The following is a 57,551-nucleotide window of genomic DNA, read 5'->3' as shown; positions in this document are numbered from 1 at the left end:
TCCCGACGACGAAGCCCTGGCGACCATTCGAGAGGCCACCGAAGGTCGAGGCCCGGACGCCGTCGTTGACGCGGTCGGAATGGAGGCTCACGGCAATCCGGTGGCGGCTGGCGCCCAGCACGTTGTCGGAATTCTGCCGGACGTCTTGGGGCGCAAACTGATGTCGACGGTCGGCAGCGACCGCCTCTCCGCACTGCACACCTCGATCGACCTGGTGCGCCGCGGTGGAACCGTGTCCCTCAGCGGAGTGTACGGAGGGGCCGCCAGCCCCATGCCGCTGCTGCGGATGTTCGACAAGCAGCTGACCCTGCGCATGGGCCAGTGCAACGTCAGGTCCTGGACCGACGACCTGCTGCCGCTGGTCGAGGACCCCGCGGATCCACTGGGCGTGCAGGACCTGGTCACGCACCGACTGCCCCTGGAACAGGCCCCGGCCGCCTACGAGATGTTCCAGAAGAAGACCGATGGCTGCATCAAGGTCGTCCTGGACCCGACCGCGACCGACCGGGCGAACTAGCCGCTCCGCCCACCGTCGCGAGGCCGTCACACGGTCGAAATCTGGTTGTCACATCCCCGGTGCTGGTGAAACACGTGGGCAACACACACCGCTCGCGCCCGAAACACCGGTCCCGTTTACTGTTTCCCACGTGGAATTCGTATCCGTGGGAGACCCGCCCCGTTGTATGGACGGGGCGTGAAGGGAGACGAGCGTGGACGAGATCACGCTGACAGCAGCAGACGTCTGGACGGTGGTGGCATCCGCCCTGGTCCTGTTCATGACACCGGGCCTGGCACTGTTCTACGGCGGCATGACCCGGGCAAAAGCCGTCCTGAACATGATGCTCATGAGCTTCATCTCGATCGGTCTGGTGACCGTGGTGTGGGTCCTGTGGGCCTACTCCATGTCCGGAGGTGACGCCATCCTGGGTGGTCTGGTGGGGGACCCCACCGCCGACTTCGGGTTGAACAACCTGATCGGTAGCGGCGACCTGCTGGGTGCGGCCTTCGGCGCCACCTTCGCGATCATCACCGTGGCACTGATCTCCGGGGCGATCGCCGACCGCGCCAAGTTCGGGGCCTGGGCGGTGTTCGTCCCGATCTGGGCAACCCTGGTGTACGCGCCCCTGGCGTTCATGGTCTGGGGCGGTGGCCTGCTGACCGAGGACGGTGCGATCGGCTCCCGCTTCGGTGAAGCCATCGACTTCGCGGGCGGGCTGGTGGTCCACATCAACGCCGGTGTGGCGGCCGTGATCCTCATCCTGATCGTGGGGGCCCGCAAGGGCTTCGGAAGTGATCCCAACCAGCGTCCGCACAACCTCCCGCTGGTCATGCTGGGTGCGGCGATCCTGTGGTTCGGCTGGTTCGGCTTCAACGTCGGTGCCGCGTCCTCGCCGGAACAGGCGGGCCTGATCCTGGTCAACACCATGGCGGCACCCTCCGCCGCGATGCTGGGCTGGTTGCTCACGGAACGCCTGCGTGACGGTCACGCGACCTCCCTGGGCGGAGCCTCCGGCGTCGTCGCCGGGCTGGTGGCCATCACCCCGGCCTGCGCCAACGTGTCCCCGGTGTGGGCCATGGTCCTGGGTTTCGTCTCCGGCATCTGTTCGGCGATCGCTGTGGGACTCAAGTACCGGCTCAAGATGGACGACTCCCTGGACGTCATCGGCGTTCACCTGGTCTCCGGCCTGATCGGCACGGTGGCCCTGGGGTTCATCGCGCTGCCGTCCGAGGGCACCGCGGGCCTGTTCTACGGCGGGGGCTTCGGACTGCTCGGTACGCAGGTGCTCGCCGTCGTGGTCTCCGTGCTCTACTGCGCGGTGCTCACCACTGTCATCGCCGTGGTCATCGACAAGACCATCGGCTTCCGTATCTCGGAGGACGACGAGATCCAGGGCATCGACGTGACCACCCACGCCGAATCCGGGTACAACCTGGCCGGTGACGCCTCGGGCTCCTTCCTGCCGCGCACCACCATGGGCGCCAGCCTGCGGGTGCCGCAGGGAGCAGCCGACGACGGCGCACGCTGAGTCCCGCACCAGACCCCACAGGTCATCACCTCCCGGGCACGGTCGGACGGACCCGGCCCCGGGCAGAGACAACGTCCTCGAGAAAGGCACAGCGATGAAGCTCATCACGGCGATCGTTCGACCCGAGAAATTCCCGACGATCAAGACGGCCTTGGAGCAGTACGGCATCCAGGGGATGACCGTCCAGAACGTCCACGGTTACGGCCAGCAGCGCGGGCACACGGAGGTGTACCGAGGCGCGGAGTACACGGTCGACCTGTTGGAGAAGATCAGGATCGAGATCCTGGTCGACGACGCTCAGGAACACGACGTGGTCGGCGTGTTGGTCGCCGCGGCCAACACGGCACGGGCGGGAGACGGGAAGGTCTGGGTCATGGCCGTGGACCAGGTGGTCCGTGTCCGTACCGGTGAACGGGACGAAACCGCCATCTGAACTCCACAACGGAGTTGTCAAGATCACGGAAACCACCCGTAGGACAGCGTGCTTTGTATCTAAACTTGGGGTCATCCGGACTGTCGTCACCCCCGATGGACCAGGCCGGACCAGGTACGGGACAGGGCTCCGCACGGTGAAGATGCCGGGCCGAACACGGGAGAAACGGGTCCGGAACGTGACACACATGGCGCAACGCACGGCTCGGGTGCGCGAGAAGTACAACCGGCAGTTGCGCTTTCTGGCGGTCGGCGGGGCCTGCTTCGCCCTCACCGTCGCGCTGAACTTCGTCTTGAAATGGACGGTGCTCAGCGACAAACCCACCACGGCCATGATCGTGGCCACCACGGTTGCAAGTGTCGTGTCTTACCTGCTCAACAAGACCTGGACCTTCGACCAGCAGGGCAAGCACCATTCCGTCTTGGAGATGTTTCTGTTCGAGGTCGTGTGTGGGGTGGGGATTCTGCTCAACAGCGCTCCCGTGTACGTGTCCCGTTACGTCCTGGGACTGGAAGCACCGACGCACAGTTTTCTGGTCCAGGAAGTCGCCGACTTCGTCGCCGGGCCCGTGATCGGCACGGCGATTGCCATGGTCTTTCGCTGGTGGGCCATGGATCGCTTCGTCTTTCCCAAGGTCCGGAAAGTCGTGACCGGCGTGCCTGCCGGGCAAGCCTCCGACGGACAGTCTGGGGATGCGCCTGAACGTGTGGCCACCGTGATCACCCTCAACACGGGGGAGATCCACCTTCCGGGCGGCACGGACCGAACCATGGGCGGGCCGATCACGGAGTCCGCCATGCCTGCCACGCGGCAGTCCCGGAACGACGACGGCGAACGCCTCTCCGCCTGAGCGGCCCTGCCCGGCTGGCGTCGGTCTGCCGGGGAGCGGCGTGACCGCGGCCCCGATCTGATCGGCATCAACCCGGCACGCACTGCGGGCGTCCCGTGTCCGCCCGTGACTGAACTCGGCTTCCCGCTCCGGCCCGGTCCCCGGGACGTCACCCAGGGTTGTTAGTCTTGTGCACCGGTTACATCCGCCGCACTCCACGTACCGCAACAGCGAGGACTCCGTGTTCAACTCCCTCTCCGATCGCCTCACAGCCACGTTCAAGAACCTGCGGGGCAAGGGCAAGCTCAGCGAGGCGGACGTTGACGCCACGGTGCGCGAGATCCGTCGCGCGCTGCTCGATGCCGACGTCGCCGTGCCCGTGGTCCGTGAATTCACGGCCGCCGTCAAGGAACGCGCGCTGGGCGCGGAGGTCAACGAGGCCCTCAACCCTGCCCAGCAGATCGTCAAGATCGTCAACAGCCAGCTCCAGGAGATCCTGGGTGGCGAGACCCGCCGCATCAGGATGGCCAAGAACGGCCCCACGATCATCATGCTCGCAGGCCTGCAGGGCGCGGGTAAGACCACGCTGGCCGGCAAACTCGGCTACTGGCTCAAGTCCCAGGGACACCGTCCCTTGCTCGTGGCCTCCGACCTGCAACGCCCCAACGCCGTGACCCAGCTCCAGGTGGTCGGCGACCGGGCCGGTGTGCCCGTATGGGCCCCGCACCCCGGAACCACCTCCGAGTTCGACGACCCCACGGGTGACCCCGTGCAGGTGGCCCGCGACGGTGTGGCCCACGCGCGAGCCAAGCTCTTCGACGTCGTCATCGTGGACACCGCGGGTCGTTTGGGCGTGGACCAGGCCCTCATGGCCCAGGCCCGGGACATCCGCGACGCCGTGGACCCGCAGGAAGTCTTGTTCGTGATCGACGCGATGATCGGTCAGGACGCCGTGCAGACCGCCCAGGCCTTCAACGAGGGTGTGGACTTCACGGGCGTCGTACTCTCCAAGCTGGACGGCGACGCCCGTGGCGGTGCCGCGCTGTCCGTCGCCTCGGTGACCGGCAAGCCCATCATGTTCGCCTCCACGGGCGAAGGCGTGAAGGACTTCGAACAGTTCCATCCGGACCGCATGGCCAGCCGCATCCTGGACATGGGCGACGTTCTGACCCTGATCGAACAGGCCGAGCAGAACTGGGACCGGGCAGAGGCCCAGAAGATGGCCCAGAAGTTCGCCGATCAGGAGGACTTCACGTTCGAGGACTTCCTGGCCCAGATGCAGCAGCTCAAGAAGATGGGCTCCATGAAGAAGCTGCTCGGCATGATGCCGGGCATGGCCGGGATGCGCGAGCAGATCGAGGCCTTCGACGAGTCCTCGATCGGACGGATCGAAGCGATCATCCAGTCGATGACCCCGCATGAGCGCGTGGCCCCCAAGATCCTCAACGGGTCGCGGCGTGCCCGTATCGCCAAGGGCTCCGGGGCGACCGTCTCCGAGGTCAATCAGCTCATGGAACGCTTCATGCAGGCCCAGAAGATGATGAAGAAGATGGCCCAGGGCAAGGGAATGCCCGGAATGCCGGGGATGCCCGGCATGGGTGCCGGTGGCGGTGGCGCGGCCGGTATGCCAGGGATGGGCGGCATGCCCGCGATGCCCGGTGCCGCCGGGGCCAAGGGCAAGAGCAAGAATGCCAAGGGCAAGAAGAAGGGCTCCCGGTCCGGCAACCCCGCCAAGCGTGCGCAGGAGAACGCTGCCGCCGCGACCAGGCAGAAGGCCGCCACGGGCTCTGCCTTCGGCGCTGCCCAGGAACAGCAGCCCGACCTCAAGGACCTCCCCAAGGGATTCGAGAAGTTCCTCAAGTAGTAGGTTCCGTCAGGTTCGGGTCCGTGGACCCGCAACGAGGAAAGTTGGTTGACCGTCCATGAGCTCTCACCTTCCCGACGACGAACTGCGCGCCTTCATCGCGACCCTGCCGACCCGGCGCCTGGCGTCGGCGGCGATCATCCGGGACGAGTCGGGGCGCGTGTTGGTCGTCGAACCCAACTACAAGGACGGGTGGACCCTGCCCGGTGGCACCACGGAAGCGGGGGAGGACCCGCGAACAGGTTGCTTCCGGGAGGTGCTCGAGGAGGTCGGCCTCCAGCTGCCGGCAGGTCGACTCCTGTTGGTTGCCCACGGAGTCAACCAGGGCATGTGGGGCGATTCCGTGTCCTTCCTCTACGACGGCGGCCAGATCCCTTCCAACACCAAGATCACGGTCCAGGAAGAGGAGTTGTTGGGCTACGCGTGGGTGGCACCGGAGGATCTGGACGGCTACGTGTCGCCCCGGGTCGCGGATCGACTGCGCACCGCGATCGGCTGTATCGCTGATGGCACAACAGCCGAGGTCGGCCCGCTGCACTGAGCCGTGTCACAGGACTCGCGAGTACGATGTCCCGCATGACCACGCCTACTTCGGGTTCGACCGACGGGCCGGACCGTACCCCGCAGCAAGGTCCCGGGCAGGACTTCACCCCTCCGAATCAACCGGTGGGCCACGGTCTTTCCGGCTGGTCACTCGTTCCTTTGGCGGTGCGGATCGACGGCGTCCAGCCCTACAGCCAGCCCGGGGATCCGCAGGTCAAGGACCCCTCTCAGCCCGCCGAGTTGGTGCCGACGGCCCGCGGCATCCGGACCGTCCTGGATCACCACCGTGCCGTGGCGGCCTGCGCCGAAGGCCCTTCCTACCTCCAGGTCGCGGTGCTTGTCGACGACGACGGCCGTACGGCCACCGTGGCCGAGGACGGCAGTGTGGTGCCCGGGGACGCCGTCGAAGAACTCGTAGCCACCGTGCACCGCATGACCGGTCAACGGCTCGAGGCTGTTCACCCACAGTTGCGCCGTGCCCTGGTGATCAACCTTGACGCCCCGGACCTCCCGCTGCTGGCCGCCACTGCCAAAGTCGGGTTCCGGGCCGTGTCCCGTGACGGCTGGTCGATCGTGGTTCCGGACGACGAGAACGCCTGGTGGCTCCTGCGCACGGGACTCATGGAGGTCGGTGTGGCGCTGTCTTCCGACGGTGCCGCGCGCTCGCTGGAGGTGCTCCTGGGTGACGTGGACCCGGCCGGCCACACCGAGCTGATCGACACCGACGCGGTGTGCGGGCTGTCCTGGGGACCCCGGTGGCAGGCCGTGTCCGACGACGACGCGACCACCGCCGCGGGGCAGTTGACCCGTGAGGTCGTGGGTATCTGTGATGCAGACACCAGCCGCGTGCAGATCGAATCCGTGGCCTCCGTGTTCGACCTGGATCCTGTGGACACCAAACGTCTGGCCAATTACGTCGACGGCCCATCGACTCCGCTCGTCCTCGAATCGGTCCTCCAGTTGCTGGGCCTGCCCGCCCTGGCGGCCAAGATCGTGGAGGGCGCCCGGGATCTTGAGGAGATCGAGGGCATGACCCGGGTGGAACCGGGAACCGTCCGCGATGCATTGCTCAAGGCGTTCACGGAGAGCCCCACCGCCGAGGGCGTCGTTCCGGCGGTCCACCGGGCGCTGCTGCGGCGCCCGGAGCTCCTGCTGGCCATGGCGGGCTTGGAACTGGCCGCCGGCACGGGACTGGCCGCGCTCGCCCGCCGTGGTGGGCAGGTTGCGCCCGCCTTGGGGGCACTCTCCGCGCTGGCCTTCACGGACGCTGCAAGTACGACCGCGTGGTACACGGCCGCGAGACGTCGCAAGAACCGCCGCGGGCAGAACCGGAAGACCCCACGGGACCAGCGGCCGGGCGGTTCGACATCGGGTGAGCCAGGGTCAGAGGACCCTTCCCTGACCGAGAACTGACGGCACCGCCAGGGACAGTTCCCCCTCGCGGCGGATCCCAGGGAGTCGCTCGCGGGTTACCGTGAACGCGTGACCACGCCTACCCAGACGATGCTCCCTGACCCGCCGAGCCGAGGTGGGTCACGCAGGTTCGCACCGCACGGCGGTTGGTCACAGGTGTTCGGCGATCCCGCTCACCCCGACTGGGAACGCCCGAACCCCGGCCCCCAAGGCTACCGGCGTGATGCCGTGGGTGCGGTTGCGTTGACCGTCGTGGCACTGTTCTCCCTGGCGCTGATCGAAAGCTTCAACGGAACGGATCTGGACACCGGTCGGTGGCGTGGGTACGCCGTCGTCGCCGCCGTGACACTCCCGCTGGCATGGAGACGCCGATACCCAATCGTGGTGTTGGCCTTCACCACGGTGGCCTTCGTGTGGGGCACCTACCTCTCTATGATGGCCACCGCCCAGCTGGTCACCCAGGTGGCCTACTTCGCGTCGGTCTACGCGGCGGTTGCCTGGACCCGGTCGCGACAGGTCACGGCCATCGCCGTTGCCATGTTGGCCGTGTCCATGACCGTGTGGTTCACGATCGACCTGACGGTCTCGTCCAGTTTCCGAGACTTCGTCGATCAGTTCGACAGCCAGGACGGGCCGTTCAACCCCGTGACGGCCTACGCGGTGTTCTCGATCATCAACAATCTGGGCTTTTTCGGCGGTGCCGTGTACGCGGGGCGTGCTTCCTGGCGCGCGGCGCTGCGGCGGCACCAACTGCGTGAACAGGCCGAGAAGATCGCCGACCAGTCGGCGCAGCTGGCTCGCCGCGCCGTCGTGGAGGAACGTCTGCGCATCGCTCGTGAGTTGCACGACGTCGTGGCGCACCACGTCTCGGCGATCGGCATTCAGGCCGGGGCGGCCCGCAAGATCCTGCCCCGCAACCCGCAGGCGGCCGAGCAGGCTTTGCGCATGGTCGAGGAGTCCAGCCGGCAGGCCGTGGCGGAGACCCGTCAGCTTCTGGGGGTGCTCCGCGAGGAGGAACACGAGCCGTCTGCCTTCAGCCTGCACACCACCGGTGAGCTACCTGCCCTTGTCCAGGAGTACGCCGATCGCGGTCTGTCCGTCACGCTGACCACCGCGATCGACGACGACGTGGAACCGGGCAGCCTGTCACCCGCCCTGGGGTTGTCCGTGTACCGGTGTGTTCAGGAGTCCCTGGCCAATGTCCTGCGGCATTCGACCGGACGCGACGTCACGGTCACCTTGCGCAGCGTCGAGGAGCTCAGCCGACCCGCGCTGGAACTGGAAGTCCTTGACCGCGGCCGGCCCCGTGACGGCACCTCCGGTACCGGGTACGGCCTGGTGGGCCTGCGGGAGCGAGTTGATTTCCACGGAGGCACCTGCGAGATCGGGCCGCGACGGCCCGGCCCCGGGTGGAGGGTCCGCGCTCGCTTCCCCTTGACGACGCGCGTGGGAGGATCCTGACCATGGTTTCCGTCTTGCTGGCCGACGATCATGCCCTGGTGCGATCGGGTTTCGCCATGGTGCTTTCCGTTGCCGAGGACCTCCACGTGGTGGGTCAAGCCGCCAACGGCCAGGAGGCCGTCGATCTGGTGACCACCGGTGACGTGGACGTCGTGCTGATGGACGTCCAAATGCCCGTGATGGACGGCATCGAGGCCACCCGACGCATCGTCGAGGCCGGCGGAACCAAGGTCATCATCCTGACCACCTTCGACCGTGACGACTACTTGTTCGCCGCACTCCGGGCCGGGGCCAGCGGGTTCCTGCTGAAGAACGCAGATCCGGACGACCTGATCGCCGCTGTGCACGCGGTGGCGGACGGGCATGCCCTCCTGGCCCCCGAGGCGACACTCAAGGTCATACGGCAACTGACCGACCACAATGCGCATCCCCCGGCACCGGCAGGTCAGGCACCGGGTGGTCATGCCCCGGGTGGTCAGGCCCCGACCGCGGAGCAACCGCAGGAGACCGACCCCGACGGTTCGGCCGTTCCCGCGGCGGCCACTGTCGAGCCGACGACCAGCGCAGGTTTGGACGCGGAGGACCAGCGCATGATCGATACGTTGACACACCGCGAATCCGAGGTCCTGACCCTCATGGCACAGGGAATGTCCAATGCCGAGATTGCGCAGAAGCTGTTCCTCGGCTCGGCCACGATCAAGACCCATGTGTCCAACCTGCTGGCCAAGACGGGGAGCCGGGACCGGGTACAGGCCGTGGTCTTCGCCTACCGGACCGGACTCGTGCGAGGGGTCTGAGGCCTGACCGAGAAAGCGGCCGGGAATCCGCCCTGCGATGGACTCGACGGACCTGTACGCCCTGCGCCTCGTTGATTGAGCGTCACGTTCACCCTTGCGGGGGATTCTTCGAACGATGCGTATTCCTAGGCTGGAGGCCACCGCACGGCAGTCGCAGGCCCGACGTCCCCGGGCAGCGCACGCCGTATTCAGCATCGAGGAGACAAGATGACGACGGACTCGTCGCACCGAGACCCGGAGACGCCGAACCGCCCCGAGAGCACCCGCCCCGAGACCGCCGGGGAGATGGCACCCGGAGGCTCTGGAGGCGGACAGTGGCGACGAGCCTCGACCACCTTCGGCCGGCCGGTCCACGGACATCGGCTCGAGGTACGGGACCTCACCCGTCGCTTCGGTGACACGACGGTGGTGGACCGTGTGAGTTTCACCGTGGAGCCGGGTCACATGACCGGGTTCATCGGGGCGAACGGTGCGGGCAAGACCACCACGATGCGCATGATGATGGGGGTTCTCAGGACCACCTCCGGAGAGGTCCTCTGGGACGGGGACGCCATCACCGCGCAGGACCGTGTCAGATTCGGGTACATGCCCGAAGAACGCGGGCTCTACCCCAAACAGGGGATCCTCGATCAATTGGGCTACCTGGGTCAGTTGCGTGGGATGTCCCGACAGGCCGCGCTGGCCGAGGCCCAACGACTCCTGCACCACTTCAACCTGGGGGACCGCGTCAAGGACAAGTTGGAGACCCTGTCCCTGGGTAATCAGCAGCGCGTCCAGGTCGCCGCCGCCCTCCTGCATCAACCGCAGGCGCTCGTGCTCGACGAACCGTTCTCCGGACTGGACCCCACGGCCGTCGACTCCATGGTTGACCTACTGCGTGAGTACACGGCACGGGGAGTCCCGGTGCTCTTCTCGTCCCACCAGCTGGATCTGGTCGACAGGTTGTGCGACGCCATGGTGATTCTCCACGACGGCCGGGTCCTGGCGTCCGGGACCGCCGAGCAACTGCGGGCCACGCAGCCCAAGCGACACCGATTGACCTGCTCGGCCGACGTCGGGTGGGTCCGGGACGTCCCTGGTGTCAGCGTCGAGGACCTCGAGGGGTGCTCCGCCGTCGTCACGCTCGATGACGACAGTGTCCGATCCGATCTGCTGCGCAGGGCGGTTGACCGAGGTCTGCTGGAGTTCACCGACCTGGCACCGTCCCTGTCCGACATCTACCGCGAGGTGACCCGATGAGCACCCGGACCCAAGCTGCCTGGCGCACCGTGCTGACCCGAGAGATCGCCGTCAAGGTCCGCGACAAGACGTTCGTCATCTCCACGCTGTCCACCATGGTGATCATCGCGGCCATGATTGCGTTCAACGCGTTCATGGCAGATCGGACCACGGAGCACGACCTTGCCACCAGCGGTCCGTTGGCGGCCGAGGCGGTCGAGCAGGCCGACGCCGCCATGGGGGACAAGACCACGGTCACGGGACGCGAGGTGCAACCCGTGGAGGCCGAGGACCTGGTCCGTGACGAGGAGGTGGACGCGGCGCTCATTCATGACGGCGACTCGTGGTCCCTCGTGGCCGACACAGAGATCGACTCGGACCTGGAGACGGCGATCGAACAGGCCGTCTCCCAAGTGACCGTTGCGGACAACGCCGAGGACCACGGCACCACCGTGGAGCAGCTGAACAAGGGGTCGGCGCTGGAAACCACGTTCCTCAGTGTCGGCGAGGACCGAGGTCTGGCCACGTACCTGCTCCGGTTCGCTTTCGCCTTCCTGTTCTACATGGCGGCCCTGATTTTCGGGATGGCGATCGCCAACTCCGTATTGGAGGAGAAGCAGAATCGAGTGGTCGAGATCCTCGCCACGGCCATCCCCATCCGAGAGCTGCTGTACGGCAAAGTGCTGGGGAACTGTCTGGTGGCCTTCGCCCAGATCGGGCTCTACGCCGCAGTTGGGCTGTTGACCGCGAACATTCTGGACGTCACCGGGGAGTTCGGCTGGGCGCTGTCGGCCTCCGGGTGGTTCATCGCGTTCTTCGTCGTCGGCTTCGGCGCGCAGGCCTCGATCTGGGCGGTCCTGGGATCCTTGGCATCTCGCTCCGAGGACCTGCAGTCCAACACGACCGTGATCACCACCGTCCTGGTGGTCGCCATGTTCGCCGGACTGTTCGCCCAAGGACCGTGGCTGGTCGTGGCTTCCTACGTTCCGATCCTCTCCTCGATCGCCATGCCCGCCCGCGTCCTCCAGGAGCAAGCGATGATCTGGGAGCCCTTCGCAGCACTCGTGGTGTGCCTGGTCTTCGGCTGGCTCATGCTGCGACTGGGAGAAAAGGTGTACCAGCGGGCTGTGTTCCAGGGCGGGCGGGCCCTCACGTGGCGCCAGGCCCTCAAGCTCGAGGACTAGCAGCCTGATCCGCACCCCCACGTGATCTCTCCGACACCGGGGACGCGGATCCTGCGCCAAATTGACATCTCTGGCACAATGGCCGGGTACTCGATGCGTGCGGACCCTCTCTCCGCACGTACTTCGTGTCCACAGGGACATCGTGAACGGCCCGCCCCACGGGAGCGTGACCGATGCCCCGACACACCAAAGAACCAGGAGAGATTGCACCAGTGGCAGTCAAGATTCGTCTCAAGCGCATGGGCAAGATGCGCGATCCCCGTTACCGCGTCGTCGTCGTCGACTCCCGCAAGAAGCGCGACGGTCGTGTGATCGAGGAAGTCGGTATTTACCACCCGACGGAGAACCCGTCCTACATCAGCGTGGTTTCCGAGCGCGTGCAGTACTGGCTCGGCGTCGGCGCGCAGCCGTCCGAGGCCGTTGCCGCGATCCTCAAGATCACCGGTGACCTGCAGAAGTTCAAGGGCGAGGCCGGTGCCGAAGGCACGCTGAAGTCCCCCGAGGCCAAGGAAGAGTTCGTGGCCCCGGACAAGGGCTCGGTCATCCTGCCCGAGGCCATCACCCCCAAGGCCGAAGAGGCCGCGGAGGAGCCCTCCGAGGAGGCCGTCAAGGCCGACGCCGCCGCTGAGGAAACCACCGAAGCTGCGGACGACGCCGAGAAGGCCGAGTGACCATGCTCGCTGACGCGTTGGAGCACCTGGTCCGCGGCATCGTCGACAATCCCAACGACGTCGACGTCCGGGTCAAGAACGGCCGCCGGGGCGAGACCCTGGAAGTCCGGGTCCACCCGGACGACCTGGGGCGCGTGATCGGCCGCCAGGGGCGCACGGCAAAGTCCCTGCGCACCGTGGTCACCGCGCTGGCCGACAACGAGCCGGTGCGGGTCGACGTGATCGACACCGACCGCCAACGCTGACGCGAGCCGTCTTCCTCGCTGATCGCGAGTTCCGTGGCCCCCGCACCCGCCCAGGGTGCGGGGGCCACGTTCCGTTCCAGATGGCCCGCGACGGAGTTCGACCGGCCCACGCCGACCCGCGGCGGGCCGTCCGGTACGTTTTTTCCAGGTCCCACCGCTTGTCCACCCAGTTCTCAACCAGTTCTCAACCCAGGGAGTCCCTGATGCAGGTCAAAGTCGCCCGGATCGGCAAGCCCCACGGCATCCGCGGGGAAGTGACCGTCCAGTTGTTCACGGACGACCCTGACACCCGCTTCGCACCCGGCGCCCGTCTCACCGTGCAGACGGCCACGGCGGAGGGTGCCGCCGTCGTCCCCTCCGGGGAGCTGGAAGTCTCCAAGGCACGGTGGAACAAGCAGATCCTGGTGGTGGGATTCACCGCGGTCACCGACCGCAACGCCGCGGAGGCTTTGCGGGGCAGCCAGTTGTTCGTGGACGGCGAGTCCGAGGACGACGGCGACGACGCCTGGTACGAACACGAGCTCTTGGACATGGAGGTCCTGGTACCGGGTGAAGGTCGGCGAATCGGCGTGGTCACGGGGCTGCGCACCATGCCGCACCAGGACCTTCTGCAGGTGGCCCTGGACGCGGACGGGCGTGAAGTGGACGTGCCGTTCGTCCAGGAGATCGTCGCCGAGATCGACGAGGACGCACGGACCGTCCTGGTGACCCCGCCGCCGGGACTGCTCGAACTGGGGCTGGAGGATCCCGACGAGGCCGGACCCGGTGCGGAATCGGCGACGGAGCCGAACCCCGGGACGGGCGGTGCCCAGGCGTGATGCGGCTGGACGTCGTCAGCATTTTTCCCGAGTACCTGGCCGCCCTCGACCTGTCCCTGATCGGCAAGGCGCGGCGCGACGGGCTGCTCGAGCTCACCGTGACGGACCTGCGCAACTACGCGACCGACCGGCACCGTACCGTGGACGACACCCCCTACGGCGGGGGAGCGGGCATGGTCATGAAGCCGGAACCGTGGGCACTGGCACTCCAGGACGTCTTGGACCGGGGCGCCGCGGACGGGCACACGGGCGGTGCCGAGGAACCGACCTCTCCCGCCGTGAATCAGCGCCCGGTGCTGATCGTGCCCTCACCCGCGGGGCAGGTCTTCACTCAGGAGGTGGCTCGCGAACTCTCGGAACGCGAGCACCTGGTCTTCGCCTGCGGACGGTACGAAGGGATCGACGAGCGCGTCATCGAGTGGGCCCGTGAGTCCTTCGAGGTCCGCCCGATGTCCCTGGGGGATTACGTGCTCAACGGGGGTGAGGTGGCCGTCCTTGCCATGGTCGAGGCCATCGGTCGACTGGTCCCGGGAGTGATCGGCAACCCCGAGTCGTTGGTCGAGGAATCGCATTCCGACGGCCTGCTCGAGTACCCCGTCTACACCAAGCCGGCGTCCTGGCGGGACCGGGAGATCCCGGAGGTCCTCCTGTCGGGTCACCACGGGCGGATCGCACGGTGGCGCCGTGACGAGCAACTGCGCCGCACCGCTCGGCGTCGGCCCGACCTCATCGAGGACCTTGATCCGGCGTTGTTGGACAAGCAGGACCGGGACGTTCTCCGGCAGGAGGGCTGGCAGGTCAACGACGACGGTGCCGTGACCCCTCCGGTGCTCGAACGGCCTCCCGGCTGCTTCCCTCCGGAACCGGAAGCGTCGTAACCCAGTTCACGCTCCCGGCGCCGAACGAGACTGTCGTGCGGCGTCGTGAATGTGGCATAATCGTGCGTTGCGTGTGTGCTGGGCACGCCCTCGCCGCAGGGGGAAGAGCGACCACACAGCACACACCCCGTCAGGTCCCGAAGGGACCGGCGGGTGACTGACTTTGCGGCAGCCAACCACCACCGGCCCGGTGCTCACCGGGCGGAGTGCTTCGGTGTGCCGTATGACCCACGTGGACGGCCTGCGGCGTTCACCAGGAGAAACAAGATGACGAACATTCTCGACCAGATCGATGCCAAGTCCCTGCGCGACGACATCCCCGAGTTCCGCCCGGGCGACACCCTCAACGTGCACGTGAACATCGTTGAAGGCAACCGCTCCCGTGTGCAGGTCTTCAAGGGCTTCGTCGTCGGCCGCCAGGGTGACGGCGTCCGCGAGACCTTCACCGTCCGCAAGGTGTCCTTCGGCGTGGGCGTGGAGCGTACTTTCCCGGTGCACTCCCCGGTCATCGAGAAGATCGAGGTCCTGACCCGCGGTGACGTCCGCCGCGCCAAGCTGTACTACATGCGCGATCGTCACGGAAAGGCCGCTCGTATCCGAGAGAAGCGCGGCACCGAGGGCAAGTGACCCCAAGGGCTCGGCGGTGACGCCGTTCCCGGTTCACCACCGCCTTGCTCGAGCACTCACCTCACGAGAACCCGGTCGCAGATCCTGCTGCGGCCGGGTTCTCGGCGTCCGAGCAGGGTTCCCCCTCCGGCGACCGGCCGGTTGAGTCCGTCCGCGACGCGTTGACCCGTTGGACCCACGGGTGGCGGTTGGTCACCCTGGCCGTTGCCTTCGCCCTGCTCCTGGTGCTTGGTCTGCGGATGTGGGTGGTCGATGTCTACTACGTCGGCTCCACGTCCATGCAGCCCACCGTGGAACCCGGGGACCGGCTGCTGGTCACCAAGACCCTGGACCCGGATGAGCTCGATCGCGGGCAACTGGTCGTCTTCGACGGGCGCGGCTCCTTCGCCCCGCTCGACGAGGACCCGCCCCTGGTCAACGCCGCACAGCAGGTCGGTACTTGGCTGGGACTGCGCCCCAGTGAGGACGTCTTCGTCAAGCGAGTCATCGGCATCCCCGGTGACACCGTGTCCTGTTGCAACGACGACGGCCGCGTGCTGGTCAATGGCGAACCCCTGGACGAGCCCTACCTCTACCCGGGCGACTCACCCAGTGACACGAAGTTCGACGTCGTCGTGCCGGAAGGCCGTGTGTGGCTCCTGGGAGACCATCGTTCCGTGTCCGTGGACTCTCGATCCCTCCTGGGCGCCCCGGGCGGTGGACTGGTCCGGGCGGATAGAGTCATCGGTGAGCCGACCGCTGTACTGTGGCCTCTCGGGCGCACAGACCCGCTGTAGCGCCCGACCAACAGTCCAAGGCGTGCCCGGAGCGGCCGCCGTCCCCGTCCGACGTTTCCGGAAGGACCTCTCGTGAGCGAGAACCCCACCGCTTCCCATGGGGAGACCCCCGATTCCCCGATCAACGGCCGTTCCGACGGCACCGCCCCAGAGGCCGAGCAGACCCGCCGGGGATCGAAGGACCGGAAGCCGGGTACCGAGAAGGAGTCCAGCGGGGGGATCCTCAAGGAAATCCTGATCACCGTCGTCGTGGTGTTGGTGATCTCCTTCCTGGTCAAGACCTTCCTGTTCCGGATCTTCTTCATCCCCTCCGGTTCCATGGAGAACACGCTGCAGCTCGACGACAAGATCGGGGTCAACGTTGCCCAGTCCTGGTACGGCGACCTGGAACGGGGCGACGTCGCGGTCTTCGAGGACACCCAGGGGTGGATGCCTTCCACGGGCGCCCAGACCAGCCCCGTGCGCCGCGGTCTGGAGTTCGTGGGCCTGGCTCCGGACACCACGACCAACTATCTGATCAAGCGTGTCATCGGCGTGGGCGGGGACACCGTGGCCTGCTGCGACGCCGACGGACGGGTGACCGTCAACGGTGTGGCACTCGAGGAGCCGTACCTCTATGAAGGTGACGCCGCCTCCGAGATTCCCTTCGAGGTCACCGTGCCGGAGGGCGAGTACTTCATGATGGGCGACCACCGTTCGGCCTCGGGGGACTCGCGTTACCACATCGAACAGGGCACAGAATTCATCCGTGACGAGGACATCGTGGGCAAGGCCGCCGCGATCGTCTGGCCGATCGATCGCTGGGAGGGTGTTTCCAGCCAGGACGACACCTTCGCCCGCATCGAGAAAGAGTCCGGGAGCACCCAGTGACTTTCCGCGGTTCGGAGCCCCCGGCGTGGGTGCCCGAACGCTGGGAAGACCTCGGTGACGCGCCGAGCGTCCGTGCCGACGGCGTGCCGATGTATCGACGTCGGCCGAGAGGCCGAACCGATGAACCAGACCTGCCCCCGGGCCGACCGGGACGGGTGGTCACGGTTCTGCGCGAAATCGCCGTGGTTCTGGTGTGGGGACTGTTCATCGCGTTCGTCGCCAAGCACCTACTGGTTCGCGGGTTCGTCATTCCGTCCGATGCGATGGAGCCGACCTTGATGACGGGCGACCGCGTGTTCGTCAATGTCCTGGACTCGACGCTGCGCAGCGCCGATCGCGGCGACGTCATCGTCTTCGAAGACACCCAGGGATGGCTGCCGCCCGCGGACGAACCCGCCTCCGTCGGTGACTGGGTGGTGGACGGGCTGGCCTTTCTCGGCGTGACCGTCGATGACTCGGACAACCACGTGGTCAAACGCGTCATCGGCGTCGGTGGCGACCGTGTCACGTGCTGTGATGCGCGGGGGAGGATCGTGGTCAACGACGTCGCCCTCAACGAAACAGGTGTGTATCTGTCCGATTCCGAAGCGCCGTCAGACATCGCCTTCGACGTGATCGTTCCCGAGAACCACTACTTCGTGCTCGGGGACCGGCGTTCCTCGTCCGGGGACTCCCGCTTCTACCTGCCGGAGGAGAAGGCCTTCGTGAGCAAGGATGACGTGGTGGGGACCGCGTTCGTGGTGACCCTGCCGGTCTCGCGGATGGGCCCCTTGGGGGACCAACACGCGGTGTTCGACGAGGTCCCGGACAGAACCGACACCTCCGGAGGCGGCTGGTGGTGAGTGTCCCACCGACCTCGGACACGGAGCATCGTCTGCTGGCCGAGGGTGCTGTCCGAGTGGCGGGGATGGACGAGGTCGGCCGCGGTGCACTGGCGGGCCCCGTGACCGTAGGGGTTGCCGTCATGGACGCCGACGTGGGACTCGCGCCGTCGAGGTTGCGTGACTCCAAGCTGCTGCGACCAGCCGTCCGGACGGAGTTGGTCCCGGAGCTCAGGGAGTGGGCCGTGAGCCTCACGACGGGGTCGGCCACTCCGCAGGAGATCGACGCGCTCGGAATCATCGGTGCCCTTCGGCTTGCAGGTTGCCGGGCCCTGGCCGCAATTGCACCCGAGGCTTGGCCCGACGTCGTCCTGTTGGACGGGGTGCACGACTGGCTCACGACGCCGGACACGGACCTCCTGAGCGGGCTGCCGGGCGACCCGGCACTGACAGCGGGTGCAGCTCCGGTCTGGGACGGTCCCATTCGCACGATTGTGAAGGGTGACCTGACGTGTGCGTCCATTGCCGCAGCGTCCGTGGTCGCCAAGGTGGAACGCGACGACGTCATGGCGCAGTTGGCCGCGGAGCACCCGGCCTACGGGTGGGAACGCAACAAGGGCTACGGGTCCGCTCAGCACCGTGACGCCCTGGTGCGGCTCGGGGCCTCGGAGCAGCATCGGCGTTCCTGGAACCTGGGTGTGCCCACCCGCTGAGAGAGCTCTGCGGGTGCGGGAGGGGTTTTCCACAAGACCCGCTCCTGTGCCGGCCGAACTGCGGTGCGCGGTGATGCTGGGAATCAAAACCAGCCCCGCCGACGTGAGGACCTCACGTGCCAGAGAACCCCACCGGCCACGGATCCTTCCCTGACCGGGATCCCCGTCAAACTCTCGGCCGCGCCGGGGAACGTTGGGCCGCCCAGTACCTGCAGTGCCGCGGCGCGCGGGTACTGGCGACCAACTGGCGTGCCAGGCTCTCCGAGCACGGTGTGAAGGGTGAACTGGACCTGGTGGTGCTGATCGGAGACACGCTGGTCGGTGTGGAGGTCAAGACCCGCAGCGGGACGGGGTTCGGTCACCCTCTGGACTCGATCACCCCGGTGAAACTACGACGACTGCACCGCCTGTTGGCGGCCTGGGCCCGTGAACAGGGGGAGCAGACTCGCCCGCGGCGGGTGGACGCGGTGGCAGTGCTCGTGACACGTCCGGCCGGCGGTGCCGGGCACTCTGCTGCGACGGTGCGGCTGCACCACCGTCCGGGGTTGATCGAGTGATCGTGGCTGCCGGGTGCGTGCCCTGGAAACAGTGCCTCCGCGCAAATGTGGCTCCACAGGTGGACTTCCTGTCCGGCGTCCTGGTGTTCTGCTGGGTCGAGATCAAAGGCACCTCGGCGATGGGCTCCCGTGTTCCATGCTGAGCGGGTCGGCGCCTCGAGAGGGCGCCGCCGGTAACGGTCGACTCAGGAGCGGAGCGGGACCATGGTTGCGCAGAGATTTGCCCGGGCGCTTTCGGTCGCCTTGATCGGCCTGGAGGGAACGGTCGTCGACGTCGAGACGGACATCGGGTCTCAGCTGCCCAGTTTCAACGTGTTGGGCCTGCCGGATCTGTCGGTCCGGGAGTCCAAGGACAGGGTGCGATCGGCCGCGCGCAACTCCGGGGTGGCGCTGAGTCCGCGACAGATCACGGTGAATCTCACCCCGGCCATGTTGCCCAAGAAGGGTTCGCACTTCGACCTGGCCATCGCGGTGTCCGTGTTGCAGGCCGACGGCGTCATGCCGCGCACCGGGCAGGTGATCTATCTGGCCGAGTTGGCCTTGGATGGTGCATTACGGCCGGTGCGGGGCGTTCTGCCGGCCGTGTTGGCCGCGGTGCGTGAGGGCTTCCCTCGGATCGTCGTCGCAACCGCCAATGCTGCCGAGGCGGCACTGGTCCCTGGAGTACAGGTGCAGGGCTTCGACTGCCTGGCCGACGTCCTGGAAGCCGCCGGGGCCGACCCCAAGGATCTGGTCCGGCCCGTGGCGTCGGAGCAGGAGGTCGCGTCTGCCGTCCCGGAGGATCTGGAGCCCGAACCGCCGGACCTTGCCGACGTGGCGGGCCAGTACGACGGCCGAGCGGCGGTGGAACTGGCGGCAGCGGGTGGTCATCACTTGCTCATGAGTGGCCCGCCGGGCTCGGGCAAGACGCTGCTGGCCGAGCGACTCCCGGGCCTCCTCCCCGTTCTCGACGACGACGCCGCGACCGAGGTGACCGCCGTCAGATCCTTGGGAGCCCGGGTCGGACCGCGCCACGAGTTGATCCGTCGTCCACCCTTCGAGAGCCCGCACCATTCGGCCTCCGCAGCGGCTCTGTTGGGCGGTGGCAGCGGCATCCCACGGCCAGGGGCGGTGTCGAGGGCGCACAGGGGCGTGCTGTTCCTGGACGAGGCCCCGGAGTTCGATCGTGGGGTCCTCGACGCCTTACGGCAGCCCCTGGAGACAGGGACGGTGCGGATCGACCGCGCGGCCGCCAGCGCCCGCTACCCGGCCCGGTTCCAGCTGGTTCTTGCCGCCAACCCGTGTCCGTGCGGACGTGCCACGGGGAAGGCCCAGGAATGCCGTTGCACCCCGCGGGAACGCCGTTCGTACTTCGGCAAACTCTCCGGTCCGCTCCTGGACCGGGTGGACCTGCGAATCCAGGTGCCACCCGTGAGCTACGCGGAACTGACGGCGGGCCACGGCGGAGAGGACTCTGCCACCGTGGCCGCGCGGGTGGCATCGGCCAGGGCGGCCCAGGGGTACCGTCTGGGGCCGTTCGGTCTCCGGTGCAATGCGGAAATCGGGGCTGCCCTGCTGACCGGCCGACTGAGACGACCGCCCAAGGTGACCGCCGCCTTGGAGCACGAGATGGAGCGCGGGGCACTGACCGCCCGCGGAATGCAGCGCGTGCTCCGAGTGGCCTGGACGGTGGCCGACCTGGACGGCCGTGACGCCCCCACTGCCGAGGACGTGGACACGGCCCTCTACTTCCGATCGGCGGCCCTGTCATGACACACGGCGTCGGTCGGAGTGCACAGGAGATCGCGGTCGCTCGTGCCGGTTTGTCCACGGTCTTGGAACCGCGGGACCTCACGGGGCACCTGGTGCTGGCCGCATTGGGTCCGTGCGCGGCCTGGGAGGTCATCTCCGGGCGCAGGGGAGTGACCGGGGCTGAGCACGACCGTCTGGAGAAGACCGTTCGGGAGCACGGTGCGGCCATGCAGACCGGCGTGGCCAGGGCCGCCGCGCGGTGGAAGACCCGCGCAGCAGGCATCGATCCGGCCGCTGATCTGGCTCGGGCCGAGCGCATCGGGATCTGGCAGTGCACCCCGGAGGACGACGACTGGCCGGACGGCCTCCGTGACCTCGGACTCCAACAACCGGTCTGCCTGTGGGGGAGAGGGCAACGGTACCGGCTGTCGGCGATCGGAGCCGCCACGGTCGCCGTCGTCGGCTCGCGGGACTGCAGCAGCTACGGGCGCACCGTGACCTTCGACCTGGCCGGGGGACTGGCCACAAGGGGATGGACCGTCATCTCGGGTGGTGCCTACGGCGTGGACGAAGCCGCGCACCGGGCCGCGTTGGCCGCGGGAACCGCCGGTGTTCCCACGGTCGCGGTCATGGCCGGCGGCGTGGACCGGTTGTACCCGCGCGGCAACCAGGAACTCCTGCACGAGATCGTGGATCGCGGGCTGGTGCTCTCCGAGGCGGCACCGGGCACCATGCCGGCGCGCTTCAGGTTCCTGGACCGCAACAGGCTCATCGCGGCACTTGCCACGGCCGCCCTCGTCACCGAATCCCGGTGGCGGTCAGGGGCCCAGAGCACCGCGCACCACGCCAACGACCTGTCCCGGCCCGTGGGCGCGGTTCCCGGTTCAGTCCAGTCCGCGACCTCCGCGGGATGTCACAGGCTGATTCGTGAGGGTGCTGCGGTGCTGGTGACCGATATTGACGACTTCCTGGCGCTCGCCGGGCCTCTGGGGGCACAACCGGAGTCCGACAAGGGCCACCAGACCGAGATCTTCGACGGGCTCGACGAAACCGACAAACACCTGGCGGACGCCCTTCCCGTGACCTCCGGCGCCACCGTGGACTCCCTGGCCAAAGTCGCTGGGCTGCCCGTCGGCGCGGTCCTGGGTGGGCTTCGGCGTCTGGAACGCGCGGGCCTTGCCATCGACCGCGGGGGAGTGTGGGTCAGGCCGCGCAGACGCTGACGGCCCCCAGCTGAGGGTCGACCGTGACACCGCTGACTACACTGCACGAGTAGGACAGGGCCTGGTCCAACCGGCCCCTTGAAGTGACTGGCCGAGGGAGGTGAACCATGATGCGCGGCACCCAGCGACCTCCCGCAACGGGCAAACACCAGGACCTGCTGCGAGACTTCGCGGATCACCTCAGCCTCGAACGCTCCCGCAGCGCGGCCACGGTCGCGGCGTACACGGGGGACGTGGGTTCCCTGCTCTCGTTCGCCTCGGACCTGATGGACGACGGCGACCAGCAAGCGGGGCAGACTCCCGGGCCGAGCGACCTCGACCTGATCGACCTGGACGTCATCAGGGCCTGGCTCGCACAACGCCTCACCCAAGGCAGCAGCGCCAGCTCAGCGGCGCGCCGGACCTCTGCCCTGCGGACCTTCTTTGCCTGGACCACCGCCACGGGGCGGACCAGCACCAACCCGACCTTGCGTCTGACCTCGCCCAAACGCGGGTCACACCTGCCAGACACGGTCTCACCACGGGACCTGCAGGAGATCGCCCAGGACCTGGCCGCACGCAGCGACAGCACTGACCTGGAACCGCGCGACCTGGCGGTGGCCGCCAGGGACCGTGTGATCGTCGAACTGCTCTGGGCCACCGGTGTCCGGGTCTCGGAACTGGCGGGTCTGGACCTACCCGACCTCAACCTGGAACGCCGGACCATGAGGGTCACGGGCAAGGGGGACAAGCAGCGGACCGTCCCGTTCGGGGGCCCCGCCGACCATGCGGTGCGTCTGTGGCTGAGCCGACGTGACCACCTGGCGGGCAGCGGCTCCGGCGCGGCCTTCCTGTTGGGCACACGAGGGAAACGCATGGGTGTCCGCCAGATCCGGGACGTGGTCAATCGTGAGTTGGGGCGACGGCCCGACGTCTCGGCGACCGGGCCGCACGCGCTGCGGCACTCGGCGGCCACTCACCTCCTGGACGGTGGAGCGGACCTGCGTAGTGTGCAGGAACTCCTGGGTCATGAATCCGTGTCCACCACGCAGATCTACACACACGTCTCCGTCGACCGCCTCGGCGCAGCTTTCCAGCAGGCCCACCCGCGCGCATAGGCGCGGATTCGTCACGACGTCCATTTGGACACAACACTCTGTCCAGTTCAGGACTGATGTTCACTGTTTCAGTTCCCGTCTCAGGTTGACGGAAGTGCCCCGAATCGAGAAAGATTGCCGTGTCCCGTCCTGTGGCCTCGAATCCACGTCGCCGGGACATTCCAGAACTTCATAGGTCGTGCCGTGTCCGACCGGGCCTCGAATCCCGGCCGCGATCACCGCAAGACACCGATGGACCGGACCGAACCGCACCAGGTTCTTCCGCCAGATCCGTGGCAGGTCGTTGGGGAAGACGCACCTACACGCCGGAGGAACAGGTCATGTCGTCATCCATCACGCGAGGAGTGTTGCAGATCCACTCCGCGCCGCAGGCTCTGTGCCCTCACGTCCAGTGGGCACTGGAGTCCCTTTCGCGTGGCCGAACCGGGCTGCACTGGGTTCCCCAGGAGGCAGCGCCCGGGGCGGTCCGTGCCGAACTCGAATGGGCCGGTCCCGCCGGAACGGGGGCACTCATGGCCTCCGCCTTGCGCACCCTGGGTAAGATCCGCTTCGAAATCACCGAAGAGCCCTCACCGGGCAACGACGGGTCACGCTGGTCCTTCACACCCGACCTGGGTGTCTTCCACGCGACCACCGATGCCGCGGGCAACGTCGTGGTCTCGGAGGACCGCATTCGATTCGCGTACGAGAACGCCAAGGGCGACCCCAGCCTGGTGGTCAACGAACTCTCCCTGGCCCTCGGCGAAGCCTGGGACGAGGAACTCGAACCCTTCCGGCTGGCCGCTGAGGGCGTCCCGGTGCGTTGGCTGCACCGCGTCTCCTGAGTCTCACGCGCAACTGAGCCCCCCGGTCCTTTCCGGCAGGACTTTCGGGCATGAGGAAGGCCCCCACCGTGGTGGGGGCCTTCCTCATGCCCGAAATCGGGGGTGGTCCCGGCCTCAATCAGAGACCGGGGCTCATCGGCTCAGTAGTCCCGGAAAGCGACGACGGCGTTGTGCCCGCCGAAGCCGAACGAGTTGGACACCACCACGCCGCCATCCTTGCGGAGTTCGCGGGGAGTGGTCACGACGTCCAGGTCGATCTGGGGGTCCTTGTTGTCCAGGTTGATGGTGCACGGTGCCGTGCGCTCCGTCAGGGCCTTGATCGCCAGGATCGCCTCGACGGCACCGGACCCGCCCAGCATGTGGCCGGTCATCGACTTCGTCGCCGAAACCGGGATGTTGTCCGTGGCGGAACCGAAGGCGTTGCGCACGGCCCCGGCCTCCGGAATGTCGCCCTTCGGGGTGGAGGTCGCGTGGGCGTTGACGTGGATGACGTCCTCAGCGACGAACTCACCGGACTCCATGGCCTCGACGATCGCACGCGTGGCGCCGGTCCCGGCGTCGTCGGGGGCGGTGATGTGGAAGGCGTCCGCGGAGAGCCCGGCGCCGGCCAATTCACAGTAGATCCGCGCGCCACGAGCCTTGGCGTGTTCTTCCGATTCGAGGATCACGGCACCCGCGCCTTCGGCCATGACGAAGCCGTCACGGTCGATGTCATAGGGGCGCGATGCGCGCTCGGGCTCGTCGTTGCGGCGGGACAGGGCCTGCATGGCACCGAAGGCCGCGAAGTTGATGGGGTGGTTGGCGGATTCCGCACCACCGGCGATCACGACGTCGGCCTTGCCCAGGCGAATCAGGTCCAGGCCCTGGTAGAACGACTCGGTACCGGAAGCACACGCGGAGACGGCCGTGATGGCGGCGCGGCGGGCCTTGAGTTCCATGCTCACGGTCGCGGCGTTGCCGTTGGGCATGAGCATCGGCACGGTCAGCGGCATGACGCGACGCGGGCCCTTCTCCCGCAGGGTGTCCCATCCGCTGAGCAGGGTCCAGGCCCCGCCGATGCCCGTACCGAAGACGGCTGCAACGCGGGTGGGGTCCACTTCTTCGGCGTCGTCGGCGTTGGCGGCGGAGAAACCTGCGTCGGCCCAGGCCTCACGGGCGGCGATCATGGAGAGCTGTCCCGAAGGGTCCAGACGTTTGGCCTCGACCCGAGTGAGGACCTCGGAAGCGGGGGTGGAAACGGCTGCCGCGATACGTACAGCGAGATCGTAGGTCTCGACCCAGTCCTGGTCGAGCTTGGTCACACCGGAAACGCCGGCCAGGGCGTTCTGCCAGAGTTCGGAAACGGTGCCACCGATGGGTGTGGTTGCACCCAAACCGGTGACGACTACTTTGCGGGCCATGTGTGCACTACTCCTGGGGTCCGGTTAGGGGCTGACGCCTGGTGCGTGGCGCGGTGCGTGGGGCTGCGGTCGGCCTGATCCGTGACGGACCCGGCGGGAGCCGACCCACGCACCGCGACGCGTGGGGACGGACTCAGCCCTGGGCGTTGTCGATGAAGTCGACGGCGTCCTGGACGGTCTTGAGGTTCTTGACCTCTTCGTCCGGAATGGTGACCTCGAACTTCTCCTCGCAGTTGACCACGATGGTCATCATGGAGATGGAGTCGATGTCCAGGTCCTCGGTGAAGTTCTTGTCGAGCTGAACGGCCTCGGTCTCCAGGCCGGTCTCCTCGTTCACGATCTCGGCCAGGCCGGCCAGAATCTCTTCCTTGCTCGCCATGTCGGCATTCCTTTCCTCGCGGCCCCTGTGCGGGACCTGCTGTGGTTTCGGTCGACGGAGGACGACCGGTGGATCGTCTGCCACGGGCGGGTTTCCGCCCCGGGACGACCGGGAGTGCAGTGCGGTGCCACTGTACGACGACCAGGCCGTGCCTGGTGTCCGTGGCCGGTCCCCGGGCGGTTACGTCCGACTTGTTGCGAATGTTGCGCAGTCGATGCGTTCCACCACGGCCGCAGGACCGTCGTCGTGGGGTGTTCGTGGTATCGGTGCGGGACCGGACCGGAACACGGGGCGGGTCAGGGCAGGATCACTACCTGGGCCGCGTAGACCAGACCGGCGCCGAAGCCGATCTGCAGGGCAGGCTTGCCGGAGAGCTCCGGGTGTTCCTGCAGCAACCGGTGTGCGGCCAACGGGACCGAGGCGGCGGAGGTGTTGCCGGCGTCCGCGATGTCGCGGGCGATCACCACGGACTCGGGGAGCTTGAGGACCTTGGCCATCTGGTCGATGATCCGCATGTTCGCCTGGTGCGGGATGAAGGCGCCCAGGTCCTCCGGCTGCAGACCCGCGGCTTCCAGGGCCTCGGTGACCTTCTTGGCAGCCTCGAAGGAGGCCCAACGGAACACCGTCTGGCCGTCCTGTCGGAGAGTTGGCCACAGGGGAGCGTCCTCGGGCATGGTCCCGGTCTCCGGGTCGGCCAGATCCTTGCGGAACGGCCGCGGCTTCCCCGCCTCGGCGTCGCGGATGTCGGTCAGCGGGTGGGTCATGCGGATGGCTTCGTGCTTGGACCCGTCCGAGCCCCACACCGTAGGGCCGATGCCCGGGGTGTCGGAGGGTCCGACGACGGCCGCGCCCGCGCCGTCACCCAGGAGGAAGCTGATGGAGCGTTCCCCGTTGTCGATCACGTCGGAGAGCTTCTCCACGCCGACCACCAGCACGTAGGTGCTCATGCCGGAGCGGACCATCGCGTCGGCCTGGCCGATCCCGTAGCAGTAACCGGCACAGGCTGCCGAGATGTCGTAGGCGGCCGCCGGGGTGGCGCCCAGCTGCTCCGTGAGCACGGCGGACATCGACGGCGTCAGGTACGGGTAGGAGATGGAAGACACCAGGACGGTGTCCACCTGGGAGGGTTCGATTCCCGCCGCTTCGATCGCTTCCTTCGAGGCGGCCAGCGCCATGTCCAGGGCGCTGGTGTCGGCGTCGGCACGGTGACGGGTCACGATGCCCGTGCGTTGACGGATCCATTCGTCCGAGGAATCGATCCACTGGCACACGTCGTCGTTCGTGACGATCGTGTCGGGACGGTAGGCACCCATTCCCAGGATCCGGGAGTGGGCGGTGGGCGTGTACTGCTTGAGAGTCACCACGAGGTGGAAGCTCCTTCGAACGAAGTGACGGCCGGCGTGGGAGACGCCTCAGGCCAAGATCTTACGGGCTGCGTCGAGTTCTTCCGGCGTGTTGACGGCGGTGGCGGGCACGCCCTTCATACCGCGCTTGGCCAGACCGACCAGCGTGCCGGCGGGCGGGAGTTCGACCATCTGCTCCACTCCCATCTCCACCAGCTGCTGCATGCAGAGGTCCCACCGCACCGGACGGCAGACCTGTTCCACCAGGGAGCCCAGGTTGGCTGCACCGCCGGACACGGGCTGACCGTCGAAGTTGGAGAGCAGCACGGAGTCCGGGTCCCGCGGCGAGAGTTCCTGCACCAGCTGCCGAAGGGGAGCCAGGGCCGGGGACATGTGCTGGGTGTGGAAGGCTCCCGCGACCTTGAGCGGGATCACCCGGGCCCGGGCGGGCGGCTCGGCGGCGAACACTTCCAGCTGTTCCAGGGTTCCGGCGGCCACGATCTGGCCGCCGCCGTTGGAGTTGGCCGCGGTCAGACCGGCGGCCTCGATCGCAGCGCGCACCTCGTCCTCCTTGGGCGAGAGGACCGCGGACATGCCGGTGGGCAACGTGGCGGCGGCAGCCGCCATCGCCGTGGCGCGGGTGCGGACAAAGGTCATCGCTTCGGACTCGCTCAGGGCACCGGACAGCGCCGACGCGGTGATCTCACCTACGGAGTGCCCCGCGAACACGAGGTCATCCCGCCCGGCGAGCTGTTCCTTGAGCAGGCGCCCGGCCATCAGACCGGCCGCCACGATCAGCGGCTGGGCGACGGCGGTGTCCTTGATGGTCTCCTCGTCGGCCTCGGTGCCGTAGTGCACGAGGTCCAGGCCCGCAGCCTCGGAGAGGGCGGCCAAGTGCTCCCGCACACCGTCGAGTTCGAGCCATTCGTTGAACAAACCGGGTTTCTGAGCGCCCTGTCCAGGGCAGACGATCGCAATCACCAGACCATTGCACCAAATCGTGGGGCCGTGGGAGGGGGAGCGTGACGGACCAAGCCCGGCGGCCGCCTTTGTAGGGGTCGCACAAAGACCGTGTGTTCACGCTCCCCGGTCGGCGGCGGGGGCGTCCCCGTCGGGTGCGCAGTCGTCCACGAGGCGCCCCGCGACGATCGCGCACTGCAGGACGAATGCGTCCCGCGGCACCAGCGGGTCCCAACCCGTGAGATCGGAAATGCGCCGGAGACGATATCGCACGGTGTTCGCGTGGACGAACAGTTCCCTTGCGGTGGCCTCCAGTGAGTGGCCCACGGACACGTAGGTGGACAGGGTTTCCGTCAGCCCGGTCGAACTCCCCGACAGCTTGCGGTAGATCTGTTCGACGAGCGCCGTGCGAGCCGTGGCGTCACCGGCCATGAGTCGTTCGGGCCACAACTCCTCGGAGTCGACCGGTCGGGGCGCCTCCGGCCAGGCCGGAGCCACCGACAGGGCTGCATGCGCGGGTTCGGCGGAATCGGCCGCCGCAAAAAGATTGACCGCCTCCGGTCCGTGCACCACGGGGCCGGGGCCGAAGAGTCCCACGATCCGCTCCAGGGAGCGGTCCAGGGTGCTGAGCCCGGCCAGGATCAACACCAGGCGGTTGCCCTGGATGGAGACCAGGGCGTCCGTCGTGTGCTTGGACAGGGTGCGTCGGATCCGGGCCACTCCGGCGGGACTGGTCTGTTCGGGTGCGTAGCCGACCATGACCGTGACGGGCCCCGTGCTCGTCCAACCCAGTGCGGCCACCCGGGAGCGCAGGGAGTCGGTGTGTTCACCGCGCAACACGCCGTCGACCACCAGTGCCTCCAGGCGTGCGTCCCAGGAACCCCGGTTCTCGGCCGCCCGGGCGTACACGTCGGCAGCGGCGAACGCGATGTCCCGCGAATACCGCAGCACTCCTTCTCTCAGGACTGCTTCGTCATGACCGGAGGCAAGTTCGGGAACCTTGTCCTCGACCACTTCCACCACCACGCGCATGACCTGCAACGCCTGCTGCAAGGAGATGGCTCGCGCCAGATCGGTGGGTGCGTCCCGGAACAGGCGGTTCAGCAGCAGACCGTCGTCGTCCTGCTGTTCGTACCAGGTGACGAAGGCAGCGATCCCGCGCTGCGCAACCAGGCCGAGCTCCGAACGGTCCTTGGGACGCAGGTCACGGAACCACGGCAGTTCCGATTCGAGGCGTTGGACGGCCACCCCGGACATGGCTCCGACATTGGAACGAATGCCCTCCAAGGTCTTCTTGGACGGAAGGGGAGCCCCTGTCCGGGCGGTGCGCTGCTGGTGAGGGCGCGAGGTGCGCCCGCCCAGGATCCAGCGGGACCCGGAGCCCAGGAGGCCGGACCCTTTCTGGTCCTTTCCCCCGGTGGCCGTGCTCTGCGGCTCCGGTGCAGTCTCCTTTGGCATGGCCAAAACAATACGGCACCGGAACAGTCGAGCTGTTCCGGTGCCGTATCGGCCGGTTCACCGACTCAGGCGTCGCCGCCAGCGTTGCCGGAGGTCCCCGCCTTGGGGTTCAACAGGTCGTACTTCTCGATGGCCTGCTGCGGTGCGGACCAGTCGACCTCACCGCGCTTGGCCAGCATCTCCAGGGTGCGGACCACCATGGAGGCAGAGTCGATGTGGAACCAACGGCGAGCCCCGGCGCGGGTGTCCGCGAAGCCGAAGTTGTCGGCTCCCAGCGTGGCGAAATCGTTGGGGACGTACTGACGGATCATGTCCGGCAGCTCGGAGACGTAGTCCGTGGAAGCCACGATCGGGCCGGTGGCCCCGGCCAGGGCCTGCGTCACGTACGGGGTGCGGGCACCCTCACTCGGGTTCAGGAAGGCTTCCTTCTCCGCGGCCAAGGCGTCACGGCGCAGCTCCGTCCAGGAGGTGACCGACCAGACGTCTGCGGACACACCCCAGTCCTCGGCCAGCATCTTCTGCGCATCGAGCGCCCACGGCACGGCAACGCCGGAGGCCAGCAACTGGGCGCGGGGCCCCTCGTTCTCGGCGGGCTTGAGCAGGTAGATGCCCTTGAGGATGCCTTCGACGTCGACGTTCTCCGGTTCAGCGGGCTGCTGGATCGGCTCGTTGTAGACCGTCAGGTAGTACATGACGTCGTGGTCCTCGTCCTTGTTGCCGTACATCTGCTCGATGCCGCGGCGGACGATGTGCCCGATCTCGTACCCGTAGGCCGGGTCGTAGGTGATGACGGCGGGGTTGGTGTTGGCCAACACGGGGGAGTGCCCGTCGCCGTGCTGGGTGCCCTCACCGGTCAGGGTGGTGCGTCCGGCAGTCGCGCCGACGATGAACCCGCGGGCCCGCTGGTCGGCGGCGGCCCAGAAGTTGTCGCCGCTGCGCTGGAACCCGAACATCGAATAGAAGATGTAGAACGGGACCATCGGTTCGCCGTGGGTCGCGTAGGAGGTGCCCGCAGCGATGAACTGGCTGCTGGCGCCGTCCTCGTTGATGCCCGGGTGCAGGATCACACCCTTCTCGGACTCCTTGTAAGAGAGCATGAGCTCCCGATCCACGGACAGGTAGTTGTGCCCGTTCGGGTTGTAGATCTTGGACGTCGGGAAGAACGCGTCCATGCCGAACGTGCGGGACTCATCGGGGACGATCGGGACGATGCGGTGACCGAAGTCCTTCTCCCGCATGAGGTCCTTGAGCACGCGGACCAGCGCCATGGTGGTGGCGGCCAGCTGCTTGCCGGAGCCCTTCTTGGCAGAGCTGAAGGCCTTGTCCGACGGAAGGGTGATCTCCTTCTGCGGGTGGCGGCGCTCGGGGAGGAACCCACCGAGCTGTTCGCGCCGTTCCAGCAGGTACTTGATCTCCGGTGCATCGGGGCCCGGGTGGTAGTACGGGGCGTTGTACTGGTCCTCGAGTTGGCTGTCCTCGATCGGGATGCGCAGCGCGTCACGGAAGGTCTTGAGATCCTCCACCGTGAGCTTCTTCATCTGGTGGGTCGCGTTGCGGGCCTCGAAGTGCGGGCCGAGGCCGTAACCCTTGACGCCCTGGGCCAGGATGACCGTCGGCTGGCCCTTGAACTCCAAAGCTGCCTTGTACGCCGCGTGGATCTTGAAGTAATCGTGCGCGCCGCGCTTGAGGTTCCAGATCTCGTCGTCGGTCATGTCCGCGACCAATTCCTTGGTCTCCGGGGTGCGGCCGAAGAAGTGATCCCGGATGAAGCCGCCGGATTCGCCCTTGTAGGTCTGGTAGTCACCGTCAAGGGTCTCGTTCATGATCTTGACCAGGTTGCCGGTGGTGTCCTTCTCCAGCAGGGCGTCCCACTCGCGGCCCCAGACCACCTTGATGACGTTCCATCCGGCACCGCGGAAGAACGCCTCGAGTTCCTGGATGATCTTGCCGTTACCGCGAACGGGTCCGTCCAGGCGCTGAAGGTTGCAGTTGACCACAAAGGTCAAGTTGTCCAGCTTGTCGTTGGCCGCGGCCTGGAGCAGGCCGCGCGATTCGGGCTCGTCCATCTCTCCGTCGCCCAGGAAGGCCCACACGTGCTGGTCGGAGGTGTCCTTGATACCGCGGTTGTGCAGGTACCGGTTGAACTGCGCCTGGTAGATCGCGTTCATGGGGCCCAGGCCCATGGACACGGTGGGGAACTGCCAGAAGTCCGGCATCAGACGGGGATGCGGGTAGGAGGACAGCGCGTGCCCTTCCTTGGTCTTCTCCTGGCGGAAGCCGTCCAGATCCTCCTCCGTTAGACGACCCTCCAGGAACGCCCGGGCGTAGTTACCGGGGGACGAGTGGCCCTGGAAGAAGACCTGGTCGCCACCGCCGGGGTGGTCGGCGCCGCGGAAGAAGTGGTTCTGGCCGACCTCGTACAGGGTGGCCACGCCGGCGAAGGACGAGATGTGCCCGCCCACTCCGATCTCGGGCTTCTGCGCCCGCTGCACCATCATGGCCGCGTTCCAGCGCATCAGTGCGCGGTAGCGACGCTCCATCTCCTCGTCACCCGGGTACTCGGGCTCCTGGTCCACGGGGATGGTGTTGATGTAGTCCGTGGTGGTAACCATGGGCACGCCCACGGACTTGGCCCCGGCGTACTGGAGCAGTGCGCGCATGATGTACTGCGCCCGCTCAGTGCCCTGGGTCTCCACCAGATCCTCGAAGGACTCGATCCATTCCTGGGTCTCCTCGGTGTTCGAGTCCTTCAGCTCGTTGGTGAGTCCACTGAGAATGTGGTTGTTGCTTTCGGAAGCCACGTTCAACCTCTCTTCGTCGAGTTCCGCGGCAGATGCGCGTGGGGTCGGTCGTACAGACTGGCTCCTATCATCCAACATCCGGGGAGGCCTCCGCACACCGTGTAGGCAGGTTCTCATGATCTGCGATGGTGACCTCACTCGTGGGGGAGACCAGCAGAGTGTTTTTGGTCGCATCCGACGTCGGATGGGGTGACTTCGGTGCGCCATGCAAGTTGCCGTGTTGCCCGCTCTCTGCTTGCACCAGGGGTCAATCCGGTGTTGTCTGGTGATCGTGGCCGCTATGCGCACGACAGTTCGTCAGGGCCATCACCCCCCGACGGCGACCCGTGAGTCGTCGTGACCGACACCCTTACGGGGTGCACCACCGGGAAATCGATTCGGGGTCAACGGACCCGCGGTAAGGAGTGAAGAAGTGAGCGAGGCCAAGGCCACCGCTGAGGATTCCATCAGCGAGCTGGGGCTCACGGAGGATTCGATCGTCCAGGAATTCGGCTACGACGACGACGTCGACTTCGACCTGCGCGAACGGATCGAGGACCTCACCGGGGAAGAAATCCTCGACGAGGAGGACCAGGAAGTCGTCGACGCCGTGCTGCTGTGGTGGCGTGACGGTGACGGAGATCTGGTCGACGCCTTGGTCGATGCCCAATCCCAACTGGACGAGGGTGGCGTCGTGTGGCTGCTGACCCCCAAGTCCGGTCGCGACGGGTACGTGAATCCCGCGGAGGTGGAGGGTGCTGCGTCCACCTCCGGACTCCACCGGACCACGACCGCCGGGGTCAGTGCCGACTGGTCGGCCGTGCGGTTGGCACCCAAACGCAACTTCTAGAAACAAACAGTCATTTTCAGGCGCCCCGTTGTGGGGTGGAGGAAACAACCCTGCCTGGACGTGGATCGCGAGACGTTGCCGACGTTTCGTTGTGTACAGCTTGTGAGGTCAAAAAATGCTCGACGTCGGTCAGTTCGCCCCGGATTTCACCCTGACCAACCAGTACGGGGAGGAAGTTCAACTCTCCGAACACCGTGGCCGTCCCGTGGTGCTGGTGTTCTACCCCTTCGCTTTCTCGTCCGTGTGTACGGGTGAGATGTGCAGCCTCCAGGACATGTTTGAGGAGGTCCAGGAGGTCGATGCCTTGCTCCTGGCCGTCTCGACGGACACCTTCCACGTTCTCAAGGCCTTCGCCAATCAGGAATCCCTGGACTTCGACCTGCTCTCGGACTTCTGGCCGCACGGTCAGGTCGCGGAGAGTTACGGGGTGCTGGACCCGGAGAAGGGTGTGCCGAGCCGCACCACGTTCTTGATCGACGCCGACGGACTGATTCTCGACCGGTTCACGTCCGCGGAGATGGGGACCCCACGGGACACCGAGGCCTACCGTCGCGCGTTGGCCAAGTTGGAGGGGCAACCCGCCTAAGTGAGCCCGATCCGAACCCTTGGCGCCGGATACGGACCGCGTGGCGCGGAGGACGTGTTCCCCGATCCCGACGCCGCAACCCTCGCCTCCGGTCTCCGTCCCGCACTGGACGTCCTGGTGGGGCGCCGCGTCACCGTCCTGACGGGGGCGGGTGTGTCCACGGACTCCGGGATCCCGGACTACCGCGGGCCGGATTCCTTGCCCCGTGAGCCCATGACGTACCAGGAGTTCATGGCATCTGCCGCCAACCGCTCGCGCTACTGGGCCAGGAACCAGGTGGGTTGGCACCACTTGGAACTGTCGGCCCCGAATGCCACGCACCGATCACTCGCGCGCCTCGAAGCCGCGGGGCGGGTCAACGGCGTCATCACCCAGAACATCGACCGGCTGCACCAGCGGGCGGGGTCCTTCGCCGTCGTCGATCTGCACGGACGCTACGACCAGGTGCTGTGCACGTCCTGCCGAAGCCTGATCCCTCGGGGGATCTGGGGCCGGATGCTCGATGAGCTCAACCCGGAGGTCGCCCGCCGTTCCCAGGACCCGAACGAGATCGAATTCGCCCCGGACGCCGACGCGGAGATCCAGACCGACGGTGAGTACCTGGTCCCGGACTGCCCGGTCTGCGGCGGCATCGTGAAGCCCCACGTCGTGTTCTTCGGTGAACAGGCTCAGGCCGACGACGTCGCCCGGGCCACTGCCGCCGTGGACGTCGCCGAGGCTGTCCTGGTGCTCGGTTCATCGCTCACGGTGCACTCGGGACGCCGCTTCGTCCGCCGGGCCGTGCGTTCGAACAAGCCGGTGGTGATCGTCAACCACGGCAGGACCCGCTCGGATGCGGATGCCGCCGTGAAGATCGACTCGGGGGTGGCGCAGTTCCTGGAGCAGGCCGAACCGTCGTGGATCCGCGGGTGAGGTGCCCGGGTTAACGGGAGGACAACTCAAGATGTCACATATGTGACCAAGCTCATACCCGGCGCGACACAGTTCTATGCGCTCAGCGTATTCCGCGTCATCCGGGGCGGGGTACTGTATCCGTCAGCATCGGGTGCTGGCGTCTGTAGAAGTCGTCCACCCGGTGCACCCAAGCCTCCCGTCGAGCAACGGACCACTCGGTGGCCGTGGTGCGGCATTCCTCGAGTCCTTCGGGTCCGGTAGAGTCTCCCACGCAGGTCCGCCACGGCAATCCGTCGAGCCGGACCGTGCGTCAGGGCCTTTAGCTCAGCTGGTAGAGCACTGCGTTTACACCGCAGGTGTCATCGGTTCGATCCCGGTAGGGCCCACGACTCATCAGGCTTCCTCGGAGGAAGTTCACGGCTCGAGTCTCAGCCGACGAGCCCCAGATGCCGGAAGGCGTTGGCCAGGCCGTCCGCCTCGACGTCGTCCGTCACATGGCCCGCCACGGCCTTGATGTCCTCGCTCCCGTTGCCCATCGCGACCCCGAGACCACACACCTCCAGCATGGGGATGTCCACCGTGGCGTCGCCGAAACCGATGGTGTCCTCGATCCGGGCGCCCACGTGCTCCACCAAGCGCTCGATCGCGTAGGCCTTGGAGATGTTCGGGACGCCCAGGTCGCCGAACAAGGCCGCGGCACCGCGCCCGCCCCACGTCCCCGAGAGCAGATCGGGGAAATCCCGTGTGGCGGCGTGATGGTCCTCGATGGAGCTCAGGACGAAGCTGATTTTGTTGACGTCGGTCCGGTACAAGTCGGCGCCGAAGATCATGTCGGGGAACACGTCCCGGACGGTGAGGGATTCGACGTCGGTCGTCCCCTTGCCGCGCACGTAGTCGCGGATGGTCGGCTGAGCCGCCGTTTCAAAGTTCTCACTGCCGAACAGGCCTGCATTGCATTCCAGGTAGAACTCCAGGCCGCGTTCGTGCAGCCAGTCCACCACCCGGCGGCACTGCTCCGCGGTCATGGTCTGTTCCAGCACCACCTCATCGCGATACTCCGCATAGCTGCCGTTGCCGCCGACCAGCCCGTCCAGGCCGATCTCCCACAGCTCGTCGTACACCTCGGCCTTGCTGCGGCCCGTGCAGAGGAAGACCAGATGCCCACGTTGGCGCGCACCCCGGACGGCATCCACCGCCGACGCGGGAATGGTGTTCCGGTAATCCACCAGCGTGCCGTCGACGTCCAGGAAAACGAGCTTGCGGTCGGTCATGGAAAGTGCCCTCCACGTGTTGTCGATGATGTGCGTGCCCCGAGGCGGGCCCTGAGTGATCATGGTCAGTATGACCGCGACACCCTCAGAATCCTCAGCTGTTGCCTACTTCCACCGCATCGGGGCGACGACGTTCCGCGCCACCGAGCACGTGGGTGGAGGGTGGAACCCCGCGGAACAACACGTGGCCCCGTCGCTCGGGCTCCTGGCACACGCCATCGAAACCGACCGTGACGCGCGGCGCGACGACGCACTGCAGCTGGGCAGGGTCTCCTACGACATCCTGGGCACCTTTCCCATCGGCGAGATCGACGTGACCGTGACCGTGCTGCGCCCCGGGCGGACCATCGAACTGGTCGAGGCCCGACTGTCGCACGGCGGGCGTGACGCCGTGATCGCCCGGGGCTGGCTCATGGACCGCTATTCCACGGAGGAGCTGGCCGGGACCGGACTGGAGTCGGTGGATCCGCCGTCCGAACTCCCGCAGTGGAACGGTTCCGAGATGTGGCCCGGAGGGTTCATCGCGTCCATCAAGGGCCGCAGGACCGAGCGCGCGCCAGGACGGGCGACCGCGTGGATCACGACCGAACTGCCGCTGATCGAGGGGGAACCCGTGAGCCCCACCGCGCGACTGCTCGGTCTGGTGGACGTCATGAACGGCGTGGCGACGCGGGCCGACAACACCGAGGTCTCCTTCCCGAATCTCGACCTCACGGCGCACCTGTTCCGCGAGCCCGTGGGGCCTTGGGTGGGGCTGGACACCTCCGTGTCCTTCGGGCCGACCGGGCTGGGGCTGACGCACGCGGTCATTCACGACGACGAAGGGCCCGTGGGTGCCGTCTCCCAGTGCCTCACCGTTCGCCCCGGGAACTGAATTCAGACAGCCTCGCGCTCGATGTGGATGCGGCAGGTTCGGCCGTCCAGAAGTGTCTGCAGACGGACCTGCGCCACGGTCCCGGATCGGGCCAGGACACCCGTGATCAGGCCTTCGTGGATGCGGCACACGAACTCGGGGTTGGCCTGCGCCAGGTCGAGCATGGGACAGGACCTGAGCGTGACGGTGTGACCGTCACCGTGCCCGGTCGATTCGTGATCGGGATCGAAGCCCAGTGAATCCATCACGTCCAGGACCCGAGAGACCCCGGGGTCGTCGGTCACGCCGTCAACCACCGGGGGAGGCGTGCGGTGAACTGCGTCGTCGTCGAGGGCCTTTCCCCAGATCTCGCCGACCCGACGGGCGTCGTCGGGGCCGTGCCCGGAATCGACCAGGAACGAGGTGAGGGCGCCGACCAGGGCGCTGTCGTCACCCACGGGGTTGCGGGTCAGCAGCGTGCGTCCGGCCGGGGTCAGGTCGTACACCCTGGGCGGTCGACCCCGGTGGCCGCTGCGCACCTCGCTGACTGTCAGGAATCCGCCGCGGGTGAGTGCATCCAGGTGCGGACGCACCGCGTTGGGATGGCCGCCCGCCGAATCGGCAACGTCCGCGTGCCGAACGCCCCTTCCCCCCAGTGCCCCGACCGTTCGGAGGACGCGCATCTGGGCGGGCGTCGGTTGCGGGGAAGGGGAGGTGGAGCCGGTGCCGAGCTGCTGCATGGCAGCACCGTACACGATTTAATACAGATGCCTGTGTATTAATATCGAGGGTGTGGATCCAACCCCCCGCACTCCAGCCCTCCGCCTGCGTCGTGCGCGCACCGCGCTGTTGGTGCTGGGCGGGCTGAGCCTTCTGGCGGGATCGAACGCGGGCCTGGTGAGGCTCGGCCTGTGGGCGCCGGTGGACAGTGATCGGATCGGCGATCTGCACGGGCCCGTCATGGTTCTGGGGTTCCTTGGCACCGTGATCTCCCTGGAACGTGCGCAGGCCATGCGTCACCCCTTGGCCCTGCTCGCTCCCGCACTTCTCGGCCTGGGATCGGTCCTGTTGATCCTGGGTGCCCCGGTCCTGCTGGGGAAACTTCTGGTAGTGGAAGGGGCCGTTGCGTTCCTGACCGTCATGATCGCTCTGTGGAGAAGAACGCGCGCAGACCTGGTGGCGACCCAAGTGACGGGGGCGCTGCTGCTCGCTCTGGGGGCCGGACTGGGGTTCACCACCGCGGTGCCGAATCTTCTGCCAGTGCTCGTGGCCTTCCTGGTGGTCACCATCGCCTCCGAACGCGCCGAGCTGGCACAGCTCTCGATCGGTCCGCGCGCCATTCCCACGTTGTTGCTGATCACCTCCGCGTTGAGTCTGGCTGCCACGAGCGCCGTCCTCTGGCCGGACCTGGGAGCTCGGCTGCTCGGCGCGGTGTGTTTGCTCACCGCGGTGTGGTTGACCCGCAACGACGTCGGACGGCGCATGATCCGGACTTCGGGATTCCGCCGGTTCAACGCAGCCGCCTTGCTGGCCGGCAACCTGTGGCTGGCGGTGGCTGGTCTCACGTGGATGATCGCCGGGCGACCCGAAACCACGGGAACCTACGACCTGGTGATCCACGGGGTGTTCCTCGGCTTCGCGTTCTCCATGATCATGGCCCACGCTCCGACGATCTTCCCCGCCGTTCTGGGCAGGCCACTGCCGTACCGGTCCGTCATGTGGGGGCCGCTGGTGATCCTGCACCTGGGCATGCTCTACCGGGCCATGGGTGACGTCGTGGGAGTCGATGAACTGTGGCAGACCGGGGGAGTGATCGCCGTGGTGGGCATCCTCCTGTTCGCGGTGACCGCGGTCCTCTCGGTCGCACGATCCGGTGAACGTTCACGGTCGGGACGGCGCCGCACATCGACGACGGACGCGAACGGCGGTCGCGACGACGAAGACGACCACGGCACGGACAGCGGCACGAACGCCGACGAGAACGAGGGCGTGGGCCGAACTCCCGCGCAGGACGGAGCAGCCGGATGAGGCGGCGGCGCGGGTGGCGTGACTTTGCGGTTGTGGCATGGGCGGGGATGGCGGTGATCGTGTCCCTGGCCCACGTGTGGATCCCCTCGGCTTCCTGGCTGCTGATCCACCTGGTGGGTCTGGGCATCATCACGCACTCGATCATGGTCTGGAGCGCCTATTTCGCGTCCACTCTGCTCAAGGTCCGCGCGGACGAGAACGCCGTGGCACAGCAGAACCGCAGGCTCGGACTACTGGCCCTCGGGTCCTTGGCCGTGTTCGTGGGTGTGCCGTCTGTGCAGTGGTGGCTGGTCGCCGTCGGTGTGGTGGCGGTCTCGGCAGCGGTGATCTGGCATGCGGCGCCGCTGATCAGGGATCTCAAGCGTGCGCTGCCCATGCGCTTCCGCGTGGTGGTGCGGTACTACATCGCCGCCGCGGCGTGCATGCCGATCGGTGCGGGATTCGGTGCAGGGCTGGCCTGGGGGCTGGGGGACACCTGGCATTCCAGGCTGTTGATCGCCCACACCATGACCATGCTGCTGGGCTGGGTCGGCCTGACCGTCGTCGGGACCCTCGTGACGTTCTGGCCCACCGTCCTGCGCACCCGCATGGACCCCCGCGCCGAGCTGCTGGCCAAACAGTCCCTGCCCGTCCTGCTCACTGCTCTGGCGGTGGTGCTCACGGGGGCTCTTCTCGGGTGGCGACCAGTCGCCGTCGTGGGTCTGGGCCTTTACGCCATCGGCCTGGCCTGGTGGGCGCGGAGCCTGATCGCACCCATGCTCCAGCGTCCGCCGCGGGAGTTCGCCTCGGCTTCCATCGCGGCCGCGATCGTGTGGTTCTGCATCGCCGGTCTGGCCACGGGATGGGCCGTCCTGAGACTCGACGACGTGCGCCTGGCCGATGCCTACCCCAAACTCGGTGGCGTCTGGGCGGTCGGGTTCCTGGTGCAACTGGTCACCGGGGCCATGAGCTACCTGTTGCCCTCCGTTCTGGGAGGCGGCCCGCGCGTCCTCAAGGCGGGTGCCGCCTGGCTGGACCGCTACGCGGGCGCGCGCCTCACGGTGATCAATCTGGGCCTGGCGGTGTGGTTGCTGCCCATCCCGTCCTGGGCGAAGGTTGCCGTCTCCGTGGTGGTCCTGGCAGGTCTTGCCTCCTTCCTGCCGCTCATGGTGCTGGGCATCAAGGCGGCGGTCCAGGAACGTAAGGCCATGGCCCAGGAGAAGGCCGACGGCGGACGCCCCCACGCGGTGGCCGACCGTGCGGGTGCCGCTGCCGCCGCGCAGGCCAAGACGGGGCAGCCTCACCTGCCCAAGACCCTCACGGGTTCCGGTGCTCTGGCCGGAGTGGCAGCCGTGGTCCTGGCGGTGACCGTGGGCATCGGTGTGGACCCCGGTGCCGCCGGACTGCAGGCCGTGGGAGGTTCGTCGAACACCGCGGACACGGAGGTCACGCCCACCGGAGAGACCGTGCGCCTGGAGGTGGACGCGGTCAACATGAGCTTCACTCCCAACACCGCCACGGTCAACGCGGGGGATCACGTGATCATCGAACTGACCAACCAGGACGAGGCCAACGTCCACGACCTCCAGATGGGCTCGGAACGCACCCAGCGCCTGCGGTACCAGGAGAGCGAGGAGCTGGACCTGGGCGTGGTCGGGGAATCGATCGAAGGGTGGTGCACGGTCGCGGGGCACCGCCAGATGGGCATGGTGTTCAACCTCAACGTCCAGGGCGGCCCGGAAGGCGACGGAGCCGGCGCGGGTGACGTCGCGGCACAGAACACGGACCCGTCCGCCGGGGGTTCCATGGCCGGGATGGACCACGGTGCCCAGGCCAGTGGCTCCCAGGCCTCCGCCGATCCGGAAGCCGAGCTGTCCGACGTCGTGGATCCGGGGCTCGAACCCGCGGAAGTCACCGACGGCACGGAGAATGCCGACCACGAAGTCACGCTCGAAGTCACTGAAGTCCCGCTGGAGGTGGCCCCGGGGGTGTGGCAGCAGCGCTGGACGTTCAACGGATCCGGACTAGGGCCCACGCTGCGGGGCAAGGTCGGCGACACCTTCGAGGTGACCCTGGTCAACAACGGGTCCATGGGTCACTCCGTGGATTTCCACGCGGGGGAGGTGGCCCCGGATGACAACATGCGCACCATCCCGCCGGGGGAGAAGCTGGTCTACCGGTTCACGGCCAACCGGTCCGGGATCTGGATGTACCACTGCTCGACCATGCCCATGAGCGCCCACATCTCGGGTGGGATGCACGGTGCCGTGATCATCGACCCGGAGGGCCTGCCGGAGGTGGATCACGAGTACGTCCTGGTCCAGTCCGAGGTCTACATGGACGGTGACGGCGCCCGGGAGGAGGACGCCAACCCCGTCAACGCCACGGCGGTGGCCGAAGGGCAGGAACCCACGTTCGTGGTCTTCAACGGGGTGGCCAACCAGTACGACCAGGAGCCGTTCAAGGTGAAGGTCGGGGAGCGGGTCCGGTTCTGGGTGCTCGACGCCGGACCGAACCGGCCGTTCAGCTTCCACATCGTCGGGGACCAGTTCGACACGGTCTACAAGGAGGGTGGCTACCAACTCCGGGACGGTACGGACGCCTTCGGCGAATCCGGCGGCGGGTCCCAGGCCCTGGGCCTGGAAGCGGCTCAGGGCGGCTTCGTGGAACTGGAATTCGACGAGGCGGGCAACTACCCGGTGGTCAACCACGTGATGACCGACGCCGAGCGGGGAGCCCACGGCGTCGTGGAAGTGACCGAGTAGGCGGATCTCACGCCTCGCTCACCCCGACATTGCATCGAACCGGTGTTGATCCGGAGATAGGCTGACCGCATGGCTGAAGAGAAAAAAGCGCAAATTGGTGTCACCGGACTTGCGGTGATGGGAGCCAACCTGGCTCGCAACCTGGCCCGCCACGGTCACACCGTGGCGTTGCACAACCGCTCGGTCGAAAAGACCGATGCGCTGTTGGCCGAGCACGGGGACGAAGGTGACTTCATCCGCACGGAGACCCTGCAGGAACTCGTGGATTCCCTGGAGAAGCCGCGCCGCATCCTGATCATGGTCAAGGCCGGAGCCCCGGTCGACGCCGTGATCGACCAGTTGGTCCCGCTGCTGGACGCCGACGACATCATCATCGACGGCGGCAACTCGCATTTCCCGGACACGATCCGCCGGGAAGCGGCACTGGCCGAGAAGGGCCTGCACTTCGTGGGCGTCGGTGTTTCCGGCGGCGAAGAAGGCGCGCTCAACGGGCCGTCGATCATGCCCGGCGGTTCGGCCAAGTCCTATGAATCCCTGGGCCCGTTGTTGGAGGACATTTCCGCCAAGGCCGACGACGGCACACCGTGCTGCGCCTGGATCGGCACCGACGGTGCAGGGCACTTCGTCAAGATGGTGCACAACGGTATCGAGTACGCCGACATGCAGGTGATCGGTGAAGCCTACGAACTGCTGCGCGACGTCGCGGGGCTGGAACCCGGCGAGCAGGCCAAGACCTTCGCGGACTGGAACAAGACCGAGCTGTCCTCCTACCTGATCGAGATCAGCTCCGAGGTCCTCAAGCAGGTGGACGCCAAGACCGGCAAGCCGCTGGTCGACGTCGTCGTGGACTCTGCCGGCATGAAGGGGACGGGTACCTGGACGGTCATGTCTGCCCTGGAGCAGGGTTCCGCGGTGACCGCGATCGCCGAGTCCGTGTTCGCTCGCGCGTTGTCCTCGACCGAGCGTGAGACCCGCCTTGAGGCTCAGGAGACCCTGGCCGCGGGGGTCCGTGAGAACGACACCGTGGGCGATGAGGCATTCGTCGAGGACGTCCGTCGCGCCCTGTACTGCTCCAAGCTCGTGGCTTACGCCCAGGGGCTGGACATGCTGCGCACCGCCTCGGAGGAACACGGCTGGGGCCTGAAGCTGGACGTCATCGCGTCGCTGTGGCGGGCCGGTTGCATCATCCGCGCCGAGCTCCTGCAGGACATCATGGCCGCCTACAAGGACGGCGCGTCCCCGCGGAACCTGCTGTTCGCCCCGGTTTTCCGGGACGCGATCGAGGAGTACCTGCCGTCCTGGCGCCGGGTCGTGGTGGAAGCCACCGAACGGGGTATCCCGGCTCCGGTGTTCTCCTCGTCCCTGGCCTACTACGACGGCCTGCGCCGCCCGCGTCTGAACGCTGCCCTCACGCAGGGGCTGCGCGACTACTTCGGCGCGCACACCTACGGGCGAATCGACGCCGAAGGTGCCTTCCACACGCTGTGGAGCGGGGACCGGAGCGAGGTCCAGACCGCCTGATCGGTCGTCCGGACCGAATCGGACCGGACCGGACCGCAGACATGAGTTGTCCCGCCCACGAATCTTCGTGGGCGGGACAACTCATGTCCGGGACGCGGACAGTGTCTTGGCGGTGGGTCAGATCCACATGGCGGGGTCGATGTACGCCGCCGGGTCCACGAGCGGTGCCTGCTTGTCCGGCGTGCGGGGGCGCACCTTCCCAGGGATGCCGGTGACCACTGATTCCTCCGGAACGTCCTTGACCACCACGGCGTTGGCGCCTACGGCGGACCCGCTGCCGATGCGGATGTCGCCCAGGACCTTGGCGCCGGCCCCGACCGTGACGCCGTCGTCGATCGTGGGGTGCCGCTTGACCTTGGCCAGAGACGTGCCACCCAGCGTGACGCCCTGGTACAGCATGACGTCGTCACCGATCTCGGCCGTCTCACCGATGACCACGCCCATGCCGTGATCGATGAAGAACCGCCGTCCGATCGTCGCACCGGGGTGGATCTCCACACCCGTCAGGAAGCGTCCGAGCTGGGAGACCGTGCGGGCGGCTCCGCGGGTCTGATCGTGCTCCCAGAGGCGGTGACTGAGCCGGTGCAGCCAGATGGCGTGCAGCCCCGAGTAGTTCAGGGCGACTTCAAGGTCCGTGCGCGCGGCGGGGTCATGATTGCGCGCGGTGTCCAGGTCCTCACGCAGTCTGCCGAGAAAGCTCACGTCACTCCTTCGATGGATGGCGGTCAGGTGCTGCCGCGCGGTCTGCCCAGGTCGTGGGCGGTGTGCGGGTCACGTTTGTGATGGCGGAACCCGCCACCCCTTGACCCTACCGGCGGCGGGGTGAAGACATGGCGGGTTCCACGGCGGGGCGTCCCGCCGTCGGCCCACGCAGCTGGGACGACGGCGGAACGAGGGATCAGCCGCGGATGTCGTCGTACAGGATGGTCGAGATGTAGCGCTCACCGAAGTCGCACACGACGGCGACGATCAGCTTGTCGCGGTTCTCTTCCTTCTTGGCTTCCTCCAGGGCTGCCCAGACGATGGCGCCCGAGGAGATGCCGCCCAGGATGCCTTCCTTGGTGCCCAGGTCGCGGGCCACGCGGATGGAGTCGTCAATCGTGACGTCGTAGACGTCGTCGTAGATCTCGCGGTCCAGGACGTCCGGGACGAAGTTGGCGCCCAGGCCCTGGATCTTGTGCGGGCCGGCCTTGCCTTCGGTCAGCAGCGGGGAGTCGGCGGGCTCGACGGCGATCAGACGCACCGAGCCGTTCTGCTCCTTGAGGTAGCGGCCTGCGCCGGTGATCGTGCCGCCGGTCCCGATGCCGGAGACGAAGACGTCAACCTTGCCCTCGGAGTCCTCCCAGATCTCCGGGCCGGTGGTCTCGTAGTGGACCTTGGGGTTGGCCTCGTTCTCGAACTGGCGGGCCAGGACGGCGTTCTCGGTGTTCTCGACGATCTCGCGGGCGCGGTCGACCGCCCCGCGCATGCCCTCGGCACCCGGGGTCAGGACGATCTCGGCACCGTAGGCGCGCAGCATGGCACGGCGCTCGGTGGACATGGTCTCCGGCATGGTCAGGATGACCTTGTAGCCGCGGGCTGCGCCCACCATTGCCAGGGCGATGCCCGTGTTGCCGGAGGTGCCCTCGACCACGGTTCCGCCCGGCTTGAGCTCACCGCTGGCCTCGGCGGCGTCGATGATGGCCTTGCCGATGCGGTCCTTGACGGAGTTGGCGGGGTTGTAGAACTCGAGCTTCACGGCCACGTTGCCGGGCAGGTCCTTGTCCAGCTCGTGGAGTCGGACCAGGGGGGTGCCGCCGACCAGTTCGGTGACGTTGTCGTAAATCTTGCCCATGGGGGTGATTCCTTTCGTGTCCTTCGACGTGCCTGTGTGCCTGTAAATCTCTGCGGGGGCGCCGGATCAATGCGCCGACCTAATCTCCGTCAGGCTATCGGGGCCACCCGCCATTACCCGCTGGTAAGGAGGGTTCGAGAAACTCTGCGTAACGTTGGCGGACCTTGGTCAGCTTGGGGTTGATGACCACCTGGCAGTACCCGTTGAACGGCTGCTTGGCGTAGAAGTCCTGATGGAAGGATTCCGCCGGGTACAACGTCCCGAGAGGCTCGATCGTGGTCACGATCGGGTCCTCGAACAGCGGCCGGGCGCGTTCGATCGCTTTGGCGAACACCTGTTCCTGCTCGGCGTCCGCGGGGAACATCGCCGAGCGGTACTGCGTACCGACGTCGTGCCCCTGACGGTTCAGGGTCGTGGGGTCGTGCCCGGTGAAGAAGATGTCCAGGATGGTGTCCTCGGAGACGACGTCGGGGTCGAACGTGACGGCGACGGCCTCGGCGTGACCCGTGGTTCCCGTGCACACGCCGTGGTAATCGGGATGATCGGTGTGGCCACCGGTGTAGACGGACACCACGTCGGTCACCCCGCGCGTGATCCGGTACACCGCGTCCAGGCACCAGAAGCACCCGCCTGCAAGAACGAAAGTCGTTGGTCTCACGTGTGGCTCCAACACGGCACTCGCCCCGGGTATTCCGCTCGTAGGATGAAGTCATGACGGCTGATCGAGATGAGTCCATCCGTGCCGATCCAGGCTTGACCGACGACGCCCGCGGCGCGGCAGGCGCGGAGACGCGTTCCGGACGCGACGCGACCGTCGCCAGCGTGGTCGAGGTCGCTGACTACCTGTGGCCCTTCCACACCCAGGAGAACTGGGACGCGTCCGAGCTGGTCGTGGGTCGGCCGGAGGCGACCGTTCGGCGCATCCTCGTGGCGGTCGATCCGGTGTCCTCCGTGGTTCAGGAAGCGGTTGACCTCCGGGCGGACCTGCTGTTGACCCACCACCCGCTCATGCTCGGCGGGCAGAGTTCCGTGGCGGCCGATCACTACAAGGGCCGGTTTGTGCACGAGCTGATCGAGAACCGGATCGGGCTGCTGGCCTGTCACACCAATGCCGACAGCGCGGCGTCAGGCGTGTCGGAGGTGCTGATCCAGGCCTGTGGCGTCACGGACTCCCGGCCGCTCCAGCCGCTGGCCGAGGACTCCAGTGTGGGGCTCGGCCGTATCGGCACGCTGGACCAGCCCGTCACCCTCGAAGACCTTGCCCGGCGACTGGCCGCCGTCGTGCCGCCCACCGCGCAAGGTGTGCGGGTGGCGGGGGCGAAGGACCGCGAGATCCACACCGTGGCGGTGTGCGGTGGAGCCGGCGGGTCGCTGCTCGACGCCGTCGCGGCCACGGAAGCGGACGTCTACGTCACGGCTGACCTGCGCCACCACCCCGTGTCCGAAGCGCGGGAGGCCGCGATGCACGGGGACGACGATGGTCTGTGTCTGATCGATCTTTCCCACGCGGCCAGTGAGTGGCTGTGGGCGCCTGTGGGAGCGGCTGCCCTCGAAGCGGCGCTGCGGGAGTGCGGGCACGACGTCGAAGTTCTGGTGTCCACGCGCCGTACGGACCCATGGGACTTCCGGGTTCCCAGCCCCCACCCGGAACCGCAGGATCGCTGGAACTGACCGCCGGAAACAGGAGACCTGACCATGACCCGAGCCACCTCGGAGAACTACGCGGCACTGCTCGACCTGCAGCGCCGCGACTCGCGTATGACCTCCCTGTCCGAATCGCTCAAGACCCTTCAGCAGGAACCGCAGCTGGTGGCTGCGCTGAAGCGCCGGCAGGCGGCGGTACACACGGCCAAGCAACTGGACGGACGACGCGTCGAGCTGGAGAAGGCCGAGACCGCCGCGCAACAGAAGCTCGACGACGTGCTGGCGCGGCTGGACAAGGACCGGCAGCGGCGCGACGCCGGTGGGTCCGCCAAGGAGGTTTCTGCGCTGCAGCGCCAGATCGAGTCGTTGACCACGCAGGTGGAGAAGGCCCGGGCCGGGCTGGCCAGTGCGACTCAGGAGCTTGAGGCCGTCCGGGCGGAGCGGGCGGCCGTGCTGCCGAAGCTCCAGGCTGCCGATACGGAGGCCAAGAAGCTGGTGGCGGATGCGCAGGAGCGTGGGGCGGCCATGCAGGCCGAACATGCCCAACTGGTGGGGGAGCGGGACGCCGCCGTGGCCGCCGTGGACAACCAGCCCCTGCTGGCGCGTTACGAAAAGATCCGTACGGGCGGTCATGCGATCCGCACGGCTGCCACGACCCGGACCGGTGTCACCTGTGGCTCCTGCGGTTCCACGATGAGTCCCGCCGAACTGGCCGAGGTGGAAGCTGACCCGCAAGAGGTTTCGACCTGCCCGTCCTGCGGGGCGATCTTCGCGGGCTGACCGACGACGTCTGCCGACCACACCGCTTCCTGTCGACCACACCGGGTACACGGGGTGCGGTCGCAACCAGCGGTGGGGTCGGGAGGGGAAAGCAGTGGGCGAGGGACAGGACGGCCTGCGAGCCGGGTTCTGGGCACACGTCCGGTTGCCCGGGACGTGGCGGTGACCATCCATCTAGGCCCACCGTTGCCGATGGGCTCGAGCGGCCTACCCGGACACTCGGGCGAGCAGCCCTCAAACGTGCCCTGTCTGACCTTGCTCCGGACGGGGTTTACCGAGCCGCGCCGGTCACCCGGCGCGCTGGTGGGCTCTTACCCCACCTTTTCACCCTGACCCAGGACGACGAATCGTCGCGGGCGGTCTGTTTTCTGTGGCACTTTCCTGCGGGTCACCCCGAGTGGGCGTTACCCACCGTCCTGCTCTGCGGAGCCCGGACTTTCCTCGAGACGCCGGTTTCCCGACGCCGCGCGGTCACCCGGCCGTCCTGTCCAGCGGTGGAGTCTACCCGTTGCGGGTGGGTCGATAGGATCGAGCGCGTGCTGATCCTCCTGCCTCCCTCCGAAACCAAGACCGTACCGACGTCGGGCGAACCCGTGGTTCTCTCTGAGCTCTCCTGGCAGGAGCTCACCGCCGCTCGTGAGCGCGCACTGAAAGCCTTGGTGAAGGTCAGCGGCCAGAAGAACGCCATGACGGTGCTTGGCGTGGGGGCCTCCTTGGAGGGGGAAGTCCTGCGGAACGTCGACCTGTCGTCAGCCCCCGCGGCACCGGCGCTGGAGATCTACAACGGGGTTCTCTACGACGCATTGGCTCCGAGCACGTTCACCCCATCTCAGCGTGAGGTGGGGAACCAGAGCATCGTCATCATCTCCGCGTTGTGGGGTGCGCTGCGTCCGACGGACCGGATTCCTGCCTACCGGTTGTCCGGGTCAACGGCATTGCGGGGGCTCGGGAAGGCGGGGAGCCTGAAGATGTCGAGCTACTGGAAACCCCACCTGGCCAAGGCGTTGGGGCCGGAAGCGGGCGACCACCTGATCGTGGACTGCCGGTCGTCGACGTACGCCGCCGCCTACGATGCGCCCAAACCCAACACCGTGACGGTCAAGGTGGTGCAACTGGTCAACGGTCAGCGCAAAGTTGTGTCCCACAATGCCAAGCACACCCGCGGCGAGTTGGCTCGGCATCTGATCGAGCACGAAGGGAACGGGAAGACGATCCGGACGGCGGAGGACCTCTGGGCTGTCGCGCAGCAGCGGTGGACGGTGGAACTCACCGAGCCGACTGACAAGAAGGCGGGCGAACTGACCGTGGTGCTCCCGGAGCAGGTGTGAACGCTACTCTTCCCCGTGGCCGAAGGGATCGTCGTCGACGCCGGGTTGCCAGGTGTTCCCGGGGGTTCCCCAGCCTTCCGAGCGGATGACCTTCTTGGCCTTCTTGGACCATTTGGCGTTGAGCCGGTCGACGTACAGCTTGCCGTCCAGATGGTCGTACTCGTGCTGCATCACGCGCGCGAACCAGCCGTTGGCTTCCCAGCCGATCGGGTTTCCGTGCGGGTCGAAGCCTGCGATCTTGACCCAGTCGGCGCGCTTGAGCGGGTAACTCAGTCCGGGGACGGAGAGGCAGCCCTCGGATTCCTCGTCCGGGTCCGGGTTCTGTTCGGAGACCTTGCCCAGCGTCAGCACAGGGTTGATGATCTCGCCGCGGTCCGGTGCGTCGTCGTCATTGGCGAAGACGAACGTGAAGATCCGCAGCCCCACGCCGATCTGCGGGGCTGCGAGTCCCACACCGTGAGCGGCGTCCATGGTTTCGTGCATGTCCGCAATGAGGCTCCGCAGGTCGTCGTCGAACGCGGTGACCTTGGCGGCGGGGCGGTGCAGCACCGGATCGCCGGTGATGACGACGGGGCGGATGGTCATGCGGGTCGACTCCTCTAGGGGTGGTTGCGGGGGCTGCGAAAGAATCCTAGTGGAATGGCAATCACCAGGGCCCTGACTAAATGCACAGTATGCTTATGGACGTGTTCATTTCACCGAGTCCCATCGTGGACGATCTCAATGCGGCGGTTGGTTCGACTCCGCTGGTCCGGTTGCATCGGCTGTTTCCCACCACCGAGGTTCTGGCCAAGGTCGAGTCGATGAACCCCGGGTGGAGCGCCAAGGACCGGCCTGCGGTGTCCATGCTGGACGACGCACTGCACCGGGGAGTTCTGGCGCCCGGGGGCACGGTCATCGAGTCGAGTTCGGGCAACCTGGGCATTTCTCTGGCCCGCGCCTGCACCCTGCGTGACGTCAATTTTGTGTGCGTGGTCGATGCTCGCGCCAACCGATCGACGGTGGCAGCGATCCGCGCGCTCGGCGCCCGGATCGAGGTGGTGGACCGACCGGACCCCGCGACCGGTGATCTGCTCACAGCGCGGTTGGCACGGGTCAGGGAACTGCTCGACGAGATTCCCGGTTCGATCAATCTCAACCAATACGGGAACCCGGCCAATGCGCGCGCCCATCACAGGGGCACCATGAGGGAGATCGCCGAGGCGACAGGCGGTCGGCTGGACGTCATGCTGGCGGCGTGCAGCACCACGGGAACCATCGGCGGATGCCGCAGCTACATCACCGAACGCGGGATGCAGACGGAACTTGTGGCCGTGGACGCGGTGGGCAGTGTTTTGTTCGGCGGTGCCCAGGGGGCGCGTCTGCTGCCCGGGATGGGCGCCGGATTCGTCACGGAACTCTCGCGTCAGGTCGAACCCGACCGCGTCATCCGCGTCAGCGAACGCCAGTGCATTGCGGGCGCACGCATCCTTGCCCAGCGCGAAGGAATCCTGGCCGGTGCCTCCACAGGTGGCGTTGTTTTCGCCGCGGCCCAGGTGATCCGGGAGCGGCCGGAGGTCCGCCGACTGGCCATCTTGGTCCACGACGGCGGCCTGCCGTACCTGGAGACCGTGTACGACGACGACTGGGTGCGCGAGAACCTGGACCTTGCCCCAGAGGACATCCGAGCCACCATGACCGAGATCGAGGACCTGCAGACGCACGATGGAACCGACCGTGACTGAGAACCCCGGACCGGGTGCGTTGACGAACGGGGCAGAGGTGAAGGAAGCGGGGACAGGCCAGACCTTCCGGATCGCCGTCGTCGGATCGGGCCCCAAAGCGTTGTTCGCACTGGAGTCCTTGAGCCGGCGTCTTGCCGCGCGGGCGCCGGAGGACAGGGCGGTCCAGATCACCGTGTTCCACGACAATGACGACTCTCCGGGAACGGGTACCGCCTATTCGCTCGACCAGCCGGACTTCCTACGTCTCAACGTGACTTCTGCGATCGTCGATGTTCACGAACCCGGGGCTGCGGGCCGTGTGGTCCCCGATTTCGCAGGGTGGGCCGATGCATGCGCGCCAGACCTGCTGCGGGAGACCTACCCGCCCCGGGCCTACGTCGGACGGTACCTGCGGGCTGCGTGGGCCGCAGTGGAGGGCGGTCTGACAGCGGCGGCCGAGGTCCACCACGTCCCGGAACGTGTGATCGCGGCGGCCCCCGCGGCATCCGCGACCCCTGAAGGTGGCCGGTGGGCCCTCACGACGACGGCCGCCGAGCCGTACGGACCGTATGACGAGGTCCTGCTGTGCACCGGGCACGACGACGACCACGCCGAGGCACTGTCACGCGGTTGGCGTTCCACGATCCCGTTGGTGCCGAAGGTTTTCCCCGTCGAGGAAAACCTGGGTCAAGCCCAGGTCCCCGCTGGTTCCACCGTGGCCGTGCGAGGGGCCGCACTGACGTTCATCGACGCCGCGTTGGCCCTCACACAGGGCCGGGGTGGAATCTTCACTGATGCCGGCCAGGGGCAGCTCATCTACGTTCCGTCCGGGCAGGAACCAGCGAAGATCCTCCCGGTGGCCAGGAACGGTCTCCTGTTGGACGCCAAGCCTCCGGCAGATGACCTGCCGGAAGAGGTGCACGCGCTCCTGGCCGACGCGCGCGCACGGATCCGGGACTCGCGTGAGATGTCCGAGGTGCTGGCTTGCGTCGAGTCGACGGCCGCCTGCATTCTCCGGCAACGTACAACCAAGGCCCCGTCCGATGCCGACTGGCAGGTCTCCTACACGTTGCGCAACGGTGCCCCTCCGGAGTCGGAGCGGCTCGACCGGACCCGACGAGTCCTCACCATGAGTGTCCAGGCGGCAGAAGGCTCGGAGTCAGTCGGCCCGGCCTGGGCTCTGGGGAGGGCCTGGTCGGGGCTGTACCCCGCGATTGTGGAGGCCTTGAGTTTCCGGGAGTTCGAACCCGCCGAATGGGCAGCATTCATGACCACCGCGCGGGCCATGGAGAGACTCGCCTTCGGGCCGCCCCTGGTCAACGCGCGAAAGGTCCTGGCGCTGGTGGATGCGGGCCTGGTCGATCTCTCCTGGATGCGGTCAGGCTTCAGCATTGACGGCGACGGCGTGCACGGGCCCGCCGGACAGGACGGGCAGGACGCTCAGCCGGACGTGGTCGTGGACGCCGTGCTGGCACCACCCGGGATCAGCGCATCACAGCAACCGCTGTACCGCGACCTGCTGGACCGAGGAGTGCTCAGCGTGCCCCCGGGGCGGCGTGGCGCCAGGATCACGGAGTCGGGGCAAGCCGTCGACGCCGTCGGAGCAACCGTCCCCGGACTGTCTCTCCTGGGGCGACCCACCGAGGACTACGTGATCGGCCACGACACCCTCAACCGCGCACTGCACAACCAACCGCAACGGTGGGCCGAACGGATGGTTCAGGTGGCTGCGGAACACGCGACCACATCGCGTACGGATGAGATCGCGGCAGCTGCTGGACCAGCTGTCGGCGGGGAATGACGGTCCCGATGCCCACACAGCCACAGCCCACAGATCCGATGCCAGATCAGCTGCCGACGGACCCGCTCTGCGCGGGTGCCCACGGCTCCCCACCGTTGACGGCCAGGCTGGAACCCTGGATGCGGGACCTGCTCGCTGATCCCCGCGAGTGTGACCGGCTGCTGGAAACCCACGGCAGTCCGGTCAACGTCCACGACTTCACGTCCCTGGAACGCAATGCGCGGGACATGATCCAGGCCGGTGACCGCCATGGCGTATCCGTCCGGGTCTTCGTGGCACGAAAGGCCAACAAGACGTTGGGTCTGGTGGAAGCCGTCAAGGCCCTGGGACACGGGATCGACGTCGGCAGCGAACGGGAACTGCGCCAAGTCCTGGACTCCGGAATGGACCCGTCACACATCGTCCTCACGGCGGCCGTCAAACCGGAGCGCCTGCTGCGTCTGGCCATGGAACACGGTGTTCCGGTGGCATTGGACAACCTGGACGAGGCCTTTCTGGCACAACGCGTGGGTGCCGAGCTGCCCGAGCCCGCACCCGTGGTCCTGCGCATGGCGCCAGAGCCCGTGGACGGAATGGCCCCCACACGGTTCGGGGAAACTTCCCGGGCCTGGTTGTCCTTTCTGGACGAGCATCCTTCGGGACCCGCTGGATTCCGTCTGGACGGTATCCACTTCCACCTCCACGGATATTCGCCTGCGGATCGTTCCGTCGCACTCGCTCAAGCCATTGAGTTCTTCGACCGGTTACGTGAACGTGGCCATGCGCCGTCGTTCATCGACATGGGTGGGGGAGTGCCGATGTCCTACCTGGACGACGCCGACCAGTGGGCCACCTTCTGGAATGAGCACGAAGCCGCGGTGCTGGCGGGCGGTGCAACGGAGACGTGGCGTGCCGACGGGCTGGGGCTCAGGGCGGAGGACACCCCCGAGGGGCCTCGACTGGCCGGGGTCCGGGACCTGTACCCGTATCACCAGTCGCCCGTGCGTGGGCAGTGGCTGGACAGGGTCCTGGCGGCCGAGATCGCACCGGGGGAAACCGCGGCTGACGCCCTCAACTCCCGCGGCATCACGCTGCACTGTGAGCCGGGACGGTCGATGCTCGATGGATGCGGGCTCACTCTGGCGCGCGTGGTGTTCCGCAAACACATGAGCGACGGCGTGCCGATCGTCGGGTTGGAGATGAACAGGACCCAGTGCCGCTCAACATCCGCTGACTTCCTGGTCGATCCCGTCCTGGTCCGGACCGGAGGGGCGGATCGCGGGGCGTCAGGCAGGGACACCTGGAACGGCGACGACGGCGCATTTCTGGTGGGCGCGTACTGCATAGAGGCCGAGCTGATCCTGCGCCGACGTATTCGCTTCCCGGACGGGATCGACGTCGGCGACGTGATCGCGCTGCCGAACACAGCCGGTTACCTGATGCACATTCTGGAAAGTGCCTCTCATCAGATCCCGCTGGCCGCCAACGTGGTGCGTTCTGGACCAGGATTCGTCCGCGACGCGATTGACCATTGTTGACCCGTGGGCCGTGACCCGTGACCCGGTGGTCGGGGTGAGTGCGCTTCACAGGTGAGTGACGGCGTGCGCGATGAGTGCTGCGGCACCCAGGAGGCACGTGGCCACGGGCAGCGCCCCGGAGATCTTCGAGCCCAACCCGAGTCTGGCCGCCGCAGCCGTGCGGGTGGCCTGGTGAGTCTGGACCCTGGCCAACACCCCCGGAAACACACGGGCCACAACGATCGGCAGCCATGCGGGGGCGCAGGTCAGGGCGGCGACCACGGCCAGCACCGGGACGACCGCCCACACGCTCCACCCGGAGGCCCCCAAGTGCTGAGAAGCGGCCAAGACCAGTGGGATGGACGTGAAGTTGGTGGCCATGGCGATCACTCCGCGAACCGTGGCGCCTGAATCGGCGGCATCCTGGGGCTGCGGGTGCCGCTCCTGGCGGACCAGGTGGATCCCGTAACCGATCAGTGTTGCGGCCAGAACGACGTCCACGCCCGTCGACACGATCTCGCGCTCCACGAAGGACGTGAATGCAGCACCGAGCAGCCCTGCACCGATCACACAGATCACTGTCACAACCGCGAACATGCCCGCCGTGTATCGAGCGGTGGCCCGGGCTCCGTCGTTGATCTGAAGGGTGGTCGCATTCACGAACACCATGGGGCTCACGGCCGACAACAGGGCCAGCGGCAGGACGGAAGACAGGACACCGACTGTGGACACGCAGACATTGGATCACGGTATGGCCGGCGTGCGGCACTGGCCCAGGTACAGCCAGTACCTGTTTCGACATCGACCGTTGGGACAAAATTTGTGGCGGATACACGCTCCCGGGACCATCTCGTTCCGGGCCGCACGTGAGGAGAGTTGAAGATGTCAGATGTCGTTGTCGTGGTTGGTGCAGGTTCGATCGGTCAAGCCATTGCCCGTCGGGTCAGTGTGGGCAAGGAGGTGCTGCTGGCGGATCTGCGGGCCGAGAACGCAGAAGCTGCGGCGGAAGTTCTCCGCGATGCGGGCTACAACGTGACGACCGCGTCCGTGGATGTGGCTGACCGGTCCTCGGTGCGTGATCTCGTCCAACGTGCCACCGAACTCGGGGATGTCAAGGGACTCATCCACGCCGCGGGGGTGTCGCCGTCGCAGGCATCACCCGAGACGATTCTTCACGTCGACCTGTTCGGCACGGCCGTTGTCCTCGAAGAATTCGGTGGGGTCATTGCCGCCGGGGGATCGGGCGTCGTGATTTCCTCCCAATCCGGGCACCGCCTCCCCGCGCTCACACCCGAGGAAGACCGGCAGCTGGCCACCGCACCCACGGACGAGTTGCTGGAACTGGACCTGGTGCGCGGTATTGAAGACCCCCTGCATGCCTACCAGGTCTCCAAGCGTGGCAATTCGCTCCGGGTCAAGGCCGAAGCCGTCCGGTGGGGCAAGCGCGGGGCGCGTCTGAACTCGATCAGTCCCGGCATCGTCTACACGCCTTTGGCCCGTGATGAGCTGACCGGGCCGCGAGGAGCCGGCTACCGGCGGATGCTCGAGCTGAGCCCAGCGGGGCGCGGCGGCTCCCCGGATGAGGTGGGGGCAGTCGGGGCACTGTTGATGGGACCGGACGGAGGCTTCATCACGGGTAGTGACATCCTCATGGACGGCGGCGTGACCGCGTCCTACTTCTACGGAGAGTTGGCACCGAATGCGGACGCCTGACGAACGCAGCCTGAGGGAACACTGGGCTGCTCAGCTCGCGGCCAAGGACCAGGCGGACACGCAGACCCTTGCTGAGTAGTTCACCGACGACGAGAGCGGTCACCCCTGACGATTGCGCCTGGAGCAGAACTACATCCGTACGTCGAGAGGGTGGGCCTGCCCCCGCTCCGAGGTGACCACCTGGTGAGACTTGTGTTCATGGCAGACCCCGGTGAGGACGACGCCGTCGGTACAGGAAACGGCGGCACAACACACGGAAAGATTGGCGTGCATCAAGGTGCGTGGCGATCTCACACCCTTGAATCTAGGTAGCGGCACGTGCCGCCGTTGCAGCCCCGTTCTCCGAAAGGAACAGTCGTGACCTCTCCGATCACCGAACCCTCCGCGCACCTCGCTCTGGAGACCGAACACCCGATCGTCGACGGGCAGAAGCTGTCCAAGATCTTGGTCCACAACGACGCCATGCGCGTGGTTCAGTTCGCCTTCGCGGCCGGCCAGGAACTCGCGGAACACGAAGCCCCCGGTGCGGTCGCCGTCGTGCTCAACTCGGGTCGACTGGACTTCACGGTGGACGGGACGGTCAACGAGATGGTCGGCGGCGATGTGCTGTACCTGTCCCCGGGGGTTCCGCACTCGGTCGTGGCCAGGGAACCGTCCCGAATGACCCTGGTGATCGTTCCGCAGGAGGGGTGACATCGGTGGGTGCTGCCGCTGGTCTGGTTGCCGTGGAATCCTAGGGTCATGCGCGACATCACCAAGGACACCCAGCTTTGTATTTCGCTGTCTGCACGGCCGACCAACATCGGTACCCGGTTCCACAACCACCTGTACGAGGTCCTGGACCTGAACTACGTCTACAAGGCGTTCAGCCCCACGGACATCGAGCAGGCGATTGCCGGTGTCCGGGGCCTGGGTATTCGCGGGTGTGCCGTGTCCATGCCGTGGAAGGAAGCGGTCATCCCGCTCGTGGACCGGATGGCGGAATCGGCGGCTGCCATTCAGTCCGTCAACACGATCGTCAACGACGACGGTGTCCTGACGGCCTACAACACCGACTACCAGGCGATCTACAACCTGCTGGAATCACACCAGGTACCCCGAGGGTCATTTGCGGTGCTGGGCGCCGGAGGCATGGCGAAGGCTGCAGTCGCCGCCCTGACCCACGCCGGCTTCGGCCCCGGAACCGTCGTGGCCCGCAACGAACAGACCGGCAGGGCGCTCGCTGAGCAGTACGGCCACGACTGGGCGCCGGATGCGGACGGCTTGGAGGTCTCGCTGATCCTGAACGCCACTCCCATGGGCATGGCGGGCGGCCCCGCTGAGCATGACCTCGCCGTGCCCCTGGAGGTCGTGGAACGGACGGCCACGATCTTCGACGTCGTCGCCTTCCCGTCGGAAACCCCGCTTATCACCGCGGCCCGCGCAGTCGGCAAGCCGGTGATCACAGGAGCCGAAGTGATCGCCCTGCAGGCGGCGGAGCAGTTCGTGCTCTACACCGACGTGCGTCCCACGGATGATCAGGTCGCCGAGGCCTCACGGATCTCCCGGGCCTGATGCGGGTGAACGCCCGGTAAACGGCACGGGTCTTTTCCTCCTATGATGATTCCCTTTGGGAGATCTTTTCGTGACGTCGGGGGATATCACGGTCATTGGGGGAGAGAACTATGGTCAGGCAGCGCACCAGGTCTGATGAGGCGGCCGTCTCGGCTGAATGGTCACTGAGTCTGGACAACGACCCGCCTGCGGTGGAGGCTCCGGGTGAGCCGCGTGCGGTTCCCGCCCGGACCCAAGCGATGTGGGTCCTTGGTCTGTTGTTGCTGGTCGATGCCCTCCTGCTGCTGGCCAATCTGGGTTACAGGTTCGGCAACGGGCAGGAGACCGGGTTCTGGGGCACCTTTGCTGCTGTCGCGTGGGACGGGGACACGGACGGATCCCACATCGAAATCTGGGGCCACATCCAATTGCTCTTGGCCTCGGGCCTCCTGGTGATGCTCGCGCGCCAGCACCGTGAACTGGTCTTCACGGCCTGGGCTTGGCTGATGTTCGTCGTCGTGGTCGACGACTTCTTCCAGGTCCACGAAATCCTGGGCGAGAGCCTGGCGGGTCTGTTCAACGGCAATGAGGTGGCAGGTCTGGCTGCCAAGGACCTGGGGGAGCTGCTCACCTGGGGGCTCCTGGCTCTGCTCCTGGTGCCCCCGCTGGTGGTGGGCTTCTTCAAGGCGCGCTCCTGGGCGCGGCGCAGGACGCTGGTCCTCGGCGCCGTCTTGGCCCTCTTGGTGGTGTTCGCGATCGGCCTGGACATGGCCAACATCCTGCTGCACGACCACGTGTCGGGGCCCGTGACCACGGCCGTGACCTTGGCAGAGACGGCGGGCGAACTCGTTCCCATGACCCTGTTCCTGGCCTACACCTTCAAGATGGCCGCCCACCCTGTGCGGACCGCGGCCCTGCCTCGCGTCTGACCGCACCGACGACGACGGGGGGGCCCCCCCCTCCGGGGGGGGGGGCGTGCCTGGGGGCTGGGGGGGGGGGGGGGGGGGGGGGTGGGGCTTTCGTCTCCCCCCT

Annotated in this window: 55 protein-coding genes, 1 tRNA gene and 1 other RNA gene (1 of these 57 running past the window's edge); 43 read left to right on the top strand and 14 right to left on the bottom strand. The window is 67.2% G+C overall.

Annotated features, from left to right (window positions below; translation table 11 throughout):
* The 25 genes from GWK18_RS09290 to GWK18_RS09170 form a co-directional block, all read left to right on the top strand.
* Positions 1-517, top strand: partial view of a zinc-dependent alcohol dehydrogenase gene (locus GWK18_RS09290; RefSeq protein ID WP_166834796.1) — the 3' end only. The gene continues 680 nt to the left of window position 1, outside the view; 517 of the gene's 1,197 nt are visible here — the last part of the coding sequence; the start codon falls outside the window, past its left edge; its stop codon occupies positions 515-517.
* 202 nt (positions 518-719) lie between these two features.
* On the top strand, positions 720-2,027 hold the full coding sequence (locus tag GWK18_RS09285) for an ammonium transporter (protein ID WP_166834808.1): 1,308 nt from the start codon (positions 720-722) through the stop codon (positions 2,025-2,027).
* Between the two features lie 94 nt (positions 2,028-2,121).
* The gene (locus GWK18_RS09280) at positions 2,122-2,460 is read left to right on the top strand and encodes a P-II family nitrogen regulator (protein WP_166834794.1); all 339 of its coding nucleotides are present in this window, start codon (positions 2,122-2,124) and stop codon (positions 2,458-2,460) included.
* A gap of 187 nt (positions 2,461-2,647) precedes the next feature.
* Positions 2,648-3,310, top strand: a complete 663-nt coding sequence (locus GWK18_RS09275) for a GtrA family protein (RefSeq protein WP_166834792.1) — start codon at positions 2,648-2,650, stop codon at positions 3,308-3,310.
* 220 nt (positions 3,311-3,530) lie between these two features.
* Positions 3,531-5,153 carry a signal recognition particle protein gene (ffh, locus tag GWK18_RS09270; RefSeq protein WP_123826430.1) on the top strand — a complete coding sequence of 541 codons (1,623 nt, stop codon included), beginning with the start codon at positions 3,531-3,533 and terminating at the stop codon, positions 5,151-5,153.
* 58 nt (positions 5,154-5,211) lie between these two features.
* Positions 5,212-5,694: an NUDIX hydrolase gene (locus GWK18_RS09265; protein WP_166834790.1), complete on the top strand. Its 483-nt coding sequence runs from the start codon at positions 5,212-5,214 to the stop codon at positions 5,692-5,694.
* Positions 5,695-5,729: 35 nt separating this feature from the next.
* Entirely contained in the window at positions 5,730-7,109 is a 1,380-nt protein-coding gene (locus GWK18_RS09260) for a hypothetical protein (RefSeq protein WP_123826434.1), read from the top strand.
* 69 nt (positions 7,110-7,178) lie between these two features.
* The gene (locus tag GWK18_RS09255; RefSeq protein WP_123826436.1) at positions 7,179-8,570 is read left to right on the top strand and encodes a sensor histidine kinase; all 1,392 of its coding nucleotides are present in this window, start codon (positions 7,179-7,181) and stop codon (positions 8,568-8,570) included.
* Positions 8,571-8,572: 2 nt separating this feature from the next.
* A complete protein-coding gene (locus GWK18_RS09250) occupies positions 8,573-9,367 on the top strand; it encodes a response regulator transcription factor (protein ID WP_166834788.1) in 795 nt (264 codons plus the stop codon).
* A gap of 207 nt (positions 9,368-9,574) precedes the next feature.
* Complete coding sequence (locus tag GWK18_RS09245; protein WP_233568872.1) at positions 9,575-10,606, top strand: ATP-binding cassette domain-containing protein; 1,032 nt, start codon at positions 9,575-9,577, stop codon at positions 10,604-10,606.
* A complete protein-coding gene (locus GWK18_RS09240; protein ID WP_166834786.1) occupies positions 10,603-11,769 on the top strand; it encodes an ABC transporter permease in 1,167 nt (388 codons plus the stop codon). The genes GWK18_RS09245 and GWK18_RS09240 overlap by 4 nt, the downstream gene beginning before the upstream one ends.
* A 212-nt stretch (positions 11,770-11,981) precedes the next feature.
* Positions 11,982-12,440, top strand: a complete 459-nt coding sequence (rpsP, locus tag GWK18_RS09235) for a 30S ribosomal protein S16 (RefSeq protein ID WP_123826442.1) — start codon at positions 11,982-11,984, stop codon at positions 12,438-12,440.
* Between the two features lie 2 nt (positions 12,441-12,442).
* Positions 12,443-12,685 carry an RNA-binding protein gene (locus GWK18_RS09230; protein ID WP_123826516.1) on the top strand — a complete coding sequence of 81 codons (243 nt, stop codon included), beginning with the start codon at positions 12,443-12,445 and terminating at the stop codon, positions 12,683-12,685.
* 203 nt (positions 12,686-12,888) lie between these two features.
* Positions 12,889-13,503, top strand: a complete 615-nt coding sequence (gene rimM / locus GWK18_RS09225) for a ribosome maturation factor RimM (RefSeq protein WP_123826444.1) — start codon at positions 12,889-12,891, stop codon at positions 13,501-13,503.
* A complete protein-coding gene (trmD, locus tag GWK18_RS09220; protein ID WP_123826517.1) occupies positions 13,503-14,381 on the top strand; it encodes a tRNA (guanosine(37)-N1)-methyltransferase TrmD in 879 nt (292 codons plus the stop codon). The genes rimM and trmD overlap by 1 nt, the downstream gene beginning before the upstream one ends.
* Before the next feature lie 267 nt (positions 14,382-14,648).
* Complete coding sequence (gene rplS, locus GWK18_RS09215; RefSeq protein ID WP_123826446.1) at positions 14,649-15,008, top strand: 50S ribosomal protein L19; 360 nt, start codon at positions 14,649-14,651, stop codon at positions 15,006-15,008.
* A gap of 44 nt (positions 15,009-15,052) precedes the next feature.
* Positions 15,053-15,784 (top strand): signal peptidase I, encoded by a 732-nt coding sequence (lepB, locus tag GWK18_RS09210; RefSeq protein WP_325049559.1) that lies wholly within the window; start codon positions 15,053-15,055, stop codon positions 15,782-15,784.
* A 72-nt stretch (positions 15,785-15,856) separates the two neighbouring features.
* The gene (gene lepB, locus GWK18_RS09205) at positions 15,857-16,654 is read left to right on the top strand and encodes a signal peptidase I (RefSeq protein ID WP_123826448.1); all 798 of its coding nucleotides are present in this window, start codon (positions 15,857-15,859) and stop codon (positions 16,652-16,654) included.
* Positions 16,651-17,496, top strand: coding sequence for a signal peptidase I (gene lepB, locus GWK18_RS09200; protein ID WP_123826450.1), 846 nt, complete (start codon positions 16,651-16,653; stop codon positions 17,494-17,496). The genes lepB (GWK18_RS09205) and lepB (GWK18_RS09200) overlap by 4 nt, the downstream gene beginning before the upstream one ends.
* Entirely contained in the window at positions 17,493-18,188 is a 696-nt protein-coding gene (locus GWK18_RS09195; protein WP_233568873.1) for a ribonuclease HII, read from the top strand. The genes lepB (GWK18_RS09200) and GWK18_RS09195 overlap by 4 nt, the downstream gene beginning before the upstream one ends.
* 116 nt (positions 18,189-18,304) lie before the next feature.
* Positions 18,305-18,745, top strand: a complete 441-nt coding sequence (locus tag GWK18_RS09190) for a YraN family protein (protein WP_123826452.1) — start codon at positions 18,305-18,307, stop codon at positions 18,743-18,745.
* A gap of 204 nt (positions 18,746-18,949) precedes the next feature.
* Positions 18,950-20,497 carry a YifB family Mg chelatase-like AAA ATPase gene (locus GWK18_RS09185; protein WP_123826454.1) on the top strand — a complete coding sequence of 516 codons (1,548 nt, stop codon included), beginning with the start codon at positions 18,950-18,952 and terminating at the stop codon, positions 20,495-20,497.
* The gene (gene dprA / locus GWK18_RS09180; protein ID WP_123826456.1) at positions 20,494-21,699 is read left to right on the top strand and encodes a DNA-processing protein DprA; all 1,206 of its coding nucleotides are present in this window, start codon (positions 20,494-20,496) and stop codon (positions 21,697-21,699) included. The genes GWK18_RS09185 and dprA overlap by 4 nt, the downstream gene beginning before the upstream one ends.
* A gap of 107 nt (positions 21,700-21,806) precedes the next feature.
* A complete protein-coding gene (locus GWK18_RS09175) occupies positions 21,807-22,796 on the top strand; it encodes a tyrosine recombinase XerC (RefSeq protein WP_233568874.1) in 990 nt (329 codons plus the stop codon).
* A 320-nt stretch (positions 22,797-23,116) separates the two neighbouring features.
* Positions 23,117-23,620, top strand: coding sequence for a DUF3145 domain-containing protein (locus GWK18_RS09170; protein ID WP_123826458.1), 504 nt, complete (start codon positions 23,117-23,119; stop codon positions 23,618-23,620).
* 140 nt (positions 23,621-23,760) lie between these two features.
* On the opposite strand, the gene GWK18_RS09165 is transcribed toward GWK18_RS09170, so the two are convergent.
* The 6 genes from GWK18_RS09165 to aceE form a co-directional block, all read right to left on the bottom strand.
* On the bottom strand, positions 23,761-25,020 hold the full coding sequence (locus GWK18_RS09165; protein WP_123826460.1) for a beta-ketoacyl-[acyl-carrier-protein] synthase family protein: 1,260 nt from the start codon (positions 25,018-25,020) through the stop codon (positions 23,761-23,763).
* Between the two features lie 133 nt (positions 25,021-25,153).
* Entirely contained in the window at positions 25,154-25,399 is a 246-nt protein-coding gene (locus tag GWK18_RS09160) for an acyl carrier protein (RefSeq protein WP_006215098.1), read from the bottom strand.
* A gap of 296 nt (positions 25,400-25,695) precedes the next feature.
* Complete coding sequence (locus tag GWK18_RS09155; protein WP_166834784.1) at positions 25,696-26,763, bottom strand: beta-ketoacyl-ACP synthase III; 1,068 nt, start codon at positions 26,761-26,763, stop codon at positions 25,696-25,698.
* A gap of 48 nt (positions 26,764-26,811) precedes the next feature.
* Entirely contained in the window at positions 26,812-27,723 is a 912-nt protein-coding gene (locus GWK18_RS09150) for an ACP S-malonyltransferase (RefSeq protein WP_166834782.1), read from the bottom strand.
* A 96-nt stretch (positions 27,724-27,819) separates the two neighbouring features.
* Positions 27,820-29,160: a helix-turn-helix domain-containing protein gene (locus tag GWK18_RS09145; RefSeq protein ID WP_166834780.1), complete on the bottom strand. Its 1,341-nt coding sequence runs from the start codon at positions 29,158-29,160 to the stop codon at positions 27,820-27,822.
* A 65-nt stretch (positions 29,161-29,225) separates the two neighbouring features.
* A complete protein-coding gene (gene aceE, locus GWK18_RS09140) occupies positions 29,226-31,961 on the bottom strand; it encodes a pyruvate dehydrogenase (acetyl-transferring), homodimeric type (protein WP_348535911.1) in 2,736 nt (911 codons plus the stop codon).
* Positions 31,962-32,373: 412 nt separating this feature from the next.
* On the opposite strand from aceE, the gene GWK18_RS09135 reads away from it, so the two are divergent.
* From GWK18_RS09135 to GWK18_RS09120, 4 genes are all read left to right on the top strand, one after another.
* Entirely contained in the window at positions 32,374-32,790 is a 417-nt protein-coding gene (locus tag GWK18_RS09135) for a DUF3052 domain-containing protein (RefSeq protein WP_123826470.1), read from the top strand.
* A gap of 115 nt (positions 32,791-32,905) precedes the next feature.
* The gene (locus GWK18_RS09130) at positions 32,906-33,376 is read left to right on the top strand and encodes a peroxiredoxin (RefSeq protein WP_166834776.1); all 471 of its coding nucleotides are present in this window, start codon (positions 32,906-32,908) and stop codon (positions 33,374-33,376) included.
* Positions 33,377-34,288, top strand: a complete 912-nt coding sequence (locus GWK18_RS09125) for a Sir2 family NAD-dependent protein deacetylase (protein WP_123826474.1) — start codon at positions 33,377-33,379, stop codon at positions 34,286-34,288. It begins immediately after the preceding gene.
* A gap of 295 nt (positions 34,289-34,583) precedes the next feature.
* Positions 34,584-34,656 (top strand) — tRNA-Val (locus tag GWK18_RS09120).
* A gap of 42 nt (positions 34,657-34,698) precedes the next feature.
* Here the strand turns inward: GWK18_RS09120 and GWK18_RS09115 are convergent.
* Positions 34,699-35,541, bottom strand: a complete 843-nt coding sequence (locus tag GWK18_RS09115; protein ID WP_166834774.1) for an HAD family hydrolase — start codon at positions 35,539-35,541, stop codon at positions 34,699-34,701.
* 70 nt (positions 35,542-35,611) lie between these two features.
* Here GWK18_RS09115 and GWK18_RS09110 point away from each other — a divergent pair, with 70 nt between their 5' ends.
* A complete protein-coding gene (locus GWK18_RS09110) occupies positions 35,612-36,415 on the top strand; it encodes a thioesterase family protein (RefSeq protein WP_166834772.1) in 804 nt (267 codons plus the stop codon).
* 2 nt (positions 36,416-36,417) lie between these two features.
* On the opposite strand, the gene GWK18_RS09105 is transcribed toward GWK18_RS09110, so the two are convergent.
* Positions 36,418-37,134, bottom strand: coding sequence for a hypothetical protein (locus GWK18_RS09105; RefSeq protein WP_166834770.1), 717 nt, complete (start codon positions 37,132-37,134; stop codon positions 36,418-36,420).
* Positions 37,135-37,186: 52 nt separating this feature from the next.
* Between GWK18_RS09105 and GWK18_RS09100 the strand changes: the two genes are divergently transcribed.
* The 3 genes from GWK18_RS09100 to gndA all read left to right on the top strand — a co-directional run bounded on the left by GWK18_RS09100 (position 37,187) and on the right by gndA (position 42,687).
* Positions 37,187-38,422, top strand: a complete 1,236-nt coding sequence (locus GWK18_RS09100) for a hypothetical protein (protein WP_209280925.1) — start codon at positions 37,187-37,189, stop codon at positions 38,420-38,422.
* The gene (locus tag GWK18_RS09095) at positions 38,419-41,166 is read left to right on the top strand and encodes a multicopper oxidase domain-containing protein (RefSeq protein WP_166834768.1); all 2,748 of its coding nucleotides are present in this window, start codon (positions 38,419-38,421) and stop codon (positions 41,164-41,166) included. Before GWK18_RS09100 ends, GWK18_RS09095 begins: the two co-directional genes overlap by 4 nt.
* 69 nt (positions 41,167-41,235) lie before the next feature.
* A complete protein-coding gene (gene gndA / locus GWK18_RS09090; protein WP_166834766.1) occupies positions 41,236-42,687 on the top strand; it encodes an NADP-dependent phosphogluconate dehydrogenase in 1,452 nt (483 codons plus the stop codon).
* 117 nt (positions 42,688-42,804) lie between these two features.
* On the opposite strand, the gene epsC is transcribed toward gndA, so the two are convergent.
* From epsC to msrA, 3 genes are all read right to left on the bottom strand, one after another.
* Entirely contained in the window at positions 42,805-43,389 is a 585-nt protein-coding gene (gene epsC, locus GWK18_RS09085; protein ID WP_166834764.1) for a serine O-acetyltransferase EpsC, read from the bottom strand.
* Between the two features lie 196 nt (positions 43,390-43,585).
* A complete protein-coding gene (gene cysK / locus GWK18_RS09080) occupies positions 43,586-44,521 on the bottom strand; it encodes a cysteine synthase A (protein WP_166834761.1) in 936 nt (311 codons plus the stop codon).
* A 94-nt stretch (positions 44,522-44,615) separates the two neighbouring features.
* A complete protein-coding gene (msrA, locus tag GWK18_RS09075) occupies positions 44,616-45,179 on the bottom strand; it encodes a peptide-methionine (S)-S-oxide reductase MsrA (RefSeq protein ID WP_166834759.1) in 564 nt (187 codons plus the stop codon).
* Between the two features lie 53 nt (positions 45,180-45,232).
* Here msrA and GWK18_RS09070 point away from each other — a divergent pair, with 53 nt between their 5' ends.
* Together GWK18_RS09070 and GWK18_RS09065 are read left to right on the top strand one after the other, a co-directional pair.
* Positions 45,233-46,192 carry a Nif3-like dinuclear metal center hexameric protein gene (locus GWK18_RS09070; protein WP_166834757.1) on the top strand — a complete coding sequence of 320 codons (960 nt, stop codon included), beginning with the start codon at positions 45,233-45,235 and terminating at the stop codon, positions 46,190-46,192.
* A 24-nt stretch (positions 46,193-46,216) separates the two neighbouring features.
* Positions 46,217-46,945 carry a C4-type zinc ribbon domain-containing protein gene (locus GWK18_RS09065; protein ID WP_166834756.1) on the top strand — a complete coding sequence of 243 codons (729 nt, stop codon included), beginning with the start codon at positions 46,217-46,219 and terminating at the stop codon, positions 46,943-46,945.
* Between the two features lie 102 nt (positions 46,946-47,047).
* Here GWK18_RS09065 and rnpB read toward each other — a convergent pair.
* An RNA gene (gene rnpB / locus GWK18_RS09060) (RNase P RNA component class A) lies at positions 47,048-47,432 on the bottom strand.
* 49 nt (positions 47,433-47,481) lie between these two features.
* Here rnpB and GWK18_RS09055 point away from each other — a divergent pair.
* Positions 47,482-48,273 carry a peroxide stress protein YaaA gene (locus tag GWK18_RS09055; protein WP_166834754.1) on the top strand — a complete coding sequence of 264 codons (792 nt, stop codon included), beginning with the start codon at positions 47,482-47,484 and terminating at the stop codon, positions 48,271-48,273.
* Between the two features lie 3 nt (positions 48,274-48,276).
* Here GWK18_RS09055 and def read toward each other — a convergent pair whose 3' ends face one another.
* Positions 48,277-48,858, bottom strand: a complete 582-nt coding sequence (gene def / locus GWK18_RS09050; protein WP_166834752.1) for a peptide deformylase — start codon at positions 48,856-48,858, stop codon at positions 48,277-48,279.
* Positions 48,859-48,959: 101 nt separating this feature from the next.
* Here def and GWK18_RS09045 point away from each other — a divergent pair, with 101 nt between their 5' ends.
* From GWK18_RS09045 to GWK18_RS09035, 3 genes are read left to right on the top strand one after another with little or no spacing between them, the layout of a single operon-like run.
* Positions 48,960-49,997 carry a pyridoxal-phosphate dependent enzyme gene (locus GWK18_RS09045; RefSeq protein WP_348535910.1) on the top strand — a complete coding sequence of 346 codons (1,038 nt, stop codon included), beginning with the start codon at positions 48,960-48,962 and terminating at the stop codon, positions 49,995-49,997.
* Positions 49,990-51,777, top strand: a complete 1,788-nt coding sequence (locus GWK18_RS09040; protein WP_166834750.1) for an FAD/NAD(P)-binding protein — start codon at positions 49,990-49,992, stop codon at positions 51,775-51,777. Before GWK18_RS09045 ends, GWK18_RS09040 begins: the two co-directional genes overlap by 8 nt.
* Positions 51,778-51,785: 8 nt before the next feature.
* Positions 51,786-53,294: a Y4yA family PLP-dependent enzyme gene (locus GWK18_RS09035; RefSeq protein WP_245193126.1), complete on the top strand. Its 1,509-nt coding sequence runs from the start codon at positions 51,786-51,788 to the stop codon at positions 53,292-53,294.
* A 45-nt stretch (positions 53,295-53,339) separates the two neighbouring features.
* On the opposite strand, the gene GWK18_RS09030 is transcribed toward GWK18_RS09035, so the two are convergent.
* Positions 53,340-54,005 carry a hypothetical protein gene (locus tag GWK18_RS09030; RefSeq protein WP_166834748.1) on the bottom strand — a complete coding sequence of 222 codons (666 nt, stop codon included), beginning with the start codon at positions 54,003-54,005 and terminating at the stop codon, positions 53,340-53,342.
* Between the two features lie 150 nt (positions 54,006-54,155).
* Between GWK18_RS09030 and GWK18_RS09025 the strand changes: the two genes are divergently transcribed.
* From GWK18_RS09025 to GWK18_RS09010, 4 genes are all read left to right on the top strand, one after another.
* The gene (locus tag GWK18_RS09025; protein ID WP_166834746.1) at positions 54,156-54,986 is read left to right on the top strand and encodes an SDR family oxidoreductase; all 831 of its coding nucleotides are present in this window, start codon (positions 54,156-54,158) and stop codon (positions 54,984-54,986) included.
* Positions 54,987-55,343: 357 nt separating this feature from the next.
* Positions 55,344-55,679 (top strand): cupin domain-containing protein, encoded by a 336-nt coding sequence (locus GWK18_RS09020; RefSeq protein WP_166834744.1) that lies wholly within the window; start codon positions 55,344-55,346, stop codon positions 55,677-55,679.
* A gap of 48 nt (positions 55,680-55,727) precedes the next feature.
* A complete protein-coding gene (locus GWK18_RS09015) occupies positions 55,728-56,540 on the top strand; it encodes a shikimate 5-dehydrogenase (RefSeq protein WP_166834742.1) in 813 nt (270 codons plus the stop codon).
* 110 nt (positions 56,541-56,650) lie between these two features.
* The gene (locus GWK18_RS09010; RefSeq protein WP_166834740.1) at positions 56,651-57,448 is read left to right on the top strand and encodes a hypothetical protein; all 798 of its coding nucleotides are present in this window, start codon (positions 56,651-56,653) and stop codon (positions 57,446-57,448) included.
* Positions 57,449-57,551: the final 103 nt, after the last annotated feature.

Source organism: Kocuria sp. JC486, assembly GCF_011602805.1.
Lineage (GTDB): Bacteria > Actinomycetota > Actinomycetes > Actinomycetales > Micrococcaceae > Kocuria > Kocuria soli.
The sequence above is the reverse complement of the archived record's forward strand: the minus strand, read 5'-3'. Positions and strand labels throughout refer to the sequence as shown.

What these genes read in the sequence shown, in the direction of transcription:
- GWK18_RS09280 (WP_166834794.1), top strand. Translation starts at nt 2,122, where the DNA reads ATGAAGCTCATCACGGCGATCGTTCGACCCGAGAAATTCCCGACGATC.
- GWK18_RS09275 (WP_166834792.1), top strand. Translation starts at nt 2,648, where the DNA reads ATGGCGCAACGCACGGCTCGGGTGCGCGAGAAGTACAACCGGCAGTTG.
- GWK18_RS09265 (WP_166834790.1), top strand. Translation starts at nt 5,212, where the DNA reads ATGAGCTCTCACCTTCCCGACGACGAACTGCGCGCCTTCATCGCGACC.
- GWK18_RS09260 (WP_123826434.1), top strand. Translation starts at nt 5,730, where the DNA reads ATGACCACGCCTACTTCGGGTTCGACCGACGGGCCGGACCGTACCCCG.
- GWK18_RS09250 (WP_166834788.1), top strand. Translation starts at nt 8,573, where the DNA reads ATGGTTTCCGTCTTGCTGGCCGACGATCATGCCCTGGTGCGATCGGGT.
- GWK18_RS09245 (WP_233568872.1), top strand. Translation starts at nt 9,575, where the DNA reads ATGACGACGGACTCGTCGCACCGAGACCCGGAGACGCCGAACCGCCCC.
- GWK18_RS09240 (WP_166834786.1), top strand. Translation starts at nt 10,603, where the DNA reads ATGAGCACCCGGACCCAAGCTGCCTGGCGCACCGTGCTGACCCGAGAG.
- GWK18_RS09230 (WP_123826516.1), top strand. Translation starts at nt 12,443, where the DNA reads ATGCTCGCTGACGCGTTGGAGCACCTGGTCCGCGGCATCGTCGACAAT.
- rimM (WP_123826444.1), top strand. Translation starts at nt 12,889, where the DNA reads ATGCAGGTCAAAGTCGCCCGGATCGGCAAGCCCCACGGCATCCGCGGG.
- trmD (WP_123826517.1), top strand. Translation starts at nt 13,503, where the DNA reads ATGCGGCTGGACGTCGTCAGCATTTTTCCCGAGTACCTGGCCGCCCTC.
- rplS (WP_123826446.1), top strand. Translation starts at nt 14,649, where the DNA reads ATGACGAACATTCTCGACCAGATCGATGCCAAGTCCCTGCGCGACGAC.
- GWK18_RS09185 (WP_123826454.1), top strand. Translation starts at nt 18,950, where the DNA reads ATGGTTGCGCAGAGATTTGCCCGGGCGCTTTCGGTCGCCTTGATCGGC.
- dprA (WP_123826456.1), top strand. Translation starts at nt 20,494, where the DNA reads ATGACACACGGCGTCGGTCGGAGTGCACAGGAGATCGCGGTCGCTCGT.
- GWK18_RS09175 (WP_233568874.1), top strand. Translation starts at nt 21,807, where the DNA reads ATGATGCGCGGCACCCAGCGACCTCCCGCAACGGGCAAACACCAGGAC.
- GWK18_RS09170 (WP_123826458.1), top strand. Translation starts at nt 23,117, where the DNA reads ATGTCGTCATCCATCACGCGAGGAGTGTTGCAGATCCACTCCGCGCCG.
- GWK18_RS09165 (WP_123826460.1), bottom strand. Translation starts at nt 25,020, where the DNA reads ATGGCCCGCAAAGTAGTCGTCACCGGTTTGGGTGCAACCACACCCATC.
- GWK18_RS09160 (WP_006215098.1), bottom strand. Translation starts at nt 25,399, where the DNA reads ATGGCGAGCAAGGAAGAGATTCTGGCCGGCCTGGCCGAGATCGTGAAC.
- GWK18_RS09145 (WP_166834780.1), bottom strand. Translation starts at nt 29,160, where the DNA reads ATGCCAAAGGAGACTGCACCGGAGCCGCAGAGCACGGCCACCGGGGGA.
- GWK18_RS09130 (WP_166834776.1), top strand. Translation starts at nt 32,906, where the DNA reads ATGCTCGACGTCGGTCAGTTCGCCCCGGATTTCACCCTGACCAACCAG.
- GWK18_RS09115 (WP_166834774.1), bottom strand. Translation starts at nt 35,541, where the DNA reads ATGACCGACCGCAAGCTCGTTTTCCTGGACGTCGACGGCACGCTGGTG.
- GWK18_RS09110 (WP_166834772.1), top strand. Translation starts at nt 35,612, where the DNA reads ATGACCGCGACACCCTCAGAATCCTCAGCTGTTGCCTACTTCCACCGC.
- GWK18_RS09105 (WP_166834770.1), bottom strand. Translation starts at nt 37,134, where the DNA reads ATGCAGCAGCTCGGCACCGGCTCCACCTCCCCTTCCCCGCAACCGACG.
- GWK18_RS09095 (WP_166834768.1), top strand. Translation starts at nt 38,419, where the DNA reads ATGAGGCGGCGGCGCGGGTGGCGTGACTTTGCGGTTGTGGCATGGGCG.
- gndA (WP_166834766.1), top strand. Translation starts at nt 41,236, where the DNA reads ATGGCTGAAGAGAAAAAAGCGCAAATTGGTGTCACCGGACTTGCGGTG.
- cysK (WP_166834761.1), bottom strand. Translation starts at nt 44,521, where the DNA reads ATGGGCAAGATTTACGACAACGTCACCGAACTGGTCGGCGGCACCCCC.
- GWK18_RS09070 (WP_166834757.1), top strand. Translation starts at nt 45,233, where the DNA reads ATGACGGCTGATCGAGATGAGTCCATCCGTGCCGATCCAGGCTTGACC.
- GWK18_RS09065 (WP_166834756.1), top strand. Translation starts at nt 46,217, where the DNA reads ATGACCCGAGCCACCTCGGAGAACTACGCGGCACTGCTCGACCTGCAG.
- def (WP_166834752.1), bottom strand. Translation starts at nt 48,858, where the DNA reads ATGACCATCCGCCCCGTCGTCATCACCGGCGATCCGGTGCTGCACCGC.
- GWK18_RS09035 (WP_245193126.1), top strand. Translation starts at nt 51,786, where the DNA reads ATGCCCACACAGCCACAGCCCACAGATCCGATGCCAGATCAGCTGCCG.
- GWK18_RS09025 (WP_166834746.1), top strand. Translation starts at nt 54,156, where the DNA reads ATGTCAGATGTCGTTGTCGTGGTTGGTGCAGGTTCGATCGGTCAAGCC.
- GWK18_RS09015 (WP_166834742.1), top strand. Translation starts at nt 55,728, where the DNA reads ATGCGCGACATCACCAAGGACACCCAGCTTTGTATTTCGCTGTCTGCA.
- GWK18_RS09010 (WP_166834740.1), top strand. Translation starts at nt 56,651, where the DNA reads ATGGTCAGGCAGCGCACCAGGTCTGATGAGGCGGCCGTCTCGGCTGAA.